Source organism: Vibrio methylphosphonaticus (assembly GCF_023634655.1).
GTDB classification, from domain to species: Bacteria; Pseudomonadota; Gammaproteobacteria; order Enterobacterales; family Vibrionaceae; genus Vibrio; species Vibrio methylphosphonaticus.
Genome location: NZ_JAMKMS010000003.1, coordinates 173015 through 230685 on the forward strand (window position 1 = coordinate 173015; position 57671 = coordinate 230685).

Here is a 57671-nt window from a genome sequence, read left to right on the forward strand (position 1 = left end):
GTTGAAGTAGGAAAGTATATTGCAGAAAACTGGACCAGCCGTCGAGTTAAAATGTTAAACCCAAGAGCAAGACAAATACTGATACAGGTCTGTAATGATTACGAGCTTGTTATCAATGAAGGCTACATTGCTAGATAACATATTACCCTGGGGTCTCCCTCCACATGGCTATGGATACACTGCTCCGACTCTCCTTCACTAATTTAATGGATTGAAAATGAATAAAGGAAATAACTACTCTCACATTTCGAGTAACGCACGATTGAGAAATACGACGGCCATGATACTGGCCGGAGGTAAAGGGACAAGACTTAAAGGATTGACGTCAAGTGTCGCTAAACCGGCAGTATCATTTGGTGGCAAATTTAAAATTGTTGATTTTGCCCTATCGAACTGTATTAACTCTGGTATTCGTCGAGTTGGTGTTCTAACTCAATATATGGCACACGATCTCATTAGCCACATCCAATTTGGGTGGCAGTCAAGCTACTCCGCTTTAGGAGAAGGTGTACACATTATCCCTGCACAGCAGCGAGTTGGAGAAAGTTGGTATAGAGGAACGGCAGATGCCATCTATCAGAACTTAGATTTATTGAAGCGCCAAGAATCAACAGAGCGCGTCCTTATCTTAGGTGGCGATCACATCTATAAAATGGATTACTCTCGAATGGTTAACTTTCATGTCGAAAGTGGTGCAGATGTCACCGTAGCCTGTATTGAGAAGCCAATAGAGCAAGCATCCGAATTTGGGGTGATGGGACTCAACTCTGAGGCTGACATCATTAATTTTGTCGAGAAGCCGACTGTCGAGTTCGCTCTTAGGAACATAAGATAGGTTGGTGTTCCCCTCATCTTTAGCCGCCAAATACAAGCCTTCACTGCCCTTTTCACCAAACACACTGCTAAATGACAACCCTACAAAATCGGTTCCTTGATGCACGACTGTGGGTCTAGATGTAGTATGCCAAACCTTGGCAATTTGATCTTGAGACATCAAATAGATTTGCTGGTTTTCCGCATCAACCGCGATGTCTTGCACTGCACTTCCCAAGGTGATGTTTGTGATGACTGGTTGATGGTTATTATGGGTCGTTCTGTATACTGTGTTTCGCGCAGCCTCTACCCTATAAGCACCTTGATGGTTACCAACATAAAGCTTAGATTTAAAATAGTTCATTCCATATGGTTGAGTTTGCGCAACATCGGAAGATTGCAGCATCAAACGCGTGAACTCTGAAAGCTGTTTAGTGTTAGTGTTATAAGCGAGGATTACATCATCTTTTACACCTGCGTCAGCATCACATAACGCCATATACAAAAATCGACCCGATGGCGTCAATGTTAAACCGCACAGACTGTTAGCATGTGAAAGATCCATATCAGGCACGGCATTAATGATGTCTTGAGATTGAATAGTATGTAGAAGGTTTTCACGCACATCTCGAATCTCAATATGCAGTGACTCCTGGCTGGCAATCGCATAATAACCCGCATTTTTGGCGGCAACCGCGATATCGGCGCTGCCCCCAGAAAAGTGCCAATCGCTAATCACAATATCGTTATCTGAAGGAGGTGGATTCCCCCCCCTGTCCCCCTTCATCAATACCACTACCGCCATTACAGCCCATTATTACTAGGCTCACTGCGCCAATAGTCATTACTTGGCTCAACATTTTCGCCAAATCAGTTTTTCGCCAAATAGCTTTTCGCTTAACACTAAACTTGTATTGCCATTCATAACCATTCAACATTCACAAATGCCGAATGAGCATTACACTCAATCATCCTATTTATTGATCACGTGGCTCTGCATATAGAGCCACGTCGTACAAAAAACGTGTTATTACTTGAAACTCTCGGGAAACAATGATTCGAGTGAAGGGTTAGGCTGCCTCATTAACTCAGCGTCTCTCCACTCCTCGATTGGGGGCACATCGTATTGTTTTTGTAGGTTTGCCAACTGCTCTCTGAGACGCTTTATTTCAGCTTGATACTTAGGAGAATCAATCGCGTTGTTCATTTCAGAAGGATCGGCGGATAAGTCATAAAACTCCCACTCATCATTTGGGTGATAAAAATGAATGAGCTTATATCGTCCATCAGATACGCCATAATGCCTAGCTACATCATGGAATCCAGGGAACTCATAATAGTGGTAATACAAAGCCTCTCGCCACTCTGTTGCTTCTTCACCTGCAAGCAATGGTTTAAGAGATTGACCGTGCAATTTTTCGTTCACTTTGACGTCTGCAATATCAAGGAAGGTTGGAGCATAATCGATATTTTGCACCAGATCATCAATCACAATGCCCTTTTCAATCACACCCGGTAATTGCATGACTAACGGTGTAGAAAAAGACTCTTCATACATAAATCGCTTATCATAAAATCCGTGTTCACCGAGGAAAAAACCTTGGTCGGAAGTGTAGACAACCAGCGTATTATCGCTTAGGCCTGCCTCTTCTAAGTAATCGAGTACTTGACCAACGCTTTCATCGACAGCAATGATCGTCGCAAGATAATCTTGCATGTAGCGTTGGTATTTCCATTCCGCCATTTCCTGTTCGGTCCATTTGGCTTCGTTACGATTCATCTCATCATTACGTGCCTGATAAGCCGCATCCCATTTTGCTCTTTGTTCTGGTGTAAGGCGGGCTAAAAGATGTGGCCAAATATCTTCGCGCCATTCACCACTGTCTTCTGCAACAGTCATCTTTAAGTCGTGACCATCTTGAGTATGATGCGCAATCGTCATCGTTTGGTTGCTCGCCGCTTGTCGATTATCGTAATTATCAAAAAAGTTTTCTGGCAGCGGAAATTCTGTATTTTCAAAAGTTTGAGTATGCCGTGGTGCGGGCATCCAATTTCGGTGAGGGGCCTTGTGGTGCATCAGTAATGCAAATGGTTTTGTTTTATCACGGCTATTCTCAAGCCAGTTTAAAGATTTGGTGGTAATAATATCGGTGGTGTACCCCATCTCCATAGTGACACCGTCACGCGTTATGAAGTCGGGGTTATAGTATTCCCCTTGGTCGTTCAAAATATCCCAGTGATCAAACTTAAACCCATCAGGAATACGGTTAATATGCCACTTACCAACCATTGCCGTAGTATAACCCGCATCTTGCAGCGTGTTAGCCCAATTAAATTGATTTCCATCAAACACTTGCCCGTTATAGGTGAAACCATTTTCATGGCCAAACTTACCTGTCAGCATCGCAGCACGACTTGGACCACACAGTGAATTCGTCACGTATGAGCGTTCGAATCTTGCCCCGTTTTCCGCGATTCGGTCAATATTAGGCGTAGGCGCAAGCTTCGATATCGGATGCCCATAAGCGCTTAGCGCTTGTACTGCATGGTCATCAGACATAATGAAAAGAATATTTGGACGTTCGCTTTCAACTGAGCTAGGCGTATCAGCCGCAATAGAGGACAATGAAACTGAGCATAATGCCCCCACCACCAAACCTGACAATACTGATTTTTTCATCGTTTGTTCCTTCAAAAAGAGCCTGCCAAGGCAGGCTCACTCGCTTATAAGTAATGGATTAATGAGTAATAGAAAAACTTGCTTTCTTAACGTTATCTGAAGCCTTTCCTACAAAAACGTCAAACGTGCCCGACTCGTAACCCCAGCTCATGTCTGCGCGATAAAATGCGAGGTCATCGGTTGAGAGAGTAAATGAAATAGTTTTACTTTCACCGGCTTCAAAATGAACTTTTTGAAAACCTTTTAGTTCTTTTACTGGGCGAGTAATCGATCCCACATGCTGCCTAGTGTAAAGCTGAATAACCTCTTCACCAGCAAAGTCACCGGAGTTAGTCACCTTAACGCTTACTTGTAAGTCTTTCTCTGAACTTAAGAAATCCGAACTTAGCTCTATATCAGAATAATCAAACTGGCCATAGCTTAAACCATGACCAAATGCGTATAACGGCGTATTCGGTGAATCGTCATAACGCGATGTATAATGCTCTTGTCGTTGGTCAGGGTTATCAGCTTTATAAGGGCGTCCGGTATTCTTTTCGTTATAGTACATCGGTATTTGACCGACTGAGCGTGGGAATGTCATTGGCAATTTTCCAGACGGTGAGTAATCACCCGACAACACGTCGGCAATGGCATAGCCACCAGCTGTTCCCGGATACCACGCATGTAAAATAGAATCGACGTTTTCATCTGCCCATCTTAAATCATTTGGACGCCCACTCATCACAACAAGTACCATCGGCTTACCGAGTTTTTTCAACGCCTTCATTACTTCTTCTTGATTTCCAGGTAACGTTAGCTCAACTCGGCTTGACGCTTCACCTGACATACGTTGATCTTCCCCCATCACCATCACTATCACATCAGACTTTTCAGCAGCAGCAATGGCGGCATTAAGGTCTGACAGCAACTGTGGATCTTCTTTATGAATACGAGGCACCGTCAACCCTTCTAAAGAATCAAGTTCCTCTTGGGTCGATAGGTACTCGTTGCTCGCGCCTTTTGCATAGTGAATCTCTATATCATTGCCATAACGACTCTTTAATCCATGAAGTACCGAGACAGGATCGCTTTGACGATCACCTGCTGCGGCCCAGTTGCCAATCATATCGGCTTTGCTGTCAGCAAGCGGTCCGATCAATGCGATAGAATCGACTTTTGTTGTATTAAGAGGTAATACGTCATTGTCATTTTTTAACAACACAAACGATTTTCTTGCGACATCTCGAGCGGCTTCAAGGTTTTCAATACTAAGAATTTCTTGAGCAGCTCTTTCTTTGTCGTTGTAACGATATGGGTCTTCAAATAACCCTAGTCGCCATTTCATTTCAAGAATCGAACGAACGGACTTATCGACCGCATGTTCAGACACCTTACCCTCAGCTACCAATGACTCTAAATGTTCGATGTAAAGCTGACCAACCATGTCCATATCAGCACCCGCATTGAACGCGATTTCCGCGGCATGTTTATCATCACGAGCATAACCATGTGGTACCAATTCATTGATAGCGGTGTAGTCGGTAACCACAAACCCTTCAAAACCCCATTGGTTACGTAAAACTTCAGTTAACAGTCGCTTGCTACCTGAAGCTGGAACACCATTCAGATCATTAAACGCCGTCATAAAAGTACCGACGCCTGCATCTACCATCGCTTTAAAAGGAGGCATCTGGGTCGTCCAAAGCTCATGCTCAGAAACATCCGTGGAGTGGTAGTCTCGTCCAGCTTGCGATAGTCCATAGCCAACAAAGTGTTTCGCCGTTGCCATAACCGTGTCAGGTTTGCTCAGGTCATCCCCCTGAAAACCCTGAACACGCGCCACCGCCATTGCAGTTGACAAGAATACATCTTCGCCCGCCGCTTCAGATACTCTACCCCAGCGAGGGTCTCTGACTAGGTCTGCCATCGGTGCAAATGTCCACATAATCCCATCGGCTGCTGCTTCTTTTGCGGCAAACTGCGCGCTGGTTTTTACTGCATCTAAATCCCAAGTTGCGGCTTCACCAATAGACTGTGGGAAAATGGTTTTATGACCGTGGATGATGTCATGTCCAACAATAAGAGGAATACCCAAACGAGTATCCTCTACGGCAATTTTTTGTAAGTGACGACCAAAATCCGCACCATAAGCATTAAAAATGGCACCAACTTGCCCATCTCTAATTTGTTGTTCATACGATTCGTTAATAAAGGGGCCCGTTGTATTACGAAAACCACTTTGTAGATCAAGCTGACCGATTTTTTCCTTTAGTGTCATCTTGTTTATCAATCCATCAATGAACTTATTCATCTCCGGTAAATCATCCTGCCAATGCACCTTAGAGGCTGGGCTCTGTTGTTCGACTTGGATTACATCCTTAAACATCGTAGTACTTGCCACTGCATAGCCTCCTAACGATAAACTTAGCGCCAAAAATGTCGGCTTGAATATTATTCTCATAACTTTTCAAATCATCCCAGTAAAATAAACCATTACAACCCCATCGAAACTTTTTGAATAGGATTTAAAAAATAAAATACGATAGACATCCAATAAAACTTAATATAGAAAACTTAACAAGCACGTCCCCAAAAAAAACACAAAAATTGATGCCACATTAATACTACATTAATAGATAAAAACATGAGATAAGAGAGCTTATAATTCACACGAGTAAGGAATAAACCTGATGGATGAACAACCCACCTTTCTAGCGTCAACGTTCCAAATAAGTTCGAAGTCGGGAGTTTCTCACTAGAAAAATAGATATTTCGAAATGACTCCCTTGCAACATTATAGTTACGTTTATTAAACCTATATTTGTTCACCCATAGAATATGACACCGGTTACTATATAATACGTGCAAAGCATATTAACACATGATTACTTTATATTTTTAATCTATTTTTCACAAATCAAAGTCATATTTAACACGAACACTCCTCGGCAATATGACAGAGGAATGCTTATCAATCTTTATATAACGTAGATTGATTACTAAAAATTAGTCAGGAATAAAGCTAGAATAGACCGACTCCACTATTTGCTGTTGACCGTGAATTTGTAAATAGTTTTTCACATCTTCACGTATAGATTCATGGAAAAACGAAGCTACAAACATACCTTGATCTAAACCTAGAATACGTTCACTCATATTTCCGTCACTGTCAACTGCATCGAACCAGCCATAGTTTGTTTCGATACGCGAGTGTGCTTGTTTAACTTTTAGCAAATGCTCAACAGCCCCCGGCTTATCAATGATTGCATACAACGCAGTAGCGTGCGGCGTACCTGTTGTCTCTTGATGGACTTGGCTATCCGAAGCTTCTGCCACAGACCTTAAACCAAACGCCAAGTATTTGTTATCAACGGTTGCAGAGGCTGATACAAACGGGATAGGTTTATCAAACTGGTTAGCATAGTCTAAGTGAACTTTACTAAAATCGTCCATCATGGTGTAGTCAGGGCTCAATGTTGACTCATCTATCCACAACGCCGGCAACATAGCCTGAAAATACGAGCCATCCCAGGTCAAAATAGGTTGATAGCCTGCTGGGTGTTTGTTATCAGCATACATCTTCATGCTAGTGAACGCTTCTTCAGGCACAGCGCCCGCGCCTTCTGCTTCGGTAGCCAGAATTGCCCATAAGGTTCCTAAGCGACTTTCATTGGACTTTCGGTCAATGTAATAAGAAATGTAATCCGCTTCTGTTACGTTCCAACCAGAACGAAGCCACCCTTTTTCTTTGTCATACAAATCAGACCAACCCAGCTTTTGGGCATCCAATAATGCCTGTGTACGCTCAGCGATAACAGCAAGACGAGAGTTTTCATTGTCGTGATAAGCACCAACTAACGCCGCTAATGAGAACGAAAGGTTACCGTTATCAACCGCAGATACCAGTGCTTTGCTCATTGGCTTCAACTCAGCCCCTTCAACGCTGTATAACCAGTGAAGCAACCCCTTCCATTTCGGTGCGTCCTCTAACGTAGTAAGGAGTTTTTCCAATTTTAGTATTGCTTCATTATCGCCGGCGCGTTGCATCTCGACTAACAGATTAATGTATAAGCCAACCGCCGAAATATTGGTAACGGGCCTTTGATCAACAACCTTGCAATTACGCACAACTATGAAGTCATAAGGCACCTGAGCTTTTTCCGAGACACCAGCACCATCAAGGAAAAAGTTAAGATTGTTTTGCAGTTCTGCTTTGAAGTTATTTGGGTAATATTTGCCACTAATATCAATCGAAGAATCAAGAGCTGGGCAACTTTGATCATCTGGATTATATTTTGACTCCGAAGAGTTACAACCGATCATAGTAATTGTTGCCAATATTACAATCACAACGTTAGGTATTTTCATAAAGTAAACGTCTCTAAAGAAGAAGTGACACTCTGCCACTTCTTTGTATTTATTTACCAAAAGGTTAGAATGACCAAACTATTCCAGCTTTGGCAAACAGGCCTTTTCTATCACCCCAACCTGATTCACCGTATCGTTTACCGTCGCGGTACGCAGCATCAAGAAGGAAACTCATCGAGGAGTTGAAAGGAATCTCAGTGTAAATTGCATAGTTATCATATTTATAACCTCCACGGTACTGTCCTTCCCCCCCCTCGACTTCGCCTTTTTCATATCTTAATTCCAAATAAGCATCGTAAGGAAGGCGAAACTGAACCAGTGGCTTGACCGCTTGCTCTTGGTAATTCCAATCATCTTTCACTTCAACATAAAGAACCTTAGCCCCTACGTTCAGCCAATCATTAACGCGATAGACATATAAAGGCTCTGTTTCATAGGCCATAGCATCATCATGATCTTTGTAAATAGCTTCTAAATCCAAGTGTAAGAAATGTTTCCCATAATTAAAGTTCACCGCAGGTTTAACTGACCACTCAGTCCGGTCAACTGGAGTATGTGTGTCATCCCATTTATTATAATCAGCTCCGGTTCTCTTTTTATAACCTGCTTGAATTGAATAACTGAACGATTCGTTAACCCAGTGCCCATAAGTCGGCTTTATTTCAAAGCCCAACTTTGGTGTACCAGTGTAGTCTTTGTTTTCACCGCTAAGTCTTTCTGTTTGTTTCAACACATATCTTACAGACCAGCGATCACTTAACTGGGTACCTCCATCGGCAAAAATAATAGTTTGGTACACATCTCTTGGGTTGTTTTTGTACGTAAACTCTTCATACTCGAAACCAGATAAAAACCTTGTGCGTTTAGGGCCAACACCAGTTACTGATGGTATATAGGTATCACCATAGCTATCACCTACGCCACCAATATTTTGAAGCGAATCAAGGAATGCTTGCATCTCGGTATTTTCGTACCCTTTTAGCTCGACGTCATCCCACATATTTTGACGTTGCTGTTCTTCCGCCGTTACTGCTGTGGCAAATAACAAGCCTGTGGCTACTGTCAATATTGCTTTTCTCATCTAAAATCCCTACTTATATGCTTTTATGATTTATTATCAGGCTTGAAACTTTGATACATGTCTTTGACCATCTCTGCGTGGCCGCGAGCGTCTAGGTAGCGATAAACATCTTCATTGATACTGGTTGCTAGAAATGCCCCTACAAACATACCTTGGTCTAACGAAAGGATTTTGGTTGAAATACGCCCTTCAGTATCGACTGCATCAAACCAACCATAAGGAGATACGATTCCTGGATGAGTTTCCTTTAGTTGAGACAAGGCCTTAACCGCCATGGCAGGGTCAACGATGTAAGACAATGCAAGAGCATGTGGTGTACCTGTCACAGGGTCATTAGCACCATGCATTTCGTTGTTAAAAAGCACTTTACTTTCAGATAGGAAAGGGACGCCATATGCAGAATAACGATCATCTACTGTCGCAGAGGCCGATACAAGAGGGACATTGTGTTTAGCCGCGTAGGCCATGTGTCCATATGTCATGTCCTCAATCATGGTATAGTCTGGTGTCAACGCACGTTCATCAAGAAATATTGCTGGCAACATAGCTTGAAAGTAAGAACCATCCCAAGTCAGTATTGGATTAAACTCTCTACCGGCGTAATTATACTTTGCAGTGTAGGTCTCCATATTATTAAACGCACTTTGTGGAACAGGCGTGTCCATATCAGAAGTAATTAGCGCAGCCCAAAGGGGAGCGAGGCGACTTTCATTTGCCTTGCGATCAATATGGTAAGGAATAGCTGCATTTGTGGTTGTTTTCCAACCGGCACGCAGTAGGTCTCGGGTCGGGTCATAAAGCTTAACCCATCCCTCTTTCGTATTATCAAAAATCGTTTCGATACGTGCAACAATGTCTTGTTTTGCTGGTTCCGTAGAGTCTATATAAGCACCCGCAACAGCGGCCAATGAAAACATGAAGTTACCGTTATCGACAGCAGGAACGATTTCGTCTTTGTTCATTTCTAACTTATCGCCTTCAATTTCATACGGCCAGTAGAATAATCCATTCCACTTTGGTGCCGCTTCCACTGTGTCGAGCACTTCTGCAATGCGTATCAACGCATCTTCATTGCCAGCTTTTTCTGCTTCAACAAGGACATTGAGATATAAACCGATTTCAGTCGTATTTACATAGTATTCAGGATACACAACACCATCTTTTACGAACACCGTGTCATAAGGCACCTTTGCGTCTACATTAACACCGACCCCATCTAAGAAGAAGTTTAGATTTGTTTGCAGGTCTTCTCGAAAGTTTTCTGGATAGAATTCTTCCCTTAGGTTCAATTCATTTAGGCTAACTTCACTTGCAACTATGTGCCCGCTCAGCAGCAGCATTAATGCCCCAGCAATTTTAGTTTTATTAATTGTCATTTTCTTAGTCCTTAAAGGTGAGGTGTACTTTTAACCCCATGTAAAACGTTTCTACATTCTGGGGGCAAATCTTGCACATCGCAAGGTACCAACGCCGACAAATGTGACGCGTCTATCGTTATTTTTTTGTTTTTACATAATTTCAACCTGCAGATAAAACAGCCCGCACAAAACAACAACCAAACAAAAAGTTGAATTAAAACAAGCACTTATATTTAATTACAATTAAATGAATGACAACCATCACAAATGTAATAAGACCTCATACCAATTTAGCCATGATCATATATATTCAATTCACCCGTTTATAGAAACGTTTTTACACTTAACATTCAAAGCTGTTCAAATTTATATGCAGCCAACATCTGGAAATATGGATATGATGATTAATAAAACCAAAGCACTATTCGTTAGTGGCTTATCACTCACTGCACTGGCTGGTTGCCTAGACGACCCTTACGTTTACCCCAATGATCAAGTTAAGCCACCTGTCGTTACCCCACCAGATTCAATTACTCTTTATGGCAAAGACAGTGATGACCGTTTTAAACTAGCAGTAGTTGATAAAGACAGCATTGAAGCTGACGTAGATGCAAATGGTCATGTCTCACAGGGTAACATACGCACTCAACCGATTTCTAATGAAGAGAATGGACCACTGTTAGTCACGATTACTGAAGATGGTCAAGGTGCTCGCATTCAAAGTACCAGTGTCACAAATGCCGCTGTAGACCTTGATTTTAGTGCTGAGCTTACGGCACTTGAGTTTGATGTGCGTGTACTTGATAAGCCAGATACCGCTAATAGCGTTAAACTACATACGCAGTCAGAGTACCAAGTTGATGATGACAAAAATGTTGATATCACAAGTGCACTGATGGCCCTTTCCAGTATGCCACCGCAAACTATGATGGTTCCTTTTAGCTGTTTTGATGGTCAAGATTTAAATGAAGTGACGACTCCGTTTGCCCTTGCCTCAGACAGTAATTTGAAATTTGAAATCAGCAATATTCACCTCACTGAATACGACATTGATCCCGCCGAAAAACCACAAGCGCTGGAGTGTGATAACAAGAGTAATCCTGTTGACTTACACGAGTGGCGCATCTTTGTACAAGATATCCCGGACAGCTGGGATCCTGCAGGATGGGGCCAAACTATCACTGCCTGGGCAACTGATGGGAATATTCAGCAGGAGTGGCAGCATGACCACATCTACATCACATACGACGGAATCGGTGCTGGTGAAAATGGCGGCCTTGTTCTTGCTGTTACCAACCTTGACACCTTAACCGATGATGAGCGTCGCGATATCTCTGCCTTTATCGACGGTGGTCATTTAGAATTTATGCTTAAGGTTGACAGCTACGGCTCACACCCAACCAAGCGTCTACAGGTACAGATGGAAACTAACTTTGGAAATGGAACACCGCAGTACCTCGATGCGGGCTTCGCTGAAGGCGAATGGAAACAAGTACGAATTCCGCTCGCGGCGCTGCTTAAAAATGAAGATGGCACATTGAATGTCAATGCGATTCGCAATATTGAAAAACCACTTTCCATTTTGCCTGAATGGGTGGAAAACCAAGATACACTGGAAGGCATGTGGATCAGAGTTGGCAGCGTTAAACTCGCATTCTAATTGATTTTCATCGAAAAGCTGAGTCCTATATCTAGTCTCAGTCAGTAGCACAAGCTATTCAGTTGACAATTATTTTACTAATAAAAATCCAAGTGTATTTAATGCACTTGGTTTTTTTTATTCTGTGGATACAGAAAACCACGGGTTTACCCGTGGATGAATGCCTTTGGAGGCGGTACGATGGCTAAATGCAATACTACACCTCCTCTCACAGTGTCTATTACACGAAATATCACATAGTTTGGGTGACTAAGTACCGTCGGAAAATCCTGAATCTTGGTATGTGCAGCTACCTACGGAAGGTTATGCCAAAGTTACTGCGAAGTTTACTTGGCGTTGAGATCGAGACGATAGGCTTTGATGAAGATCATCTGCATATGATAATGCTTATCCCACCGAAATACTGTATTTCAGACGTAATGGGTAAACTAAAAAGCCAATCGTCGCACCACATGCGAAAAACTTTCAGTTGGCTAAGTAAGGTTTACTGGAAAGAGAACATTGTTTGGTCGCCAGGTTACTTTGTCAGTAGCGTAGGCGTGAATGAACGGGTTTGCGAATTATGTTAGGCATCAGAGCGAAAAGGATTCTGGTCAACTCCGCATGGAGTTGTAACAGTAAGTACCCCGTGCATGCACGGGGGTATCTACAGCTGTTCGGCGTTGATGTAATGAACGCTGGCCTTCTTTTTAAGCAATCCAATAATTGTGTTGTTAACACTCACACATCAAAGGCTGCGTCGCCTAATGCTGCGTCAAGTCTTGAGCGCATGGTTAACCTAGCCTTCAGTAAATGGCCGCGGTCGCTAAGCGCTCGTTACTCGGCACCACTAAACGGCCAAGCTCTAAGATGCAGTCTTTAGCACGAGGAAAGCTCACAGCGCTTCGACTTTTCGTAAGCGTCTTTAAATCGATTCATTCAATCTTTTCAATAAACGTCGTAACCTTTAACTTTGATCGTTAAAGGTACTCGAAAATGTCTCAGCATAGATCTCAACAAGAATGGCTACGTCTTGTGCAGAAGTATTACAATAGTGAGCAGTCTTCCGCTCAGTTTTGTTTAGAGCACAATCTTCATCCAAAAACGTTTGACAACAACCGTCGTAAACTACACCACTTAGTCAACATGCCTAAAAAACGAGAAGATTCACTTTCTGAATTCGTTGTTGTTGAAAAAATAACCAAGCCAAACACCAAAACCGAGCAACAGCCTGCCTCTAAGCTACCCACGGAATTACGCCTTGAAGCGGGAGCATGCTCTCTTCATATACCTCGTGATGTAACACCTCAGTGGCTCGGCCTTCTATTGAAGGAGCTTGCTGTTGTATGAAAATGTTCCCTGATATCTCTGTTATCTATCTTCACAAGGCGCCCGTCGATTTTAGAAAGGGCATTAATGGCTTGAGCTTTATCGTTGAACAGAATATGAACCTTAATCCCTTCTCCGAAGCGCTATTCGTCTTCTGTAATCGCACGCGGGATAAGCTCAAAGTTCTCTACTGGCAGCGTAATGGCTTTTGCCTCTGGCAAAAGCGACTCGAAAAAGACAAGTTCGCTTGGCCAAGAAAAATGCCAGGGCAAACACTCTCATTAACGGAAGAGCAGTGGCATTGGTTGCTTGATGGACTCGACATTGAAAAAATGAAACCCCATCAAGCATTGAATTACCAAAGCCTTAACTAAATTAAAAAAAATATTGCGTATAAGGAACTTTCGCGTAACTCTGCGATCTTCCTTATATGACCTATGAAAATCATCAAAATGAGTTAGCTCTCTTAGAAGCGTTATTGGCTGATAAAGATAAGCAACTCACTGAACTTGAATCCACCGTATTGACTCTTCGCCAATCGCTCGGCGAGAGTGAATCGAACGTACTCACACTTCGCCAGTCTCTAAACGAGAGCGAAATAACCATCCAATCTCTGGTTGAAAAACTCAACCTAGCGCGGCGTAAACGCTTTGGTAGCAGTAGTGAAACTATGCCCCCTCAGGACTTAGAGTTCAATGAGGCGGAGACTCATGCCGATACGACAGGTGAAGAGGAAGCGCCCGATAATCCGAATGATGACGCCTCGGAAGCGGAAAACCCTTCATCCGAGACAAAATGTCGTGGTCGCCCAAAGCTTCCCGAAGACCTGCCACGAAAGCGAGTCGTGGTGGACATACCAGAATCAGAAAAAACCTGCTCGTGTTGTCAGTCGATACTCTGCAGGATGGGGCAAAGCACCAGTGAGAAACTGGTGTATATCCCGGCCAAGTTGTATGTCGAAGTCACTGAAAGACCCAAATACGTCTGCCGTCAATGTGATGCGTTAGGAGAGAAGAGTGTTGTTGCAATGGCTCCACCGCCGGCATCGATTATCCCGAAAAGCATCGCGACGCCCTCTTTGCTTGCGCAAATTATCACGAACAAATACCACTATGCCCTGCCTCTCTATCGTCAAGAATCGCTGTTCAGACAATATGGGCTAGCGCTCAGCCGAAAAACGATGAGTCAGTGGATACTGCGTTGCGCTGATAAGGTCGAGCCGTTAATCGCCTTACTGAAAGAAACCCTCCTTGCTCAAGATGTTCTGTTCGCTGACGAGACCACGTTGACCGTGCTCGATGACGAAAGAAAGAAAAGTTACATCTGGTTGTATGGGAGTGGTCCAGACCGGGGCGGTAATGCGCAATCTCCCGGTATCGTCTTGTTCGACTATCAGGAAGGGAGTCGGGGGCACCACTGCCCTGAATCGTACCTGTCAAACTACACTGGATACCTTCATGTTGATGGGTATAAAGCATATGAAAAGACAGCAGCGAAGTTGGTGGGTTGCTGGGCTCATGCAAGACGTAAGTTCATAGAGGCAGAGCAGAGCCAACCAAAAGGCAAGCAAGGAAAAGGGGGTAAAATCCAGTGGGCAGTCAGTTGGTTCCAAAAGCTCTATCGTGTTGAACAAGCACTCAAAGATAAGACGAGGGAAGAGCGATATGTTACCCGCCAATCAAAGACTCAGTCTCTGCTCAATGAGTTCAAGGCGTGGTTAGATAAATCGGTCACTCAGGTGCCCCCTAAAAGTAAACTGGGTGAGGCGATTAGCTACAGTCTCAATCAATGGTCGAAGCTAGTACGAGTTATCGATGATGGTCGGTTAAGCATGGATAATAACCGAGCGGAACGTTCAGTACGTCCGTTCACGGTAGGGCGGAACAACTGGTTGTTCTCTAAGACTCATAATGGAGCCCGCGCCAGTGCAGTGCTGTACAGTCTTATCGAAACCGCGAAGGCTAACGACTGTGAGCCGTATGAGTACCTCGAATACGTGTTACGAGAAATACCGAAACTGAAGAGTGAGGATGACCATGGTCATCTTCTACCTTGGAACATGCCAAAAACGAACTAGTCCCCCATCCCGTAATAGCGTTCAGAATGACAGATACCGCCTTAGTTGGCGGTATCTGTGTTGATATTAGAAAGTCAATGAGTCGGTTCGTAGACGCTTACTAAAGTTTGACGAGGACTGAAGAGATATTTTTGTTATTTTAGAGGGCTATTGATTGCTCTGTGGTTACGAGGTTGAAAGATTCTTCATATCGCTATTAATCGTTCGTAAAAAGAGCCTAGTAACATACCTTACATATTTATCAGTACGAGCTAGGCTCTTAATGTTTTTATGATAATTTCAGTATCGTTATTTGTTTAACTTTACTAAATATTTTCGGTGCATTTTGCTATCTATCTATGCTAACTTGCTCTAGCGTCATTGGATTAAAACCATTTTGAGCAAACAAATACCAAGCGACAACTGAAGTAAAGCCTCGATTAGGATCTACCCAATCATAGCCACCTGTCTTATTAGCCGTATACGGCAATGCACGTGTATCGACACCATTTATCTCCCTATCTATCAATAAATGTCCTAGCTGATTCGTATAGAAATACCCTCTTTGCTTGTCACCATAATGAAGAAAAGCTACAGCAATATGGCCAGTACCATCCAACCAAATGTTTGATACATCGATATCTGCTCCATGATAGAAACCGCTAATTTTTTCTCCGTTATGTTCGACAGTTTTTCGGAATCGAAGATCGTATTCTGGAATATTCAAAAGTTCAGAAGCTTCAGAACCATAAGCTAACACCCGCCAAGTGTATAGATCCAATGGTAGATTATTACCCCTAAGCTCAGAATCCAACCATATTCTGATGTTTTTGGCATACTCAGGTTTATCAACTAAATTCATCACGGCAAACGCATCGATATTTCCTTCATGATGACCAAAACCCTCATGCAGATAGCTATCTCCTCTTCGCCAGCCATGCGCTAGATAACCACCCTGAGTAGCTTCATCGTCAACATACCATTCAATCAATAAGTCTATAAGCTTATTGGTCATGGCTTCATAACGTTCACCACCATATGCTTTTTCGTAGTGTTTGTACGCCATCAATAGCCAAGTAAGATCACCCATCCAACGATCTGATGTTGTAGTTTTATATGGCCCAACTCCGTCTTGCTCTACAATTTTGACATCCTGATAAAAACCTCGCGCTTCACCATTCAAGTAAAATTGTTGAAGATGGGGATCAGAATTATCTACGTCCGTAGCGTTAGCAAAGAAATCCAAGATTCTCTCTGCTCGCTCTTGTTCATCTTCAACAATAAAAGCCATTGCTGCCAACGCATTATTAAAGGTATGAAGCTGATTACTCACGCCCTCCTGAGAAGCTAGTAAGGCCTTTTCTGGTGTGAACGTATCCTGAACTTGTTTCATATACTCAAGAACACCGGGATCTTTTGGTATCATAGATATGTCACGACGTTGTTTAAAACCAATTCCTTCTAGCTCACGATTTGGGTCTAATTGAGGACCAGCTTCACGAAATGTCGCAGGAAGTCCCGGTTCTACGAGTTTTGGTTCTAGCAAACTTGCTGTCCCAGAGCTAAGTTGCCCGGCAATAACTACCTCTATACGACTGATGTCTTGCAATAGATCATCCTCACCATCCCAAGCGTAATCCATGCTATCCGCGTAGATCACCATCGTATTCCAGCTTTGATATTTTTCTCCAAGGTCAAAAACTTTCCGAAATACAGATCCATCAGAATCAATAAACTTGACTTCCATTTCACTGTTAGAGTCCGCTTTTAAATCGAAAACTATAGGGAGATCTCTAGAAACCGGCTCATCCAGTTCCGTCCAAATCATAACCCAACCTTTATTTGCTTCAGACACTAATTGGTAATCCATTAGAATACCAGGTTTGTCATTCTCCTCGAGTCCCCTAATTTCCAAGTGATTAAAACCATCTCCTCCAATTTCCCAGTACGAAAGATCAAGGTTAATTTCATTACTCAAAATTGTATCGGCATCTTGTGCCCCTCCCAATCCACATCCGCTTAAAAAAAGAGCACCTCCCAGTGCCAAAATTCTTGGTACATGATTTTGTACGCCTAATATTTTATTTATGATCAAAACTACCTCTTCTTATGTTCCAATTATTATGATGGTGCCCAGAGGAAAGCGAGCTAGAACAAAGCTAACCCGTGCTCCCTTAGTACGTTGGTAACTTTATTGTTGGTCTAGCAACAGCCATTTCTTACTTTCCCTAGCCTCCATTTAGTTAATTTAAAGGGAAACATCATCAGTTCTGTAATAAATGGTGAGCGTACTATGGTGAGCGTATCGGCGTTTTTCAAATTGCCCTTTTATGTATCAGCTACTTTTTAAAGCTACATGAAAGCTGTCAGGATACAACTCCTCAAGTGTCGGGGCAGGCTCGTTTTCTAACGGCGTGTCTCTCCACTCCGCTCTTGGTGGAACATCGTATTGACACTCTAACTGCGCAATATCCTGTTTTAGCTTATTGATGATAGGCTGATACTTGGGATCATTAATGGCGTTATTCATCTCAGTGGGATCGCACTCTAGATCATAGAACTCCCACTCATCCATCTTATAATAAAAATGCATCAGCTTATAACGGCTATCTCGAGTGCCGTAATGACGCGTCACATCATGCATGGCTGGATATTCATAAAAATGATAATACAAAGATTCACGCCAATCTACTGGCTTATCTCCAGCTTTTTGGCCCGTAAGTAATGGCACCATAGACTGCCCTTGTATATCGCTATCAACTGTTACACCAGCAAACTCCAAGAACGTTGGCGCATAATCAATGTTTTGCACCAGATTATTCACTACAGTGCCCGGTTCTATCTTATTTGGGTATTGTATTAGTAACGGCGCACGAAAAGATTCTTCGTACATAAAGCGCTTATCAAACCACCCGTGCTCACCCATGTAGAAACCTTGGTCAGAGGTGTAAACCACAATGGTATTATCTGCAAGATTGTGCTGCTCTAAATAATCAAGCACTGCGCCGACCGATTCGTCCACCGAAATAATTGTCGCTAAATAGTCTTGAACATATCGTTGATATTTCCAAATTGCGATGTCTTCATCGCTCATATTAGACTCGTTGGCATTGAACCAATCATTACGCGCTTGATACGCTTCATCCCACAGCTTGCGTTGCTCTGGCGTTAGACGCTCGAGCAAAAATGGCCATATATCTTCCCTCCACGCAGTCTCCCCAACACCGCGTGTCATTTTCAAGTCATGACCTTCCTGAGCATCACGGTAGATGTTCATGGTTTGTTTGGCCGCAGCAGAACGCCCTTCATAGGTATCAAAATAGTTATCTGGTACCGGGAATTCGGTATTCTCAAACGCTCTAGTATGCTGGGGTGCTGGCATCCAATTCCGGTGCGGCGCTTTATGATGAAGAAGAAGCGCAAACGGCTGATCGTTATCATTTTGTTTTGATAACCACTCGAGTGACTTTTCAGTGATCAGCTCTGTTGTATAGCCATGTTCTCGCTTGACACCGTCTTTTGTGATGAAGTCTGGGTTATAATACTCACCCTGATCGTTTAACAACTCCCAATGGTCAAAATCGAGTCCATCTGGCGTTAAGTTGATATGCCATTTGCCAATGCACGCCGTGGTGTAGCCATTTTGCTTGAGTAGTCTTGGCCAAGTTGGTTGGTGCCCATCAAATAGCTGACCATTGTGGTTAAAACCATTTTTGTGACCAAATTTCCCCGTCAACATTGCCGCTCGTGAAGGACCACAGAGTGAGTTTGTCACAAAGGATTGCTCAAAGCGTGCGCCGTTACGAGCGATACGGTCGATATTCGGTGTAGGGGCAAGGTGGGCAATATCGCTTTGATAAGCACTAACGGCTCGCATGGCATGGTCATCTGACATGATGTAGATAATGTTTGGCTGTTTCTGACTTGATAGAGCTTGATTTTCCATAGATTCACCTCCAAAAAACCTGCTCGTTGCAAGCAACGGCAGGTCCAAATTCATTTGTAAATTATGTATTGCTTTAACCGTTAATAGAGCTAGAAGCTTGTAACAAGAACGAAGCCTCTAACGACGCGTTACTGTCAGAACCGACATAGAGCTCAATACGTGACTCTGTGGCTTCTAGGCGCTGTGTTTCTCCGTAATATTCTAGTGAGTGAGATGGGATCTCTAAACACACTGTTTTCGCTTCACCAGGGCGCAAATCTACGCGAGAAAATGCCTTCAATTCCTTTTCTGGTCGACTCGTCGTAGCATGGATCTGCCGCGTGTAACACTGCACAACCTCTGTCGCCACATGCTCTCCAATATTGCGCACGTTGACTTGAACCTTTAACGTATCCTCCAAAGACAGTTCACTATGACTGAGTTCTAAATTACTGTATTCAAATTCACCATAGGTTAAACCAAAGCCAAACGCATACAATGGCGTATGCTTTTGATCTTTATATGGTTGATACTCTTGAAATGCTCGCATTTTGCCCAGTTTTTTACGCGCGTAATAAATAGGGATTTGTCCAGTCGAGCGAGGCACTGACATGGGTAAACACCCACTAGGCGACACCGCGCCAAACAATAAGCGAGCAACCGCATGCCCTGTTTCCGTGCCACTTTGCCAAGCGTACAGTAACGCGTCAGCAAATTGTTCCGTTGCCATTGACGGTACAGGGCGCCCTGTACACTGAACAACAACTAATGGCGTATCGGTTTCACCAATAGCTTGAATAAGCTGCTCCTGCCCAGCTGGCAACGTAAGCTCGGCGATATTTCTCGCTTCTCCGGTTCGACGATGGCTCTCCCCAGTACATAGAATAGTGAGATCAGCCCGATGAGCACATTCAACCATCTCATCAGTAAAAGAAGCGTCTTCAGTGATGAGATCGACATTTAGATTATTTTGCTCGATGTACGCTTGGATACCCCCATAAATTGAAGTCACATCTTGCGACCGCCCGTCCAAACACCAAGAGCCTAAGTGCTGTCGTTTGCTATGAGCGTGTGGGCCGATAACCGCAATCGTCAACTTACTTTGTAAAGAGGAAGGGCTGGCGAGTGGTAAGATCCCAGAGTTTTTTAATAACACCATACTTTGCTCAGCGAGTTGTTGAGCCTTAGCAACATGCTCAGGGTGACGTAATATGGTTTTGTGACGGTCTTCATCAACATACGGCTTCTCAAACAAGCCCGCCTTAAACTTGATGCTTAATACTCGGCGAGTCGCTTCATCGATAGTCGCCATGTCAATCTGACCTGAAGAGATTAATTGAGGTAAGAAGTCTTGATACGCCTCATTGGTCATTGCCATGTCAACGCCAGCTTCTAGCGCCTTTTTAGCGGACTCTTTGGCATCTTTAGCCACACCAAAATACTCTAAATCTGAGATTGAACCCCAATCACTGACCACAAAGCCATTAAAGCTTTGTTGCTGCTTTAACCAGCCATTTATTAAATGTTTGCTGGCCGATACTGGAGTACCTCCTAGGTCATTGAACCCCGACATCACAGTAGCTACGCCAGCTTCTACCGCCGCTTTGAAAGGGGGTAAGTACACATTATGAAGCGTATTTTCGGTAATCTCAGTAGTATCGTAGTCACGCCCCCCCTCAGCCGCACCGTAGCCGATAAAGTGTTTAGCGCAAGCTACCATAGAATTTTCATCGGCCATATCATCGCCTTGAAAACCCTTAACTACCGCTTTCGCCATCGCACTGGTCAAGAAAGGGTCTTCTCCTGCACTTTCAATTACCCGCCCCCACCTAGGATCGCGAACAATATCCAACATGGGTGCAAACGTCCAGTGAATACCGAGCGAAGCCGCCTCTTTCGCAATGCAGCGATAAGCCGATTCAATCATGTCAGGGTTAAAAGAGGATGCCTGCGCTAAAGGGATCGGTAATACAGTTTGCTGACCATAGATGACGTCTCGAGCAATAATCAAAGGAATACCTAATCGACTTTGTTCGACTGCAACTTTTTGAAATTCATTTAATTGCTTGGGATCAACACTTTCTCCCGGAGCGTTGCCCGCCCAGGCAGTATCCGCCAATATTCTTGAACCCCAAGATCCTTTTTTCACACCATATAAGTACTGCTCACGATTATCATCATAATCTAGCATTGGGGTCTGGCATAGTTGACCGATTTTTTCTTCTGTTGTCATTCGCGAGAGTAAATCCTCTACTCGCTGATGAATAGATAGAGTTGTGTCTTGATACGGCTGTGCCATATATACTCCAAGAGTCGTTTAAGATTGGAAAAGAGAGGCACAGTCACGAATATGACCGTGCCTATCATTTAGATCTGAGAATGGACGTAATCGGGGAATGCTTGAATCAAAAACTCCGTCATTTCAGCTTCTAGCTCTTCATTATTTGATGCTATTGCGCGTTCTAGCAGTATTTCTGCAACCTCAGGAACGTATTTACTATCAAGCTGAACATATAGTTCGATGAATTGATACAATTCATCGTCAGACAACTTCGGCATCAATCGCTCAGGAGCTAAAAGGGCATTATCGTAAAACGCCGGCATAATGCCTAATGTGACATTATCCCAAGCATCTATCACCTGCTGATAGCCACCCAAATAATGCTCGTCATTACGAATTTCCAGTTTATTCGATCCCTTTAGCGCAATGACGTAATTACCTTGTTCTTCCTGCTGTTGAGCAAACTCAAAATAACTTTTTGATAAAAAGTAGACTTTGCCCCATGCGAAGAAATAAGCAATCAGTATAAAGCCAAGGAGCATGCTGATTCGTTTTAACTGCACCATTATTTAACTCCTACACCCGTAAATGCCTTGATAAAGTTTTTCTGCATAAAGAAGAAAACAAAAACAACAGGCACAGCAATCATGGTCGTCATTGCCCAAACCTGCTCAAGGTTGCCTGCTGGTATATCTTGCTGGAACTTAAACAGCGCCATTTGCAGCGTCAGCATAGAGTCATCACGAATATACAGTAGTGGTCCCATGAAGTCGTTCCACGCCCCCATAAAGGTTAGGATACCGACCGTTGCCATCGCTGGACGCATCATTGGTAATACCACTTTGAAGAATATACGCATCTCACTTGCACCATCGATTCTTGCCGCTTCCAAATACGCCTCATCAACCTGAGTCATGAACTGATACAGAAGAAATATATTGTAAGCACTAATGGCTCCCGGAATGATAAGCACCCGATAAGTATTAATCCAATCCCACTCATACATCATCATATAAACAGGAATCGTAAACAAAATCGCCGGAACCATCATAGAAGACAAGATCAATCGCAGCCATACCTGACGACCTGGCATATTGGTTTTGGCAATAGCAAACGCAACCATTGCCGATAGCAAGCAGTTCAACACTGTCACTGATACAGAAACGAATATTGTATTAAAAAATATACGCCCTAGATTAACACTGTTAAAAATCTCAATATAACCATTTAGTGACCATGTTGATGGTAATGAGTTCGGAGAGTGCATAATTTCCGAACCCGGCTTAAACGAGTTGATAATCATAAAGAAAAATGGATAGAGCACCACAATACTAGCAATTGTGAGTGATACATATATCATCACCTTGCCTTTATTCAGTTCTTTCATTCTTTATTACTCCCGTTTGTTATTTTTAACTGAATCATCGTCAATATAAAGATCACGATTGCAAGTAATAAACCAACTGTCGATGCTTCACCCATTTTCATTTGTTCAAAACCAATTTGGTACAAGTGAAGTACTGGGGTTAACGCCGAATTATGAGGACCACCTTGCAAGTCAAAGTTCATAAAGACTTCGGTAAACATCTGCAAGCCGTTGATAACATTAATCGTAAGAACAAAAATAATCTGAGGCTTAATTAGCGGCAAAATAATCTTGGTGATTTTTCTCGACCATGAAGCACCATCAATGTCTGCGGCTTCTAATAACGACTTGTTAATACTTGCAATACCACCTAGGAATATGATCATTTGCACACCAAACCATTTCCAAGCACTAAATACTGCAATGACTGGCATGGGTAACCACTTTTCAAACTTCCAGAACACAGGAGAATCAAGCACTTGAATCTCGAGCATCGTCGCTTGAATAGGTCCGTTTGGTCCTGCGATGAAATCAAAGATCAGCATGGCAACGGTGACCGATGTCACAACGGGTATAAACAATACTGTTCTAAATAAGCCAGACAACACGGTCACTTCATTCAGCATCAGAGCTGCACCAAGTGCAATCACAAAGCTTAGTGAAATAAATATCGCCTGATTAAAGAAAACATTAAATATCGACTTCCAAAACTTATGATCTGTAATGGCATTAATCCAGTTTCCAATACCAACAAATTCAGTATTTTCAGGGTTTAATATATTAATATCCAAAAAACTATTTTCTAATGATAGAAAAAACGGATACAACATAAAAACCAGAAAGTACGCAACCCAAGGTAACATAAATAGGTAAGACACCCAGTAACGCTTAATATTCATAACTATTCCAATATAATAATTGTCAGAGATGTTTTATTACACACTATCTTTTTAGTATTTTTTTAACCTCTTCTGCTGCAGCTTCTACCGCGGCTTCTGGCGTCATTTTTTCCATAACAACAGATTGAGAATAGTACTTAAGCACAATACTAGACACTTCAGCTACGGCAGCGGATGATTCGTTCATCACGACATTATTTAGCTGTTCGACAAATGGCTTTATATCTTCTTGCTGGAAATAAGGATGAGACTGTAATGAACCTAGTGTTGGGAGGTTCTGCAACGCCATATTCGCTTGCAAATGATAATCCTCTTCCATTAAAAGCTCAATAAGCTGCCAACTGCGCTGTTCAATTTTTCGTGTATTTTTGAATACCATCAGTGCACGGCCATCCAAATTTGAGTAATGTGTATCCCCTTCAGCTAAGGTCGGAATAGGTGCAATTCCAACATCTTTACCAATTTGCATCGGATAACCCGCTGCGTCTTGTAAGTTAGTTTTCCACGCAATTCCGTACTGAGGCCACATCCCTATTGTTCGAGAGAAAAAATTCTGCTCCATTGTCAATGGTGCAAATTGCTGTACTTTTTTCATGGTTTCTAGAAAAGCAACCATCGAAGCTTCTTCTTTATCAAATACAGGGTGCGTACCATAACGATTTAACAACTGATATTTACCACCATTAAAGTTATAGTAGAGTGGAGATAGCATATTCCAATACCAGCCTCCCCAAGATAAAGCATCATTCCATAGCGCGGAACCGTAAACATTTGCGCCATTTTTTCTTGCTGGCAGATTACTAATTTTCTCAGCCGCAGATAAAAATGCATCCCATGTTTTCGGTGGCGAATCTGGGTCTAAACCTGCTTCTCGAAACAAATCCTTATTGTAAATCATCATTTGAGTTGTTGCGTGCCAAGGAATAAAATAATTGCGGTTAAAATGCTTGGCCATAAATTGAGGTTCAATTCTTTCTTCTAATTGATTGAAGCCATCAAACTCATTCAAGTACATTAAACGCCCGAGCTTTGCATACCTCGGCACCATATAACCAAATACACCAGCATATACATTTGGATAATCACCAGCCGCCATGCGTGTTTCTAGGTTTGTATCATTTGTTAATATTAAAGTTACATCAGGATAGCGGCGCTCATATTCGGGTTTTATAAACTCGTTTACAAACGTCATTTGCTCCCCTGACGACACCATAAACTCAATTCGTTCCTTTGCCACTACTGAAGAAGTTACAGTCAGTAGCATAATCGTAAGCCAACGGTTTATCATATGTTATCCTCGTAAGGCTATATAAATCACATCTGAACTATTTCGGCATATTATTACCATAATTTCTCATGGCAACGATAAAGAACTAAAAAGCGTTTTTCTAAATACTAAATAGAGTCTCGAGCAACATACTTAGTTGGTAGTATTGTTACTGGTTCAATATAGTCTTCATTATTCATTGCATTAAATAGCACTTCGACAGATTTGACTCCCATATCAAATTTATCATGCTTGACCGTACTCAATGCAGGTAAACACCTTTCAGATTCTCGAATATTATCAAAGCCAACCAGCTTTAATTGTTCAGGAATTTTAATCTTTTTCTCATTAGCGGCTTTAATTACACCGAGGGCCATTTCATCATTACCCGCAAAGATTGAACCTGGTATCGATTTCTTAGAGAAAAGTTCTAGTGCTTTCTCATAGGCATCTTTTTCAGTAAAATCTGAACGAATGATCAGTTCATTGCTGAACTTGAGATTATAAAACCCGAGTGCTGCTATGTAGCCATCTAACCGTTTTTGGTTGTCGTAAGAGTCGGTAGGACCACTCATATAGTAAACTTTTTCACTACCACTATCGATCAATTGCTTAGTCGCACTAAATGCACCACCGAAGTTATCAATCAAGATATTGTAGATATTAGGTGCCGTAATTTCCCTATCAAGCACAACAATTGGAAGATTGTTTGCTGCCACAGATTCTAAGAAGTCATCATCAAACGCATTACTCAAGATAATAGCGCCATCAATCATCTGATCTTTCAGATAACGATGAGCTGTTGACTCTGCGCCACCAAAAAGGCTACAAGCAATCAAGTCATACCCCATTTCATGCACTTTTTGCTCAATTCCTTGCACAAGTTCACTATAAATTGGACCAAACCAAGAGTTAAAGAACACTCCTATCGCGCCAACATTTTTTTGTCTTAGACGTTTTGCATTACTGTTTGCCGAGTAGTTGAGCCTTTTCGCAACTTCAAGAACATGATTCCGCGTTTTTTCACTTATACGGTCACTGTTATTCATTGCGTAAGAAACTGTCGAAATAGACACATTCGCTTCTCTAGCAACATCTTTGATTGTATGTCTCATGTCAGAATTGCTCCTTCACTTAAAAGTATTCTTATCTAGTTGAATCACTTGCGTTTTCTAACCGCTTTATTGGAGTATACTGCATTAGATAAAACGTTTCTACTAGTCGGCAATAGGCAAAATCTTTGATAGAGCTACATTCAAATCATGGAATGCTCTCCCCCCACTAAAGTGGGGGGAGCATGACGTTACAGCCAAACTGTCAGTTGATTACCCCCATCATCTAACATACTGTTTATAATTAATTTATCTATCTTAGCTCCACCCGTTCGGTAAGCATTAGTTGTTAACGAAACCGCTACATCATTTCCGTTGAGTTCAATACGTTTAGGTGTAAATTCACCTTGCTCAGGTAGAATATTAAGCTTGCACGATTTTCCATAAAGCGTGAAGTCTAAGCTTACCTTACCCATGCTTTTAGCGATAACTGGATCCAAAACTAGAGAATCGTTTTCATAGCGGACACCAAGCACGTTACTCATTACTTGGTTGATATAAATACCAGGACCACTAGAGTAGATACGCCAGCCACCTTTAACAGCAACGTCACCTGACTTCAGCTTGTCGAAATCACGGTATGCTTCATAACGGTCGTTAAACTTGCCATCTGAACTAGAGAAATACGCATTCGATTGACGAATTTCAGCATTTGGTACTGCTTGTTGAATTCCAACCGGAACAATTTTGTATAAGTTCTCAACAACTTTGTCAGCTTTACCCATTTTACATAACGCTTCTATAAAACGAATGTGAGCATGGCAATACTGCAAACCGACTTCACGGCCAAGGTTTGCAGCAAGCTCAGCGCGTTTAAAGTAGCTTTGCTTACCACCGTTGTATTCCGCCATTTTCTCCATTAAACGCACGCCATCAGGATGAACTAGGTTCTCTTCGATGATTTGCATGTGGCTTTCTGCCATCTCTTTACTGAACGTTTCAGAGATAATCGATCTTGATGCAGGAAGAAGGCGGTATTTGATACCTGTTTGCTGATCTGATGGGTGCAGCAAGTACTCGACTTTATCTACGTCTTTGTTAGGCAGATGGATAAAGCCTGCAATCACATCATCTTTGACAAGGAGCTTATTGAAATCCGCTTCCATGTTAACCGTCAACTCAGAAATCAAAGTAACAAACTCTGCATATTTCTTACTTGAAGAAAGAGCTTTCGTCAGTGTTTTTAGCGACTGAAGCGTTAGAGGAATTGTCCAACCACTCACCATATTCTCTCGTAAAGACTGATTAGCAGGCTGCAACGTATCATCCCAATCACCATCGCCGTAGCATGATAAATGTGTACCAGGAACCAAGTTATCGAAGATGTGTTTAACCTGACGTTCTACGTGAGCAAAGATCGTGTACTTTTTATCAGTGAACTCGAAGCCATCTTCGATACTCGTATAAGGCACCTCACGATTTAGTACATCAATGTCCCCTGTTGTGGTGATGTAGTCTGCGATTGCCTTAAGCGGCCAAACCACAATGTCACCATGACAATCTTCTTGCTGAATTTTCGAATATTTGTCGAACATGAACCACTGTGGCCATGTGCCTGTTTCAATGTGCTGATGGCTATAAATAGTCTCTAGTAAATCGACAACTCGATCGTATCGCTGCATAGACATGAACAGTTCAAACGGTCCTTGAGAAACATCACGAGTGCCCCATGCTGCACCAGAGTACTGCTCTAAGCCGTGTGGCGTGCTGTAGTGAACCAAGGCGTTGTGAGTAAACCACTGCATTGTATCGTTTAATTTTTGAGCATTGTAAGCGTCATTTTCAAACTCTACGTTGAACTGGTTCAGAAGCTGGTTTTGCGCCTCTTGATAGGCACTAACCTCAGAATCAAAATCTAGCATACCGATAGCTAAATCATCTTTACCATCTAGCGTACCTGAAATTGTGATGCTGGCTTTTGTCGTCACCGTGCCTGTTAATAGTAGGTATCGGGTTGAGTCTTTACACACGACCGTAGATACGTCTGTTAAAAAGTCACTTGCAGACATGACGTACGCCATTTCAGGGTAAGTTGACCCTACAAGTTCATTGTTTCCATCTATACGGAAAGTGTTTCCATCACGCGTGACGGTGACATCATTTTCGCTCTCGTTATTACCCATCAATAGCTGATTGGTAACCGTAATTTCGAGTGCTTCTGATAAGCCCTGCGTTTCAACATCAAGTTGAACTGCCGTTTGCTCTTGTGAGCTAAAGCTTGTGACAATAATGTAGCCACTTTGATATTTATATATCCAACGAGAGAAATTTAAACCCACCTCAAATGCTGATGGCATCGTTAAGAGACGGTGTTCGCCATCTTCTTTAATCCAAATACGTTGACCGCTGAACTTGAACATATTCAAAGACGTGCGCTCTACCCCTAGCAGCTTATTGAAAGAGGTATTGCCAAGAACAATATGTGAGTTAAACACACCGTACATGCCATGAGTAGAACTCATTACGGCATTTTCAAAGTTCTGGTTGTTACCCGTTGAAATCATATGACCCGTAGAGCGCTCAAGAAGGTACTCTTTTTCTGCTAAGGTCACGTAACGGCTATCGCCTTGCTTATCGCCGTAAAAGAATGACAGCAACTGGCCGTTATTCTCTTCAGGGAAACGCTGTTCTTTTGAAAAAAACGTTTCGATTTCAGCTAAAGAAAAATCCTCTCCGACGACACTATTTGCTGTATCCAAATAAAAGTCGATAAGTCCTTGCTCAGAAACTCGGTGCTCGCTCGGCTGCACATATTCTTGTCGTAATTGATTCAGCTCTTTTGACTCAGCGACGTTAGAAAGCGGAAGATCAGTGCCAAAATCGACATAGAACACCGATTCTCGAATCTCTGAACTACACAGGTTCACTTTTTCTGTTTGCAGCGCAATATAGCCCATCTCAAACTGTAGTTTAAAGCTTGGAAGTTGCTCTTCAAACAACGCTGCTGGTTGTGCATCGAAACGGTAACTTTTACCAAAGAATTGGTAACCATCCGTAGAATATGCCACTACTTTATCTGTCAACGAACCAATTTGAGTGCAAGGGTTGCCCGTACTTTGAGGAAGATTTTGTCGAGAACACACCACATAGCCTTCGTCTTTAGTTTCGAATATTTGGTGATCTAAGTACTGGCTAACATAGCATTCGTTACTCTTTACTGCGCCTTCATCAGCTAGCGCCAAGTCTTGCCCGAATACAAGATCATAAGTCAACGTTGATGCAGATACGTTCTCAACCTTAGTCGTGAAGTAGAGCTTTTCAGAATCGGCAGCGAAAGAGATAACAACAGAAGCACAAAAGGCGTCCGTTTTCGTTTCCCAAACCACTAAACCTTCATCATTGCGATAGGTACGCATCGCTTTGTTGAAATGCATTAGTGGCGTGAATTCAATCATATCTTCATGATGAGTACGAAGATAAACATTGGATAGTGCACTCTCAAATTCGCTTGGGCTATACAAATTAAGCATCACGGTACCATACTTAATCGTATGCAGAACGTTATGCTCTGAGAAATCTAACGTTAAATGACCGTTAGTGATTGAATGAAATGAATCAGAAATAGCGTGAATCATATAAAAATACCTACTTACTTAAAATTAAATTGTTTGATTCTGCTTAGAGAAGAATATTTTCTTCGGTTTCTTTATTAAAAACGTGAGCTTTATTCATATTTATTGACACACTGTGGACACTCTGCTTACAAAGAGAAAGCTCCGGATTAGCTTCCTTACAAATAAGTTGTTCTCCGTTAAAGTTCAGATAAAGGAAAGACTCTGAGCCCATCTCCTCAACCTCTGTTACATATGCATCAAAATTGTTTTCACCTGGTGTCATCGATAATTGCTCTGGACGCACACCTAGATAGACTTCTTTACCAACATAACCCGCAAGATGACTTTGCTTTTCTTTAGGGAAAGTAAAAACATTGCCATTTACTTGGATAACGACGTCACCATTCTCCGCTTCAATTAGCCTGCCAGAGAGCATGTTCATCGTTGGTGACCCAATAAACTCTGCAACAAATTTATTCGCAGGCTTATGGTATAGATTCATCGGTGTATCGACTTGCATGATGGCGCCGCGATTGAGCACACAAATACGGTCACCCATCGTCAATGCTTCCACTTGATCGTGAGTCACGTAGATCATTGTGGCAGGCTTGCCGGACGTTTTTAGGTCTTCATGAAGTCTCGAGATTTGCATACGCATTGACACTCGAAGCTTCGCATCTAAGTTTGATAGTGGCTCATCAAAAAGAAAAACTTCTGGCTTTCGAACCATAGCTCGCCCTAGCGCAACACGTTGACACTGGCCACCAGACATCTCTCCTGGCTTGCGATCAAGTAGTTCTGTAATCTCTAAAATGTCAGCCGCTTCGTTAACGCGTTTCGCGATTTCATCTTTCGGCTTTTTACGCGTCTCCAGACCAAATGCTAAATTCTCTCGAACTGTCATATGTGGGTATAAAGCATAGTTCTGGAATACCATCGCAATGCCACGATCTTTTGGCTGGACTTCATTACATAACTTTTCGCCAATAACGAGCTCTCCACTCGAAATACTTTCCAAGCCAGCAATCATTCTTAACGTCGTTGATTTGGCACATCCTGACGGACCAACCAAAACCATAAATTCACCGTCTTTAATGTCGAGTGTGAAATCATGAACAGCGTGAAAGCCACCTTTATAAATCTTATTTATATTATTGAGCTTGACCTGAGCCATAAGTATACTCTTCTGAATAAGGTTGTAGAAACGTTTCAGCAGATAATATGAGACGAGAGTATAAGTGTCAACATAAGGTGCGAAATCATGAACTTTGGTCACACTTTTTTAGACATGAGTCAAAACAGGAAGATGAGGTGATGATAATAGATACCAAAGCTATCCCCTTAGTACAGTGGCGTTAACTATCGCAACTACTCGGAACATGGACACCAACGTCGGTAAAATTTTTGGAAAGTTGGAGCCGCTATTATCATCTTTCTATCTGATAATGGTAGCCAACCAAAATACAATGATTAAATGGATATGTTCTTAAGAGTGATTAAAGGCAGTGCGTGATGGTATCCAAGTTTTATTCCCCATACCCGATAGTGATTACATTGCTACTAATCAGGCTATAAAGCCGTCCTTCACACTTAGACTTCTTACTCACAGCGAAAGTCAGCTTGATTACTAACTTTCGTTTCACAAGAAAACCCATATGAACAGCCTAAGACTACCGTCACACTAACGGATAAAAGCTCATAGATCTCGACTAAGTCATCAGGCAAGCCTTGAATAGCAATCACGCCTCTTGTATAAATCCTAGCAATATAAACGTTTATACAAATTCGTAATCAGTTACCCTTAAGACAACTTTCAGCAAGGTTTAGAGGTAATCATGATTACCTCTAAACCGAACATTGCTAATTTGAATTTCTACCGACCAAGGAGAAACAATGACTTCCGCTAATCAATGTCACGTAATGGCAAAACCCAGCAGTTCTATTTGTAATTTGGACTGCACCTATTGCTTTTACCTAGAAAAGGAAAAACTATACTCAGAACGCAAAACCCTATGGAAAATGTCGGAAAGCACTCTTGAGTTGTACGTCCAACAATATATCGACGCACAAGATGGCGAGCACATTGAATTTGCCTGGCAAGGTGGTGAGCCGACGCTGCTTGGTTTGGACTTTTTCCGCAAAGCGGTTGAGTTTCAAAATAAGTATAAAAAACATCACCGCATCACGAATGCATTCCAAACCAATGGTCTGCTACTAAACGAAGAATGGTGCCAATTCTTTAAGGATCATAACTTCTTGATTGGTATTTCCATCGATGGACCCGCCCACGTACATGATCATTATCGAGTATCACGTTCAGGCAATCCAAGCCACGCTAAAGTAATGGCCGCTATTGATTTAATGAAGGAACACTCCGTTGATTTCAATACTCTGACAGTAATAAATAACGAAAATGCCAAGTATCCAGAAGAAATTTATGACTTTCTGGTCGGCATTGGTTCCTCTTATTTACAGTTCATTCCTATTGTCGAACGTGAAGCCCAGACAGAATCAGAAAATGGCTTGTACTTAATCAGCCCAGAACACTCTCAAGAAGCCAAGGTAACCCAATGGTCGGTTGCACCAAAAGCTTACGGTGAATTCCTGAATCGAATTTTTGACCGTTGGGTGAAAAAAGACGTTGGCAAAATATTCGTTAACACTTTCGATTCTACATTAGCAACTTGGTGTAATGAACCGTCTGGTATTTGCGTGCAATCAGAAACCTGTGGTCATGCCTTCATTCTTGAAGCGAACGGTGACATGTACAATTGTGACCATTTTGTTTACCCAGAGCACAAACTAGGCAATATTCATCAATATAGCATTAAAGATATGAACCAAACCGATCGCGCCCATCAATTCGGTCAAGCTAAAAAAGACACCCTGACTTCACAATGCAAACAATGCGAATATCGATTTGCTTGCCATGGTGGCTGCCCTAAACATCGCTTTGCCGTGTCTCAGTCTGGCCAGCCGGGTCATAGCTATTTTTGCGAAGGCTACCAAACCTTTTTCAAACACACAGAAAAAGATATGAAGACCATGCGAGACCTCATCAATCGCGGTCGACCAGCATCAGACATCATGTACGTCTACTTGCAAAAACAACTTGCTAGCCACCAATTCACAGGTGGTCGTAATAGCCCTTGTCATTGTGGAAGCGGCAAGAAAACAAAACGCTGTTGCGGGTAACATTCTGCCCTAGTTTCGCATAAAGAACACGCTAACATTCTTTGTATTATTCGTTAATGAAGAGCAATCAGACTCTTCATTTTTTTTACCCTCTATAGGGCTTTGTTGCCGAATTCAGCAAAAGAGCGAACGCTAGCTAAATAGTTCGTATTTTAAACAACATACTGAGTTTCGGGCATACCTATCCCAGTTACCTTGTTCAGTGCTTTGATCATGGCGTAAGCCTCACCAACTTGTGCGTTGTAATTTCTTAGGCTTAATTTCCCACCTAACAACTGTTTCACCCGATACATAGTAGTCTCCGATAATGAGCGCTTATGGTAACCATACTTCTGTTTCCACTTTTTGTTCGAGCCATAGAGCTTTTGGCAGCCAACTGCCAAATTACGTGGATGCCCTTTTTCCCAGAAAGCGGCACCTTCACGCGGAGGAATTAAAGGTATCGCTTTCTTAACCCTAATCGCTCTGTGACACTCTCTTGTATCGTATGCACCGTCTCCCGAGATTTCCTTGATGGTACGGCGTGTTTGCTTGAGTAGGTTAGGGAGTACTTCTGCATCGGTCACACCTGAGAGTGTCAGCTCTGCAGCGACAATTTCATGTGTGTCTGTATCAACCGCAAGATGGAGTTTACGCCAGACTCGACGCTTGCCATCAGTTCCATGCTTTTTCACTTTCCATTCTCCCTCACCGTATACCTTGAGCCCAGTTGCATCAATGGCTAGGTGTTGGATGGCGCCTCGTGTTGAGGCTTTGAAATTAACTTCTACATCCTTGGCTCGGCGGCTTATACAGGTATAGTGAGGACAAACCAATGGGACATTCGCTAATTTAAATACTGAGTCTATAAAGCCTTGTAGCGCCCTTAAGGGCAGGGAAAAGATGCGCTTGACCATGAGAGCGGTCGTGATAGCTAAGTCACTAAACAATCGCGGTCTACCACGTCTATGCTGTTTAGATTGTTTCCACTCTGTTATTGCTTCTTCGTCAATCCAGAAAGTGAGTGAACCTCGGTTGACTAGGGAGTTGTTGTACTTGCGCCAGTTGGTGGTTTTATAGCGAGGCTTCGGCATGAAATCAAAGTCAGTAAATGAATGTCCCTGATCTGATCGTAAGATTTTGATTTAGTTCATTCGATTTCGGCAACAAAGCCTGTGTTACCTAGCAATGTCCGTATTAAATAGGTAGTAATAAATCTAAGTGGCGCACTTGTCTCAGCGATTAAGTGCGTGTGTAAAAATTACACTCACTGATCAGACTTATTGGCATAAGAGCAGATGTGGATTCGAGTCATTTTATAGCGGAGCATTATTGGTGCTCTGTAGAAACGCTTCACCCTATCTGAAGCTTATACAAAATGCCTGACAGTAAGTCCCCAATTTGGGGTGAGCGGATTCTATAGAAGCGCACTGTAGCGCTCCGTGATTTGAGAAATAATGTCTATTTCTACGCTCAAAATGTTCCCTCTAGAATGCTGTCTCGACCCAATGTTCGACATTATGCTGGTCATCGCTAATGGCAATGTAGCGCCATTTATCAAAGGTTAGGCAAGGGTGCGATGTTGAAAAGGCAATCATATCAACAACTTGGAGATCGCAGTCCTCTGGAACTGACAAAAATGTGTGTTGATCCATCACATCCGTCGCCACAAGGCCTGCTGTATCTATTTGTTCACCATCGCGATAGATTCGCTCAGGAATAGGAAGCCCTGCGTCGAATGCGACATCGCGCTTGCCTAGCCCTAAGATGGCCTTTGTGGCTTCAGGGCGAGAAATGACATACGCCCAAACCTCTAAAGCGGAAGAGAGATCGCCGCCAAGCTCACAAGCAAAACCTTGGTTTTCTCAGCACGTCGCATCACTTTATGCTGGGCATCTAGATAGATACCAGTGTCATGAATGACGTAGCAACCAGGGCGTAAAATGGCATCAAAAGCGTCGAGGTGGGCAAATTCTTCCGCGACCACGTCGTACCATGCAGAGCCAGCACCTGTGACGATCGGTTTTTCCGGCTGTAGATTGTCTGCAACTAACTGACCTGCTAACTCAAGAGTATTGGCAAGAAACTGACGTACACGGGCTTCTTCATCGCCACCGTGTATAACGCCTTCATAGACTTCAATCCCGACCAAATTAACGTTTGGCATGTTTGCTATAAACTGAGCAAGAGCGATGACTTCATCGACCGTACGACAGCCACAGCGACCTCCGGCAACGCCATATTCAATCAGAACATCGATTGCACTGTTAACGTGTTCAAAGTAATGCTGTAACTGCTGAATATTTTGCTTTGAATCGACACATACCATAACGCGAGCATCGGTGTCTCGTTGTACACGATGAATAATGGCCATGTTGGCTTTGCCGACGAGTTGGTTGGCCATCATGATATTAGTGATACCACTTTGAGCGGCCACTTCAACTTGTGGGGCGGTGGCGACAGTCACTCCCCAAGCACCACACTCTTGCTGCTGGCGGAAAAATTCCGGAGTCATGGTTGTTTTGCCATGTGGACAAAGTTTGACGCCGTGATGATTGGCAAATTTTTGCATCCACTGCATGTTATTTTCTAAATGACTGCGCTTAATCACGGCAGCAGGCAAGCTAATTTCTTCTTTAAGTAAGCTGTAACTCGGCAATTCATGGTCGCAGCACGCCATTCCTTTTTGACCGATTGCATATCCCAACGCATGGGTTTTGTGATTGTTTCTATCTTTTTTAAATAGATTATTCATTTTAATTCTCACACTAACACGGACTAAGTTATTGATTAATAATGATCGATGGTGTTCATAATACTTCCAATGTTAGAAACTATCAAACTTTGTTGGTGTTTTTGTGTAATTAGTCACTGAGTTTTATGTGGGTAATTTCTAACATAGGTGTCATGGAAAGCGTGAAGACGAGAGATAAGGTCATGTTGTTCGACACTATTATAAAAAATGTAGAAATCGTCGATGGAACCAATGAGGCGTCCTACCATGCGGATCTGGCTATTAAGCAAGATCGCATCGCTAAAATTGGTGATCTTGCAGGCTTTGAGGCGAGCAAGATCATCGACGGTCAGGGGCAGGTGCTCAGCCCTGGTTTTATTGATGTTCACACTCACGATGATACCAATGTTATTCGCTACCCAGATTGCTTGCCGAAAATCAGTCAAGGCGTGACAACGGTGATTGTTGGTAACTGCGGCATCAGTGCATCACCGGCAACATTACACGTTGCCCCGCCAGATCCGATGAATCTGTTGGGTAAGCAAGAAGACTTTAAGTACCCAACGTTTGCAGAGTACGCGACTGCGGTTGAGCAAGCGGAGCCTGCGGTTAATGTTGCTGCCTTGATAGGACACACCACACTTCGCAATAACGTGATGGATGAACTGCTTCGTGAAGCCTCAGAAGGTGAGCTTCAGTCGATGCAGACTGCATTAGCACAAGCGATGGCCGAAGGTGCGCTGGGATTAAGCTCCGGTTTGGCCTACGCCAGCGCTAAGCAAGCCACGGCCAGTGAAGTGATGCGCTTAGCAGAGGTATTGGCTGAGTTCGGCGGTATCTATACCACTCATATGCGCACTGAATTTGAAGAAATCTTGAGTGCTATGGAAGAGGCCTTTGAGACAGGTCTACATGCCCGAGTACCTGTGGTTATTTCTCACTTGAAATGCGCAGGCGCAGGAAACTGGGTTTGCTCTCGACAACGCTGACCGCGATAGCGAAACTGAAGAACAAGCTTGCCATTTCGAACGTTCAATACCCCCATGACTGTCCCCTTACAAACCAGTAATTAATGATTGCATTGAAACACCACTAAGCATTTCTTCTTCTACTCTTTCCCAAATGAAGAGTATTTTTCTACCACCGAATGGACGAATGTAATGTACTCCCTCAAACAGTACACTGTCCTTCAACTGCTCCCTGATCACTCTTTCGTCATACTTGATTCGCTTTGAGAGCTCTGACGTTGTCAAATAGGTATTATCCATCGTACAATCTCCTACTGAACTAAATATCTTTTAAAAGAGCCTAATGCTCTCCTATAGAACAAAATGTATCATAGAAATACTCTTTTGCAAGTGTTTTTAACCTACAGGAGGTCATTTTTAACAGGAGAAGACCATGCTGAAGTGCCACTTATCGAAAATAATGGGCGAGAGAAAGCTTAAAATTTCAGATGTTGCGCGAGATACGGGCATCAATAGAGGCACTATTACGCGTTTGTATAACGAAACAGCAACACGAGTCGAATTAGAGGTGATTGACACACTTTGCGGTTACTTTGAGATTACAGTGGCGGAGCTATTCGAAAGGATCTCTGAACGTACAGATTAGGTAAGGTAATGTTGGGCTGACGACTTTCATGTTAAAGCCCATCTAACGCCATCTAGACCCCTAAACAACAGTGGACACCAACATAGCCACCATTTGGCCACCAACTATTTACTTCGAGTTTAACGCTGAATTTTAGATACAAAAAATCACGCAATTAAGCGTGTTATTTCAACCATTTGGATTGTGTAATCGTGAAGAAGAGATTGGAGCGTGCAGCGGGAATCGAACCCGCATCATCAGCTTGGAAGGCTGAGGTAATAGCCATTATACGATGCACGCACATCGTTGGTACGAGATAGATAATGCCACAATCGCTCAGAATGAAAAGCGTTATTTTGCACTTAAGTGTTTGTTTGCTCGTTTTTTATTCTTACTGCTTAGTGCTTGTACACCAAACAGCGTGCACAAAACAAAAACCGTGATATGACACACGGTTTATGACTCGGGTAGTTGAATCTATCGTTTAACCCTGGGGACAACAGTCACGCTCACACTAGAACGAATACTCCCCGTATAACTCCGGTCAGAACTGATAATGGACGCCCACCATAAACAAACCTATCTCCGCATTCCCAAGGTTCACGCCACTACCGTGTTCAAAATTGGGCATCATATGCGTGTAATCTAGCCTCATATTAACGCTATTGTTCATCGCTATATTAACGCCAATGCCAACATGAGTACCTATACCATACGAGTAATCGTTGGCACTCTCTTTATCTGGCTTACCGTCCCAAGCCATTAAAAGCCCTGATACCCCCAGCTTTGTATACAAGGCGACATTATTATTAACATAGTAAGAGAACTTGGGCGACACTGACACGACTCCCGCAACCGATGATAAACCAGTCACTGAAGTGTTTGCGCCTAATACCTGCCCTTCTAAGCCAAACCAATCTGTAAAATGGTAGCCTGCATAAACGGCTATCGCGGGACTGGAATGATTATAGCGTTCACCTTCGAAACTGTTTTCAATCGAATGTGTTTGCATATTACCCAAAGAACCACCCACAAATGCACCTTGCTTGTCAGCTGCCTGTAGCGTAAATGAAGAGAATAAGAGTGCGCTCGCTAAAACAACATTTTTAGGAAGGCCTACAGGCGATAATGACGCCTTATAAGTCGATAGATCGTTAAAGATAGAAGTCTGCTGTGTATTCTGTATGGTCATTGGCGTCACCTTTTTATCTTGTTATTGTGATGTTCTAAGGTAACTCTATCTATAGCGGTAATAGTGTGCATGGCAATGCGATAAAAGGGATAAATGATGGATGAATGGTTATATTCGCCGACAACTCGCCAGCCTCTATCATGCGCAATTAATGGTCAATTTAATTCACAAACACAAATCCGTGTAAATTCGCATAATACCTCTCGTCAAAACCGTAAAGCTCTGCTACCGTTACGCCACTTAACAACATAGTTACAACCTGAGTTCGATGCACCTATGCCTTCACCTCATACCATAAAAAAAATCGTCGAAATTGGTGATACATTACACCGCAGTGGCTGTGCTCCTTATAAAGTCGAAAAGTACGCGCAATACTATGCTCAGAAGCATGGTATCGACGTCATGGTTCAAGCAACGCCTACCGCGATTAATTATCAATTCCCTGATAAAAATAACACTGTGGTATTAAAACGACTCAAACCTGCATCCATCAACCTTGGTCTACTGGCTAATACCATTATTCGTATTAATCAGCCCAGCAATGAACCCGTTCCTGAACCGATTGGTTATCCAAAGTGGGTTGTTGCGTTGGCCAATATGGGCATTCCACCCGCATACTTAATGCTGGTTGGCAGCACCCTAGAAGCCGTCGCCTATTCCGTTGTACTGGGTTTGATTGTTTGGCTCACTCAGTTAGTTGTGAAGGGGCGTAATTCAATCGCCGTCGAGTTTGTAGCGGCACTGTTAACAGGAATTTTTGTGGCATTTATCGCCAGTACGGGGGCAGCAATTCCCATTTGGGCATTATGTATCGCTACGGTGGTGCTTTTTGTCCCCGGACTCTCGATTGCCAATTCATTAGAATGCCTCGCGTTTAATGATTTAGTTTCTGGTACCGCTCTACTAGGGCAAAGTGCATTAACACTGATCAAGTTGTTCATTGGGGTGATAATGGGACTCAATATTGGTGAAGCGTGGTGGGGGCAAGCGGAATCTTTGTCTTACACCAACGAAGTCCCTCTATGGTTACACTGTTTTGGGCTACTGTTGATTTCATCATCTATCGGAGTGATTTTTAACGCTCGCCCAAAAGATGTACTGCTAGGATTACCCGTTGCGGTCCTTGGCATGTGGGGCCCTTTTTATCTTGGCTTTAGCAGTGGCTGGATTGTCGGCACATGGATTACAACCGTACTTATTACTTTATACGGAACTTGGGTTGCCAAACGGCTCGATCTGACCGGGTCTATTTATATCGTTCAAGGTATCATCATACTGGTTCCCGGTAGCCGAGTATTGGTCAGTGCTAGTCAGTCGGTGTTTGAACAATCGATTTTACCGATCCCCAACATCGGTTTATCCGCATTATTTATGTTCTCTGCAATCGTTGCCGGGCAAATTACGGCCTATTCTTTGTACTCTCCTAAAATAGACCGTTAGTCATATTTAGGGATGAACTATTAGTGCATCCCTAAACCAACCCCTTTATATTTGTTCTACTAAGTTTACAATTTTATTAATTTTCGGCTAAAAATTATTCTTTTATATCAAAAGGTTAAAAATTTGTTTCTTATTCGACCGCAGCACTTTAATTAAGCGTTTTGTCAGAGAAATGAAATGTCATGTAATTGAAATCAAAAAACCAGCTTAAGTTCAAATATTCCGTACAAGCTTCACTTAGAATCGTTGACTTAACTCTGTAGTGGCTTATATTCATTTCTGGCTAGAAATGAAGTTACGTTGTTTACAAAAGACATTCGTTGAATTCAAAGCAATTCCTTGTCGTGTTGTACGCAATAGCAATTTACTTTTTCGCGCTATAGCTGCCGAATCGGCAAAACAAAAAGAAAATACTAAATTTTAGGATTACACTATGTCTAACACAGTAACTGGTACCGTTAAGTGGTTCAACGAAACTAAAGGCTTTGGCTTCATTCAACAAGAGAATGGTCCAGACGTGTTCGCTCACTTCAGCAACATCAAAGCAGACGGTTTCCGCACTTTAGCTGAAGGCCAAAAGGTTGAGTTTAAAGTAACTCAAGGTCAAAAAGGCCCTCAAGCTGAAGAGATCATGCCAGTTTAATTACTGTTGATACTCCAGATACTATTAGCCAGCGAAAGCTGGCTATTTTTTTGCCACTCAGTCCATTAACTTGCCAATTCTGTACCAATTTGCCACTAAGCTACGTAAGATACCCTGTCTTCTCATTAATTGTGTTGTATTCCACCTATGGCTATCAAACCGACCATCTACAAGTTCCGTGTTGCACTTACCGACATGAATCGTGATTATTATGATTCACTTAACCTGACGGTAGCATTACATCCATCAGAAACTCATTTACGAATGATGGCACGCCTGATGGCATTTTGTTTGAATGCCTCACCCGAACTTCAGTTTACAAAAGGCCTATCCGATATCGAAGAACCGGATATTTGGCAAAAAACACTCGATGACCAAACCGAAATGTGGATTGAAATTGGTGAACCGGATGTAGAGCGCGTAAAAAAAGCGACACGCTTGTCGAAGGAAACCAAGGTTTATAGCTTCAATACAAAAAGTGACGTGTGGTGGAAACAAAACCAAGGAAAGTTTGGTTACCTAAACGCCAGCGTATATCGCTTCAACAATGAATCCATTGAAGCCTTAACCGGTTTAGTCGCTCGCACCATGGACCTTTCCGTTATGATTACCGGTACGTCTTTATTTGTCGATGGAGACAAGGGTTCTGTGGAAGTTCTTGTTGAGGAACTTCAAGAGAAATGACCCCACTAGAGACCCATCTACGCAGTGTGAATGTCGAAAAAATCGCTGTCGTAGCCGCTCATTCCGCCCGCTTTTCTGAGCTATGTGCTCAGGAAAACGCGCTGTTTGAACGAGCAAAAGCCAACAAACCAGAAACGCCGATTCTTGGTATTGAGCTAGGGTTGTTTACGAAGTTACATGTTGAGTCTATTGCGTCACTAGAAGCCTATACTGATCAAATTCATGCCATGCAAAGTAGCTTTGAACATGAACTGGGTAAAGAACAGGCACAGATCTTTAGGCTACCAGCACTTAATGATCTAATTATGATTACCCATGTGTGGCTGTATATACAGGGCTGTTTAGGTATGGACTACAGTTTGGCCAATGACCATGCCGAACAAACGAGCCTAGTGGTCACCAAGTTTAATCCGCAAGATGTCGATGAGCTACGCGTCACATTCACCAAGAGCTACTATCTTGGAGTGCGTTACTTTGAAGCAAACAAACCACCCGCAACCGGATGGAAGCGGTGGTTTGAAAAATGGTTTAATTGATATTTAAACGAATTGATGCTTAAGCTAAGCGGCGATTAAGTCCGTTGAATATGGCAAGCAGACACCTAATGCATCAAGTGTCTGCGTACGCAATTCAAGTCACCGCATTATAAGTAGGCATGGGGACCAAACACTTCATAGTGAACGTTGTCTCGAGACACACCTAACGCCTCTAACTGCTTCACAATACTCTCCATAAACACCACTGGACCGCAAATATAAAAGTCCCCGTCTGCCAGTGGCAGTGGGTTAGCGGTGTTAGCAAGGTCCATAAGTCCTTGATGAGCGCCCGCTTTACTCAGTTCATGAGTTGGCTGGTTGTACCATGTTTCAGTTGTCCAACCACTCCCCTCAACAACCGTCTCCGTTTCATCAAGAAATGAATGCTGCTGTTGATTTTCACACGCATGTAGATAGGTTACTTTCTCCGCTTTTTTCGCTGTCGCTAGCTGTTGCAATATCGCTTGCATAGGCGTACAACCCACCCCCGCAGAGATTAAAACAACGGGTGCTTGCTTTTCAACGTAAAAGAAATCCCCTGCTGGTGGCATGAGATTGACTTTATCGCCAACGTTCACTTCGTCATGCAAGTAATGTGAAACCAACCCTAGCTGAGAGCCCGCCCCTTCTTTTTTTACTGAAATACGGTAATTATTACTATTAGGCGCTTGAGATAAGGAGTACTGACGGATCTCAATGTTTTCGCTTTTCGACGGCGACACTTCAATACCGATATATTGACCCGCTTTATAGCCAATCACTGCCTGATTATCTTCTGGCGTCAGAACAAAGCTTGTCACCACTTCTGATTGCTTTATTTTATCGGAAACAATAAACGAACGAGCGCCAGCCCAACCGCCCTGAGCCACTTCGCTTTCAAGGTACAAAGCAGACTCACGATCAATAAATATCTGGGCTAAAAACAGATACGCCGCAGTCCACGCTTCTTCAACCTCAGTGGTAAATGCATCGGGTGCCAATTCTCGCAGTGTTTCAATAAGATGCAGTCCAACAATTTGATAATGTTCGGCTTTAATGTTGAAGCTCGTATGTTTATGAGCAATACGTTCAACCGCAGAACTTAACGCCGCTAAGTTTTCAATATTTTTTGCATAGGCCGCAATCGCTTCAAACAAGGCTACGCTTTGGCGCCCCGTCTTTTGATGCGTCATATTAAAGATGTCTTTGAGTTCAGGGTTATGAGAGAACATTCTTTGATAAAAATGCTGAGTAAGCGCTGGACCCGCTGATTCTAGTAGTGGAATGGTGCTTTTAACGATATCAATGTGTTGATTAGTTAGCATATGGACTCCCTTAAGACGATAATGACTTACTTTAAAATGGTTAACTAGATTGACTTTCTAAATTGGACTGAGTGCTCTACTTGATTCAAAATAGACATTGAGGCACCCGTACCGTTTATAATTATGTATGTCGCTGATTTACGAAGAGTATAAGTTGAGTCCTATACCGAGTTGTCGTCCAGCTTAGGACTTACAAAGCACATACTGTGCCAACTCGCTCCCTCCCCGGCCTATAACGATAGTTATTACGATTTGCATTTAGATTATGTCCAAATGACCTCTTTTAAACAAGTCAATTAGACTCTATAATGCAATTAACACTCTTTCTAAGTGACGGTAACTATGCAAGATTTTTCTCCATCCAATCTGGTCGAATTGACGATAGGGCTTGCCAGTAGCAGCAATGACCAACAACGATTTGACACTCTGCTTAATACTATTCGAAAAACCATCCATTGTGATTCGGTCGCATTACTTTCTCAACAAGGTGACACCTTAGTTCCCCTTGCGATGCAAGGTTTGTCTCGCGACACGATGGGAAGAAGGTTTGTCATCGCCGAGCACCCACGGTTTTCACAAATTTGCGCCGCCACTACACCGGTTATTTTTGATGCCGATAGTGACCTTCCAGACCCTTTTGATGGCTTACTTATTGATCATCATGGTGATTTACCGATGCACTCTTGCATGGGGCTTCCGCTGATTTTCGGAGACAAAATGTTAGGCGCATTGACGCTAGACAGCTTGTCGACAAATGCATTTGACGATATCCCTAAACGAAGCCTTGATGTTTTATCCGCCATTGCTGCCTCTACACTGAAAATGGCGATGACGTTTTCTCAACTGGAATACCAAGCGAAACAATCCAAACAGCTACTTGAAGAGCTTAACGTCGAAGCGTGGGAAAGAGACGGTGGGGAAATGATTGGCAACAGTGCGCCGATGAAAGCTATGAAATCCGACATTGAAATAGTCGCTCCGTCAGACTTTAATATTCTCATCCATGGTGAAACAGGTGTCGGTAAAGAGCTTGTGGCGCGTACGCTTCATCACCAATCGACACGAAAACAAAACCCATTGGTTTACGTTAACTGCGCCGCTATCCCTGAAAATCTTATCGAAAGCGAATTGTTTGGCCATGTTAAAGGTGCCTTCACTGGTGCAGACCAAAATCGTAAAGGCAAGTTTGCGCTAGCTGATGGCGGCACCCTTTTTCTTGACGAAATTGGCGAACTTCCACTCGCTGCGCAAAGTAAATTGTTGCGTGCATTACAAAACAATGAAATTCAGCCAGTGGGTCGAGATGAAATTCAAAAAATAAATGTACGTATACTGGCTGCAACTAACCGGGAATTAAAAGAAGAAGTGGAACAAGGTAAGTTCCGCGCAGATTTGTATCACCGACTAACGGTATACCCGATTTCCGTTCCTCCCCTTCGAGATCGCAATGGCGACATTGAATTACTGACGGGTTTCTTCCTTGAACAGGCTCGACGTAAGCTAGGGATTTCACAGCTAAAACTAAGCCCGAACGTAAGCGCTTATCTAAATCGCTACAATTGGCCGGGCAATGTACGCGAACTCGAGCATGTCATCAATCGTGCAACCCTAAAAGCAAAAGCACGCATGTTTGATAAAAAAGTAATTTCAGTGAGTATTGAAGACTGTGGACAATTTGACGACGAAGCGACTCCCACCGTCACTACTAGCCACACTCAGCCTCCTATCAGTATTAATACAAACAGTGGTTTACGAGAGGCAACAGAAGAGTTTCAGAGAAAGGTCATTTCGGATGCGCTGATTCAAGCCGATTATAATTGGGCACAAGCCAGTCGAGTGCTTAAGACTGATCGCGCGAACCTAATACGGCTTGCGAAGCGACTCGGCATTACCGTTTCTAAAAACCCTCAAATCAGTCGCTTATAGCGTTAATCGACACAACACACTTACAGGGAATGGCCTAAGTCATTTCCCTTTCTCAACTCTGGCATCACCCGACTAGGGCAAATAGAATGGACAAGCAGAAACATGAATATGAACACCCCACCAAGACCTATTAATAGCCATAAAGCCTACCACGCTCATGTTTATTTCGACCAAGCCACTCTGCCGTTTGCTTCTCGCCTATGCCATGCTGCCGGTAAAAAATTCGGTCTAGAAATAGGGCGAGTTAACCAAAAAACCGTTGGACCCCATACCAAGTGGAGCTGTCAAATTTTATTCAGCGATCAATCATTCGATCTGTTGGTGCCTTGGTTAGATGCGCACAGAGATGGGTTAAGCGTACTCATTCATGCTGACACTGGTGACGACATCAAAGATCATACAACCTTTGCTTATTGGTTGGGGGATGCAGTGGCGTTAAACTTTGACGCCTTTTAGCCTTACGTTCATCAGAGATCAATTAGACCATAACAATATCGAACTGTTATAGCGGTATCACGAAGGCTTAGTGTCAAAGTAAATTGACTTAAGGTGGATAAGTTCAAGGTATCAGGTATCAGGTATCAGGATAATTTGATATCAAGGTCATAGGTGATAACAGTAAAGAGATGTCTGAAGCGTAAATAAAATGTTAACATCGCCCCACAATAAAAAACCGCTCAACAAAGGTCGTTATGAAAGTCATTCGTATTGTTCTTGGAAAAATTATTTTGGTGCTCAATTTTGTGTTTTCCCCTCGCGGTGTTAAACGCACAAGCGAAGCTCAGCAGCAAGCCAACGAAAAAGCTAAAGCACTGTCGCTTTATCAATTTGAAGCTTGCCCTTTTTGTGTCAAAGTTCGCCGTGAAATGAAGCGACAGTCTGTCAACATTGAGCTCAAAGACGCCAAAAATGACAATGTAGCACGCGAGCAACTACTAGAAGGTGGTGGCCGTGTTAAAGTTCCTTGCCTGAAAATTGAAAAAGATGGACAAGTTGAGTGGATGTACGAGTCATCAGATATCGTGTCCTACTTGCAAAAAGAATTCGCGTAACGCCCCTTAGAATGTGTCCATAGAGTTATTAATACTGATTTGTGTCTTAGCATTACCCAGCCATTAATAACTCTAGTCCTTCGACTTCGCCACAACAATCATTGCGTCGTCATCTCATCAAGAGGATCTGCAAGACGCTTTTGACTTCCTAGCACAAAGAACGCGTCTATCCAGTGCAGAATAAGCACCGAATCTTGCGGCTTATCAATTTGATTAAACGCGTCTTTATAATGCTCAGGTGAGACAAGATGTTTACGCTGTTCCAGTACTTTTGTCGTGAATTCAGCGCTAAATTCCGGATGCCCTTGCACCGTTAATACATGATTATCTTTTACCAACATAAAATTAGGGCAAAATTCATTGCTGGCAATCACTCGAACCCCTCTCGGAACAATCGTGACTTGATCTTGATGGCTCACCAGCAAACGAATAGTATCCATCGATAAATTCATCCACTTCTTTTGGGCAGTGACAAACACTTCATAGCTACCCAACCCCCAGCCTTTGGGTGACTTTTCTACCGTTCCCCCTAGCGCTCTCGCAATCACTTGATGACCAAAACAAATACCGACTAAAGGCTTGCGTCTGGCTTCGCAAGCACGGATCCAATCCATCAGGTTGTGAATCCATTCGCAATCATCATAAGCGTTATGCACACTGCCACTCACAATAAAGCCATGGCACTCGTCAAAGCTGGGCAACTCCCCATCCAGCACATTGAAATTTACAAACTCAAATGCATGGTTTACTTCGCTTAATGATGCCTTAATCATATCGAAATATTGCCCATGTTCACTCGAAAGCGCCTGATCTACGTAGCCACACGTTAAAATCCCTATTTTCATTTGCCACCTTTCTTGTTGCCCACGGTAATGCTGTCTCTTCACGATCTCTTTGATACACTCAGACTGTCCCATATCAATCTATTTGTAGAATTACTCTATTTTTCAGTATCTTCGTTAACGTGTTCTGCCCTATAGTTTGAGTATAGGTGTGATTTCTATCAATGCCATTGGAGATGACACCCGCTTGAAAAAATATTGCGATTGCAGGTAGACGGCAATCCACCAATAAAAGGTGCGAACGCTTTTATGACTCTTGCTCAGTTCTTGCTAGAATGCGCTCAGATTTCATTAGAGTAGAACTCATACCATGTACCAATTAACTTTCTCGCTCCAAGAGTTTCTTTCCACTTACTGGCAGAAGAAACCCACCATCATTAAAGGTGGCTTCGCTCACTTTCAAGATCCACTATCGCCAGAAGAACTCGCCGGATTGACCATGGAAGAGGAAGTCGACTCTCGCTTCGTTTCCAATCTTAATGACGAGTGGCAAGCCGAACATGGCCCATTTGATGAAAATAAATTTTCGTCATTGGCAGAGACTAATTGGTCCTTCATCGTCCAAGCGGCTAACCACTGGCATGAAGGTGCAGCACAGCTTGTCACGCCTTTTAAAGCGATGCCACAATGGTTATTCGATGATCTGATGATTAGCTACTCGGTTAAAGATGGCGGTGTAGGCCCTCATATTGACCAATATGACGTGTTCATTATCCAAGGTATGGGTAAACGTCACTGGCGCGTTGGCGCAAAAGACATAGGTCAATATAAAGAAACCTGCCGTCACGAAGCACTACGTCAAATTGAATCCTTTGATGCTGAAATTGACCAAATCTTGGAGCCTGGCGATATTCTCTATATTCCACCTGGCTTTCCTCACGATGGCTACGCACTCGAACCTTCAATGAGCTACTCCGTTGGGTTCCGTTCACCAAAAGAACAAGAATTAGTGAGTAACTTTGCCGACTACATCCTTGCGAATGACTACGGCGACGTGCACATGCACAAACCTGATCTAACCACACAGGACAACTATGGGGCCATTACAGCTTGTGATCTCGCATCACTGACCGAGATGCTCAAGTCGAAACTCGATGACCCGCTGCTTATGAAAGATTTTATGGCTACAATGCTCAGCCAGTCTCGTCATCATTTGAATATCATTGCGCCAGAGCCTAAATGGACGCAAGAAGAATTGGCGCAACATTTAAGTAATTCGGGTGAGTTGACCAAAGTCGCGGGTTTACGCGCCCTGCATCATGAAGATGAACCTTCGATGCTGTATGTGAATGGTGAAATGCTCAAGGTGCCAGAAGAACTAGCACCTCTCATTATGGCATTGTGCCACAATACAACGATTCAGCTTCCAGCACCTTCCACTAGCGCTGTGTCTTTACTCACCGAGCTTGTCAATAAGGGATATTGGTATGCCGAGTAGCGTTTAGCTATCGGACTTCAAGGCCCAGGTTGTACTGAGCAAGGCAGCGTCCAACATAACTTACCTTCAATAGGGCCGCGATCAGTATTGTACTGATATGTGCAAAAACCTGAGTTGGAAGCGAAAAGTGATGTGCCATTGGATAAGCAATAATGATACTGAGCAGCATCAAAAGTAACGTCGTGAATAAAGTTACATTAGAAATGAAAAGTACTGTTTGAAATTGTTGTTTCATATTGACCTCACGATCATGATAGTTGCTAATGATTATCATTAAGCAACTATCATTCCAACTTTTGAAACCCTAGTATTAACGTTATTTAATCTAATTATTGGATATAATTCATGTCTAAATGACTCACTACGAATTAAGTCATTTAGACATCATGATGTCACATATGGATTAGTGCTAATGAACAGTCGTCATGCGACTTTATACGCTGACTCTAATAGTCGGGTACTATTAGACCATGTTAATCTGTCGTGAATATTTTTTAGAACCATGACAGGCAGCTCACGAGAGGATTCACCTCCTGAGTCTGAGGATTCGAACTCTATCTCCCAACGTTTTAATCTTTGGGCGAAGAAGGGTGTTTTAAGAGTTCGTGTTAATCAGTTATCCAGTATCGCTGACTTGAAAGTGGCGCTCTCAGGTGCTTCTACTGTTCGAGACATCAACATCATTAAGGCTCGGCCAAGGAAAGCTCTGAACAAATAGGAAAAAGCCGTAGAAGGAATTCCACAAAAATTCTATTTCCAACGGGTAGTAATGGTTTGCCCATTTACGTTGATTTATCAGAAGATCCGCGGTGTGACACTTTGTATTCGAAAGTTTCGTCGAACAACTCGATGAACCGAATACCTTCGTCAGTGATAATGGGTATGACAGCGAACCTTTATGTTGTTTGTTGTTTGTTGTTCATGAGCATGGCGAGAAACGGTAATTGCCGCGCGTAATTATGGGTAAAATAGAAACAGAAGAAGTATGGGAAGGTGCTTATATAAGTTCAGGCATTAAGTCGAATTTTTTCGCTAAAACTAAGCATTATTAAGCAATTTTAGACATATACAGTAAGGTAACGTGAAAATATGCCAGCGTGTTATCGCTGGCATTTATATTAATTTGGCTTGCCGATCTGTACCTGAACATGAAGTATATAGTTACGCTCACATATCCTAGTAAGTATTCTTACACTAGTAAAAATATAGATTGTCCAAGTACACACTGTCGCTTGTTGTTCCCCATAGCGCCATACCTAACTGGGTCATTTGGGTTTTATCATATTGATGTGTCGCCCCTAGCGCATCAAATGACAATTCAATCGATACCCATTCGTCGGTGGTAATATTTTCCATCATAAGCAGCAATGGACCACTTTCGGACAGCAACTGGAACTGAGCTTGCGTCACTCCAGCAGTCGCATAAAAATCAAACCGTAGTCCTGTCATTTGCGATGCGTCAACTGGGCTGGCCGGTTCAACACCGTACTGAATACCTGTTGTTCCGCCCGCCACACCATCTGGCGTAATTTGGAATTTCGACGTTTGATTGCCCAAAATTGAGATCATTGAATGAACTGGCGGGTTCCACCACGCATCTGACCAATAAGTAACGTAGTGCGGGCTAGACAGTGAATCACTAAATAGGGCAATGACATCTTCATTGGCAACCGTCGGCACAGGGGCGGCCGTACTAGGCTGCGATGCCAGCGGATTAAGCGAAAGCGTCAGGTCATTCACACTGCCAATGGCAGTTAGTACTTGTGTAATACCGTACCCATCCGCCAGTGCTTTTATTTTTTGAGTACCTTGCGTTAGCGTCAGAACTGCAATGCCGCTATCACTCGTTTTTACTGTATAGGGTTCATCAAACTCCCCGCTAACGCCGACTAACACGTCAGCACTTGCTAAAGGAAACCCTTGCTCATCCTTCACCAACACATTGATATCATATTGATTGGATGTACCTGAAAAGTAAAAATTATCAACAAAGATTGCTTTTGTTTCTGCTCCCCAAAGTTGAATACCAGCCATCTGCAATTGTGCCGTGTTCAACGCTGCATTGCCGTTAAGCGTCATATCTGAAAATGGAATCGCAAGCGACAACCATTGACCAGTCTGAGGATTATCCAGTGCGTATGTTGCCGAACCATCCGTCGAGACTAATTGCAGCACCACCTTGCTAATGCCTGATTCTATATAGAGATCAACATTCCACGTATCATGATGTGATACATCAACGCTGCCGTATTCAATGCCAAATTGGATACCTGTCACGCCACCTTGGGAGCCTTCTCCTACAATTTCATAACGTGCGTAATGGTCACCATTCATGCTTTCTTCAGAATAAAATGGCGCATTCCACCAGTTCTCATTCCAGAGTGAGACAAACTTGTCTTCATTTAAGCTGTCGCTATAAATTGAAAAAACATCGGCATCAGAAACAGTCGGGATTGGCGCAGAGACCGATGGTTCACTCTTTTGTACGGTTTTATTTATCAAAGAAATATCACTGATTAACACTGATGCCTCTACCTCACTCGGAAAGGTTAAAGCAAACCAACGAAGTTGAGTCGTAGCAGGTATTGCCACCTCAAACTGTCTCCAACCATCCGCCAATGCCGTGCCAGAGCTGGTAAGTAGAGTAATGCTAAAATTAGGAATATTGAAGCCTTGAACATGGACTTCAACCTTCTCAAATCCATTGGATTTTAAGTTAAAACGTGCGTAATTATACATCGAGGCATCAATGCTGTTTGCTTGCTCATTTCCCCAAGCAATACCCGCGCCTTTGCCCCAGTTAGTCCCACTACTTAATTCGAGTACTTTACTAAAGTTTTCATCAACGACTTGGTTAGACATTGTCGCCCCCGAACCCCAATCATCCCCCCAAAACTCCATATAATAGGAGTCATCGTGTTCTGAGTGGAACACATACATTTCTTCTGGTGCAGGCTCATCAACATCTTGTTCTAGTGCTATTGAAACCGTCTGGTCATTCTCTCCAAGTTGGACTGATTTTTGTTCAGAGACATACCCCGACTTTGTCGCTAATACGATGTAAGTACCTGGCTCTAAGTCATAATAGGCCGAGCCTTGAGCGTTAGTCGTCCTTGATTTGCCTGAAATCATCAGTGACACACCGTTGATCGGTGACTGACTGTTAGCGTCGGTTAATTGTAAGGTTAATCGCTGTGTTGCTTCTTCTTGCGGTGGCGTTGACCCACTTGGCCCGCTCTCCGTTCCATCACCTCCACCGCCACAACCGAACAATGTTGTGCATAACAGCATCGCGCCTAATTTTTTCCACATCATATTCGAGTTCCTTCTAATTACATTTAAATTAACGACGACGCTGCCTTAGTAAGGCACATCCAAATAGGCTTAATAAAATGAATAAACCGCTGCTTCCGCCCGATGAGTCAGACGAACCATGAGGCGCCGGCTCAATATCTCCAGCGGTCATCACTTGGAATTCAATGTCATCTTGGGCAGACAAGGCTGAATTTGAGTTGTGGCGAAGCGCCACTTCGACACGGTAAGTCCCATCGATCATTGAAGATGGATCAAAAACGAGCGTGTTATAACGAGTTTCAGGGCTAGGAAGTGCTTGAGACTGCCAAATGAGGGAATAGTCTTCTTCTGTACCATCCGCTAACTCAAGGTTTGCAATTAACGTCACGATGCCGTTTTCTGGGTCAACAAGAGACGTTACTTTACCATCTTGTTGCATCGTCAAATAAACATCCGGAAGGGAAGGGTCTGGCGATGTATTATCCGAGACAGGTGTTTGCTCATTACAATATTCAGCGCTACTGGTTTCACTCTTTTGGCAATGAGCAACGTAATCGATTTCCAATTTGGCGGTACTTAAATCAGGGTCGATATTTCCACCTAGGTTGCCACCCATTGCCAAGTTGAGTAACACAAACATGGGTTCCTTATATTGCGGGCACTGACTGACATCGTGAGCGGCAACTAAGGTATCGTTCACAAAGAAACGAATATCGTCATGTGTCCACTCCATCGCATATTGGTGCCATTCTTTTACTTGTAGACGCCCATTTGGGTAAGGGTACCGAACTTCATGGCCACAACTATTCGCATTGTAGAAATTGGTAATATAAACGTCTGGTTGATTGGCAAACCACTCCCACACATCAATTTCTCCCGCACCGGGCAAAGGCCAGTTCACACTATCGCCATCGCCTTTAATCGGTTGTTCGAAAATACGATTTTCTAGCATCCAGAAAGCCGGCCATGTCCCTGCTTCTAGATTGTGGAATCGAATTCGAGCTTCCACACGGCCGTATAAAAACTCCTGCTTATCTTTGGTATTGATGCGACCAGAAGTCCACGTCCGTTGCTGCCCACCAAGCGTCATGCAATTATGTGTTTTCTTGTGTGAAATGATCTTCAGCGTACCGTCTGATACTTCGTAATTTCGCAAATCAGAATAATCATCGGAGGTATAGCATTGCACCTCGTTGTTATAGTTGGCTTTGGTTTGTGGTGTCCATGCGCTCCAATCCACCCCACTTCCATCGAATCGGTCAATCCATTGAACCTCCCACCCAGCGTAAGCAGGCTGAGCGACCCCCATCATTATTCCCGCCAGTAATATCATTCTGTACAACATCATCGCCTCAATTTCTTCAGACAAAGTTCACTCGCACGATGGCAAATCGCCCTCATGGAAATGAACAATATTGGATAGCGGCGATAACCAAGGATTCAGCTATCGCCCATTTGAAAGCGCCCTTCAGCGCATGAAAGAATCGCTTACGCTACTCTAGCCAAGAGATATTTCTGATTTCTATATCGCTACGAGTCGGTGCACTACCACCAGATTCTGAATAGACATCTCCAATAGTAAATGGAGAGTTAACAACGCTAAGATCGGCGCCGGCTGCATCAGAGAAGTCGCTAAGGTCAATCGTATATTTGACCCAGTCCGTTGTCAGCGTGTAACCCTGTCCAGCGTTAAATCTTACCCAGTGATTCGACCCACCGGAAGCCTTCGTTTGGTAACCCAAATCAAATCCGAATCGAGCCAAGACACTTTCTCCTCCGTCAACGCCACGGATCTCAAACGTCATTTTCGTTGACTGCGTTAAGTTACTGGTTTGGTTGTTAATGCCAACACCCGCGCCCCACCCCCAATCTTTCGCCGTTGCCGGGTTAGCCGCGATAGTCAATACACCCGTGTCAGCATCCACCCCAGCCCATGCCGTGGCAGGATTATCCCAACCATAGGCAATAGCACCGTCATAAAGAACGCTTCCTAATACTCTAAATTCGCCATCTTGTGGTGGCGCCGTCACTGGCGCATATGGAGGAGGCAGCACCGAATCCATCAACGTCAGTTCATCCCCACCAAAACTGGCGCTAAAAGAAGACACGTCGCCACGGGTCAACCCGAGATCATTAAGCGTATCAACCTTATCCCATGCCAAATACTTGACGTTGCCATCAATATCAATCAATCCAAAGTGTTTTTCCGAATGGGTGGGATTGTTCGCGTCACCTTTCCACGGCTCATCAAAGGCTTGGAAATAGAACAGAGACGCACCAAATTCATTAGTAAAGTCACGCATATCGTCATAGAAGATTTTCTGTTTATACTCATCCGCGGCTTGTGTTCCACCCGCGCCAAACATTTCTGAAGACACGGAAGACCAGCCCGTTTCTCCTATGTGAATAGGCAAGCTTGCATCAATGTTATTCACAAAGGTTTGCACTTGGGCAAACTGGTCGACAGTACGGTCAAACGCTTTATCCATTGACGCGTTAATTTGCTCTTTCAGCGTTGAACTCTGAAGACTTTCTGGGACTTTCCATTGTTCAGAGAATGTTGGATCATAGTAAGTATCGTGGTGAGCATAAGAGTGCATAGAGACATAATCAACGGTTTCGATTAAGGCCTTGAGACTCGCTTGGTCACCGGTATTACCGCTTGGGTCCGTACCCGCCCACACCGCATAGTTGTCCGAAGAGGTAACCCAGATACGAGAGGTACTTTGATCATCAAATTTCCAGCTTTGTAAATCCGTCACATGATCCAAAATAATTTTTGGCACCACATGGTATTCAGCCCAATTGACCATCGCTTCATTACCCACGGCAATCACTTTGACAATTTCCGGATAGGCTAACGCGAGCTCTTTCGCTTTTGCCATTTCCAGCGCATTTTTAGGGCTTTCTTGGTCATGAATGACTTGTTGATCTGTCCAGGAATTTAGCGCTTCAATCCAAACCCCTAACATCACATACATTTCAAAACTGCTATCTTCAGCTTTCAACTCACTAATCGCTTGTAGGAGATTTTCTGTATTGCTTTTTCCATCTAACCCAATAAAGCCTTGCGTGTTATACGTTCGCAGCACTTTTATTCCCATTGCGGCTAAAATTTTCATGTCTTCTTTCTGTTGGTCGACAGTCGGTACATTGACACCTGACTCACGAACCGTGGTGCGCCATGCTCCATAAGATATAGCAAGATAATCCGGGTTACCCAATAAAGCATCGCCGTTTGCGGCAGTAGGCTGAATAAGCGGAATAGGTTGAGGGGTTAACTCTGTCGAGCCAGAGCCTCCTCCGTCAGGTGTTGAGGGCGTGGCGGTGAGTTTCTCATCGCCACATCCCGACATCGCAAGCGTTAAACCTACTAGCATTGCTGCTTTTAAACTGCATTTTTTCATTGCTTCTTCCTTGCACACTTTTGTTTTTATTTCTATCGAGGTTCATTTCATCAATTAAAAAGGCCTCTAGAACGTTAATTCCAGAGACCTTTGGGCAGTATTAATTCGCAGTAATAGAAACGTTATCGAAATATGCCGTCACTTCGCATCCTGCAACCGCGCCACACACTGGCTGCAGTAGCATAGACACGCCCCATTCAACATCCAATCCAGTAGTCACATCGAAGCTATGACTTACCCAATCATCGGTAGGCATAATAGAGAGTAACGGGTCTGTCTTAGAAACCCCTGCCGATCCTTCAGAGAAGAGTAATGCATTAACAACCCCTCCATCGCTCGCCGAGCCCTTCAAATCGAAAGATACCGTTAAACTTTGACCCGCCGTGATCACACCTTCGCCAATTCGAGTTTGCTTGATGAATGGGTTTTGCGCCTCTGGGGCCACTAACTTGGCCAAATACGTTCCACCGGTATCTTGTTCAACAGCCATGTGCGCGCCTTCCACTGCCCAGCCCTCAAAACTGCCCAGCTCAAACCCACCATTCACAACTAAACCAGTATCACCGATATCCCCTACACCATCAGTCGGCCCGTCCGGCACGACTGGCACATCTGGCTCTTGTGTGGCGCCAGTAGCAAAGAAATTGACGTTATCAACATGGAAGACAGCACCATTGCCTGTTCCCCATGCTGGAAATACCATCACTAAGTCTATGGCACTTAGATTCACGCCTTGTTTGGCGAAATCTGCCAAGTTGAAGCTAAAGTGCTGCCAATCAGATGTCGGTGCACTCGGTAAATCAACCTCAAGGGGTACGCCTTCTACACTTTCAATTTTTAACTTCCAAGCAGCGGCGCCATCCGTTGGCGGAGTCACAAGTTTAAGGTCAAGTTCTAATGTGCCGGTCTCTGCAAGCGCGCTTGCGTCATAAGGCACACCATCCACTGCGGTATGGCCAGCATCTTGAGCATCGCTTCGAGTCGTGAACCCAAGTACGGTCGCACCCACTACTTCAAATTTCGTGACGTTACCGTATTCGCCATCCTCAACAATAGAAGGGGTTGTGCCACCACAGCAGTCCCACGCCGCCCATTTAGGGTTGGCTAAATCAGAATAAATGGTAAAAGCAGGTGTCTTTTCATCGACAGGCGGTTCCACAGGCGGCTCTACGGGTGGCGTCACTTCATCATCGGCCTCAACAAACGTCACGTCATCCCAATAGAAAACTTTGTCTTCCGCTGCGTCTACGAGAAAATCAAAGAAGATTGATTTTTTGTCAAAGGTATAACTGTCATCAATCGAACCGCTGTTTAAGTCGGTGAAGTCAAACGTCAGCTTTTCCCAAGACTGCGCAACCGTTGTATAAACCAACACCTCCGCAAATTGACTGTCGTCGGCTTGGTTTTCAACTTTCAGCAAAACCGGCACACTAGATTCCGGAGAATAAACCCACACTGATACTTTGCTGCGCTCGGCAGAAAGAGCCAGCTGAGTAGTGTCGCCCAATGTCGTACCCGCCCAATCCTCAGCAGATGCAGGCTTATCTGTTTTAATTACCACATTACTAGCGCTTGTTGGTGCAATGTCGGTATAAATTGGGTTAGTTGCATTTAACACCGTCGCGGTCCCACCAAAATCTTCCACGCTAGTGATATCTAATTTATCACCGGCATCAGCGTCTGGATTCGGCTCTGGCTCTGGTTCAGTTGGGGTCGACGAATTACCATCAGAGGTAAACTCAACATTATCGACACGATACACAGCCCCCGCTCCTTCTCCCCATTTAGGGAATATAAGGATGTTGTCAATGCTAGACAGATCCAAACCGCTATTAGCAAGATCAGCGAGTGTAACGGTTACATGCTGCCAGCTGTCTGTTGGCGTAGTAAGCGCGACTTCTACCGCTTCACCCTGGTTGCCATTTTCTGGTCCACCATTACTTTCTAACTTCACACTCCACGTTGTCTCACCAGGGCTGGCCATCAGTTTTATGTCAAACTCTAACGTCCCTTCAAGTTCATAGGCACTCGCATCTAATGGACCACGAGCAACATCGCGTACAAAGCCCAAAACAGCTGGCGTATCCCCTACGCGAAACTCGGTTACCGTTCCGTAAGCATTCAGTTCTTCGGGATTACTCGGCGTTGTCCCGCCACAACAGTCCCATGTCGGCCAATAACTATTCAACGAATCTTTAAACACAACGAAATCACTTCCAGTTTCTGGAACTTCCGGCACATCTGGCGTTTGAGGGGTTTCATTTACCGCCAAGCTATCATCACCACAACCGACCATCGCTGCTGATAACGCTGTAACCAAAACGACATTTGCCAACTTAAACTTCTTGCTTTTTGTTCTCATCCTACATTTCCTTGGTAGTCAATAACTTCATGTATAGAGTGGTTTTGATGCACAACCTAAAAAGAAAGCGCTTTCATTAATAGCTACAATCAGCCTTACGTGAACATCGTGTGATAAATAGCAAAATGATAATCGCCAAGGTATAAAGCACTACTTTAAGGCGACAAAGCCAAATAAACCCCTTTCAACAGTAAAAAACAAAGCCAAAAGGTTAACCTTTCATCAACGCACAAAAGAAAGCGGTTTCTTAAAAGTTTGCTTTATTGTCTTGCTAGTTTGATTTTCATTCTAGCTAATGGTTATTTGAAAATCCTCTATCTTGAATAAAAAGTGTGCTTTG

At 43.2% G+C, this 57671-nt stretch carries 44 protein-coding genes, 1 tRNA gene, 2 pseudogenes and 1 riboswitch (1 of these 48 cut by a window edge); of the genes and pseudogenes, 18 read left to right on the forward strand and 29 right to left on the reverse strand.

Annotated elements, in window-relative coordinates:
- Together M9196_RS04845 and M9196_RS04850 are read left to right on the forward strand one after the other, a co-directional pair.
- Nucleotides 1–138, forward strand: the end of a protein-coding gene (locus tag M9196_RS04845; protein WP_250616401.1) for a hypothetical protein. 141 nt of this gene lie to the left of the window's left edge; 138 of the gene's 279 nt are visible here — the last part of the coding sequence; its start codon lies beyond the left edge, outside the window; it ends in the stop codon at nucleotides 136–138.
- A 142-nt stretch (nucleotides 139–280) separates the two neighbouring features.
- Nucleotides 281–835 carry a sugar phosphate nucleotidyltransferase gene (locus M9196_RS04850; protein WP_250616540.1) on the forward strand — a complete coding sequence of 185 codons (555 nt, stop codon included), beginning with the start codon at nucleotides 281–283 and terminating at the stop codon, nucleotides 833–835.
- A 724-nt stretch (nucleotides 836–1559) separates the two neighbouring features.
- On the opposite strand, the gene M9196_RS04855 is transcribed toward M9196_RS04850, so the two are convergent.
- The 6 genes from M9196_RS04855 to M9196_RS04880 form a co-directional block, all read right to left on the reverse strand.
- Nucleotides 1560–1751, reverse strand: coding sequence for a hypothetical protein (locus M9196_RS04855; protein ID WP_250616402.1), 192 nt, complete (start codon nucleotides 1749–1751; stop codon nucleotides 1560–1562).
- Nucleotides 1752–1843: 92 nt separating this feature from the next.
- The gene (locus M9196_RS04860) at nucleotides 1844–3493 is read right to left on the reverse strand and encodes a sulfatase family protein (protein WP_250616403.1); all 1650 of its coding nucleotides are present in this window, start codon (nucleotides 3491–3493) and stop codon (nucleotides 1844–1846) included.
- Between the two features lie 58 nt (nucleotides 3494–3551).
- Entirely contained in the window at nucleotides 3552–5876 is a 2325-nt protein-coding gene (bglX, locus tag M9196_RS04865) for a beta-glucosidase BglX (protein ID WP_250616404.1), read from the reverse strand.
- A 605-nt stretch (nucleotides 5877–6481) separates the two neighbouring features.
- Nucleotides 6482–7843: a hypothetical protein gene (locus M9196_RS04870; protein ID WP_250616405.1), complete on the reverse strand. Its 1362-nt coding sequence runs from the start codon at nucleotides 7841–7843 to the stop codon at nucleotides 6482–6484.
- A 64-nt stretch (nucleotides 7844–7907) separates the two neighbouring features.
- Nucleotides 7908–8924 (reverse strand): hypothetical protein, encoded by a 1017-nt coding sequence (locus M9196_RS04875; RefSeq protein ID WP_250616406.1) that lies wholly within the window; start codon nucleotides 8922–8924, stop codon nucleotides 7908–7910.
- A 23-nt stretch (nucleotides 8925–8947) separates the two neighbouring features.
- On the reverse strand, nucleotides 8948–10300 hold the full coding sequence (locus M9196_RS04880) for a glucoamylase family protein (protein WP_250616407.1): 1353 nt from the start codon (nucleotides 10298–10300) through the stop codon (nucleotides 8948–8950).
- A gap of 379 nt (nucleotides 10301–10679) precedes the next feature.
- Between M9196_RS04880 and M9196_RS04885 the strand changes: the two genes are divergently transcribed.
- From M9196_RS04885 to tnpC, 5 genes are all read left to right on the forward strand, one after another.
- Nucleotides 10680–11942: a putative glycoside hydrolase gene (locus M9196_RS04885; protein WP_250616408.1), complete on the forward strand. Its 1263-nt coding sequence runs from the start codon at nucleotides 10680–10682 to the stop codon at nucleotides 11940–11942.
- A 188-nt stretch (nucleotides 11943–12130) separates the two neighbouring features.
- Nucleotides 12131–12511, forward strand: a complete 381-nt coding sequence (gene tnpA / locus M9196_RS04890; RefSeq protein ID WP_250616409.1) for an IS200/IS605 family transposase — start codon at nucleotides 12131–12133, stop codon at nucleotides 12509–12511.
- A gap of 406 nt (nucleotides 12512–12917) precedes the next feature.
- Entirely contained in the window at nucleotides 12918–13271 is a 354-nt protein-coding gene (gene tnpA, locus M9196_RS04895; RefSeq protein WP_250616410.1) for an IS66 family insertion sequence element accessory protein TnpA, read from the forward strand.
- The gene (gene tnpB / locus M9196_RS04900) at nucleotides 13268–13624 is read left to right on the forward strand and encodes an IS66 family insertion sequence element accessory protein TnpB (RefSeq protein WP_250616411.1); all 357 of its coding nucleotides are present in this window, start codon (nucleotides 13268–13270) and stop codon (nucleotides 13622–13624) included. Before tnpA (M9196_RS04895) ends, tnpB begins: the two co-directional genes overlap by 4 nt.
- A 56-nt stretch (nucleotides 13625–13680) precedes the next feature.
- Nucleotides 13681–15327, forward strand: a complete 1647-nt coding sequence (gene tnpC / locus M9196_RS04905; RefSeq protein WP_250616412.1) for an IS66 family transposase — start codon at nucleotides 13681–13683, stop codon at nucleotides 15325–15327.
- A gap of 328 nt (nucleotides 15328–15655) precedes the next feature.
- On the opposite strand, the gene M9196_RS04910 is transcribed toward tnpC, so the two are convergent.
- From M9196_RS04910 to M9196_RS04955, 10 genes are all read right to left on the reverse strand, one after another.
- Nucleotides 15656–17401, reverse strand: coding sequence for a hypothetical protein (locus M9196_RS04910; RefSeq protein ID WP_250616413.1), 1746 nt, complete (start codon nucleotides 17399–17401; stop codon nucleotides 15656–15658).
- Between the two features lie 240 nt (nucleotides 17402–17641).
- Nucleotides 17642–19252, reverse strand: coding sequence for a sulfatase family protein (locus M9196_RS04915; RefSeq protein WP_250616414.1), 1611 nt, complete (start codon nucleotides 19250–19252; stop codon nucleotides 17642–17644).
- 73 nt (nucleotides 19253–19325) lie between these two features.
- On the reverse strand, nucleotides 19326–21530 hold the full coding sequence (locus tag M9196_RS04920) for a glycoside hydrolase family 3 N-terminal domain-containing protein (protein WP_250616415.1): 2205 nt from the start codon (nucleotides 21528–21530) through the stop codon (nucleotides 19326–19328).
- Between the two features lie 68 nt (nucleotides 21531–21598).
- The gene (locus tag M9196_RS04925; protein WP_250616416.1) at nucleotides 21599–22078 is read right to left on the reverse strand and encodes a hypothetical protein; all 480 of its coding nucleotides are present in this window, start codon (nucleotides 22076–22078) and stop codon (nucleotides 21599–21601) included.
- Complete coding sequence (locus M9196_RS04930; RefSeq protein ID WP_065675140.1) at nucleotides 22078–22899, reverse strand: carbohydrate ABC transporter permease; 822 nt, start codon at nucleotides 22897–22899, stop codon at nucleotides 22078–22080. Before M9196_RS04930 ends, M9196_RS04925 begins: the two co-directional genes overlap by 1 nt.
- A complete protein-coding gene (locus M9196_RS04935; protein WP_250616417.1) occupies nucleotides 22896–23777 on the reverse strand; it encodes a carbohydrate ABC transporter permease in 882 nt (293 codons plus the stop codon). The genes M9196_RS04930 and M9196_RS04935 overlap by 4 nt, the downstream gene beginning before the upstream one ends.
- 43 nt (nucleotides 23778–23820) lie before the next feature.
- On the reverse strand, nucleotides 23821–25065 hold the full coding sequence (locus M9196_RS04940) for an extracellular solute-binding protein (RefSeq protein WP_250616418.1): 1245 nt from the start codon (nucleotides 25063–25065) through the stop codon (nucleotides 23821–23823).
- A gap of 107 nt (nucleotides 25066–25172) precedes the next feature.
- On the reverse strand, nucleotides 25173–26159 hold the full coding sequence (locus tag M9196_RS04945) for a LacI family DNA-binding transcriptional regulator (protein WP_250616419.1): 987 nt from the start codon (nucleotides 26157–26159) through the stop codon (nucleotides 25173–25175).
- Between the two features lie 188 nt (nucleotides 26160–26347).
- Entirely contained in the window at nucleotides 26348–29731 is a 3384-nt protein-coding gene (locus M9196_RS04950; protein WP_250616420.1) for a GH36-type glycosyl hydrolase domain-containing protein, read from the reverse strand.
- A 43-nt stretch (nucleotides 29732–29774) separates the two neighbouring features.
- Nucleotides 29775–30884, reverse strand: coding sequence for an ABC transporter ATP-binding protein (locus M9196_RS04955; protein WP_250616421.1), 1110 nt, complete (start codon nucleotides 30882–30884; stop codon nucleotides 29775–29777).
- Nucleotides 30885–31603: 719 nt separating this feature from the next.
- Here M9196_RS04955 and M9196_RS04960 point away from each other — a divergent pair.
- Nucleotides 31604–32905, forward strand: a complete 1302-nt coding sequence (locus tag M9196_RS04960) for an anaerobic sulfatase maturase (RefSeq protein ID WP_250616422.1) — start codon at nucleotides 31604–31606, stop codon at nucleotides 32903–32905.
- A 152-nt stretch (nucleotides 32906–33057) separates the two neighbouring features.
- Here the strand turns inward: M9196_RS04960 and M9196_RS04965 are convergent, their stop codons facing one another.
- The gene (locus M9196_RS04965) at nucleotides 33058–33978 is read right to left on the reverse strand and encodes an IS5 family transposase (RefSeq protein WP_250616423.1); all 921 of its coding nucleotides are present in this window, start codon (nucleotides 33976–33978) and stop codon (nucleotides 33058–33060) included.
- A 205-nt stretch (nucleotides 33979–34183) separates the two neighbouring features.
- Nucleotides 34184–34281: riboswitch (purine riboswitch) on the reverse strand.
- A gap of 90 nt (nucleotides 34282–34371) precedes the next feature.
- A pseudogene (locus M9196_RS04970) lies at nucleotides 34372–35639 on the reverse strand (amino acid deaminase).
- A 182-nt stretch (nucleotides 35640–35821) separates the two neighbouring features.
- On the opposite strand from M9196_RS04970, the pseudogene M9196_RS04975 reads away from it, so the two are divergent.
- A pseudogene (locus M9196_RS04975) lies at nucleotides 35822–36586 on the forward strand (amidohydrolase family protein); the annotation flags it as partial.
- Here M9196_RS04975 and M9196_RS23680 read toward each other — a convergent pair.
- Nucleotides 36556–36663, reverse strand: a complete 108-nt coding sequence (locus M9196_RS23680; RefSeq protein ID WP_406707621.1) for an Arm DNA-binding domain-containing protein — start codon at nucleotides 36661–36663, stop codon at nucleotides 36556–36558. The pseudogene M9196_RS04975 and the gene M9196_RS23680 overlap by 31 nt on opposite strands.
- A gap of 10 nt (nucleotides 36664–36673) precedes the next feature.
- On the reverse strand, nucleotides 36674–36886 hold the full coding sequence (locus tag M9196_RS04985; protein ID WP_096993182.1) for a hypothetical protein: 213 nt from the start codon (nucleotides 36884–36886) through the stop codon (nucleotides 36674–36676).
- Between the two features lie 133 nt (nucleotides 36887–37019).
- On the opposite strand from M9196_RS04985, the gene M9196_RS04990 reads away from it, so the two are divergent.
- Entirely contained in the window at nucleotides 37020–37232 is a 213-nt protein-coding gene (locus M9196_RS04990) for a helix-turn-helix domain-containing protein (protein ID WP_250616425.1), read from the forward strand.
- 204 nt (nucleotides 37233–37436) lie between these two features.
- On the opposite strand, the gene M9196_RS04995 is transcribed toward M9196_RS04990, so the two are convergent.
- Nucleotides 37437–37511 (reverse strand) — tRNA-Gly (locus M9196_RS04995).
- Between the two features lie 244 nt (nucleotides 37512–37755).
- A complete protein-coding gene (locus M9196_RS05000; protein ID WP_250616426.1) occupies nucleotides 37756–38403 on the reverse strand; it encodes an outer membrane beta-barrel protein in 648 nt (215 codons plus the stop codon).
- A gap of 276 nt (nucleotides 38404–38679) precedes the next feature.
- Between M9196_RS05000 and M9196_RS05005 the strand changes: the two genes are divergently transcribed.
- From M9196_RS05005 to M9196_RS05020, 4 genes are all read left to right on the forward strand, one after another.
- Nucleotides 38680–39843, forward strand: a complete 1164-nt coding sequence (locus M9196_RS05005) for a threonine/serine exporter family protein (protein WP_250616427.1) — start codon at nucleotides 38680–38682, stop codon at nucleotides 39841–39843.
- Between the two features lie 433 nt (nucleotides 39844–40276).
- Entirely contained in the window at nucleotides 40277–40486 is a 210-nt protein-coding gene (locus M9196_RS05010; RefSeq protein ID WP_102469409.1) for a cold-shock protein, read from the forward strand.
- A gap of 147 nt (nucleotides 40487–40633) precedes the next feature.
- Nucleotides 40634–41170: a YaeQ family protein gene (locus M9196_RS05015; protein WP_250616428.1), complete on the forward strand. Its 537-nt coding sequence runs from the start codon at nucleotides 40634–40636 to the stop codon at nucleotides 41168–41170.
- Complete coding sequence (locus tag M9196_RS05020; RefSeq protein WP_250616429.1) at nucleotides 41167–41706, forward strand: hypothetical protein; 540 nt, start codon at nucleotides 41167–41169, stop codon at nucleotides 41704–41706. Before M9196_RS05015 ends, M9196_RS05020 begins: the two co-directional genes overlap by 4 nt.
- A gap of 107 nt (nucleotides 41707–41813) precedes the next feature.
- Here M9196_RS05020 and hmpA read toward each other — a convergent pair whose 3' ends face one another.
- Nucleotides 41814–43010 carry an NO-inducible flavohemoprotein gene (gene hmpA / locus M9196_RS05025; RefSeq protein WP_250616430.1) on the reverse strand — a complete coding sequence of 399 codons (1197 nt, stop codon included), beginning with the start codon at nucleotides 43008–43010 and terminating at the stop codon, nucleotides 41814–41816.
- A gap of 342 nt (nucleotides 43011–43352) precedes the next feature.
- Here hmpA and norR point away from each other — a divergent pair, with 342 nt between their 5' ends.
- From norR to M9196_RS05040, 3 genes are all read left to right on the forward strand, one after another.
- On the forward strand, nucleotides 43353–44936 hold the full coding sequence (norR, locus tag M9196_RS05030) for a nitric oxide reductase transcriptional regulator NorR (protein WP_250616431.1): 1584 nt from the start codon (nucleotides 43353–43355) through the stop codon (nucleotides 44934–44936).
- 108 nt (nucleotides 44937–45044) lie between these two features.
- Nucleotides 45045–45392: a DOPA 4,5-dioxygenase family protein gene (locus M9196_RS05035; protein WP_250616541.1), complete on the forward strand. Its 348-nt coding sequence runs from the start codon at nucleotides 45045–45047 to the stop codon at nucleotides 45390–45392.
- A gap of 236 nt (nucleotides 45393–45628) precedes the next feature.
- Nucleotides 45629–45988 carry a glutaredoxin family protein gene (locus M9196_RS05040; protein WP_250616432.1) on the forward strand — a complete coding sequence of 120 codons (360 nt, stop codon included), beginning with the start codon at nucleotides 45629–45631 and terminating at the stop codon, nucleotides 45986–45988.
- Nucleotides 45989–46086: 98 nt separating this feature from the next.
- Here the strand turns inward: M9196_RS05040 and M9196_RS05045 are convergent, their stop codons facing one another.
- Complete coding sequence (locus M9196_RS05045; RefSeq protein WP_250616433.1) at nucleotides 46087–46833, reverse strand: type 1 glutamine amidotransferase; 747 nt, start codon at nucleotides 46831–46833, stop codon at nucleotides 46087–46089.
- Between the two features lie 307 nt (nucleotides 46834–47140).
- On the opposite strand from M9196_RS05045, the gene M9196_RS05050 reads away from it, so the two are divergent.
- Nucleotides 47141–48268, forward strand: coding sequence for a ribosomal protein uL16 3-hydroxylase (locus M9196_RS05050; protein ID WP_250616434.1), 1128 nt, complete (start codon nucleotides 47141–47143; stop codon nucleotides 48266–48268).
- Nucleotides 48269–48275: 7 nt separating this feature from the next.
- Here M9196_RS05050 and M9196_RS05055 read toward each other — a convergent pair whose 3' ends face one another.
- The 5 genes from M9196_RS05055 to M9196_RS05075 form a co-directional block, all read right to left on the reverse strand.
- On the reverse strand, nucleotides 48276–48503 hold the full coding sequence (locus tag M9196_RS05055; RefSeq protein ID WP_250616435.1) for a hypothetical protein: 228 nt from the start codon (nucleotides 48501–48503) through the stop codon (nucleotides 48276–48278).
- A gap of 959 nt (nucleotides 48504–49462) precedes the next feature.
- Nucleotides 49463–51583, reverse strand: a complete 2121-nt coding sequence (locus M9196_RS05060; protein WP_250616436.1) for a carboxypeptidase-like regulatory domain-containing protein — start codon at nucleotides 51581–51583, stop codon at nucleotides 49463–49465.
- Between the two features lie 28 nt (nucleotides 51584–51611).
- The gene (locus M9196_RS05065; protein WP_250616437.1) at nucleotides 51612–52931 is read right to left on the reverse strand and encodes a glycoside hydrolase family 16 protein; all 1320 of its coding nucleotides are present in this window, start codon (nucleotides 52929–52931) and stop codon (nucleotides 51612–51614) included.
- A gap of 124 nt (nucleotides 52932–53055) precedes the next feature.
- The gene (locus tag M9196_RS05070) at nucleotides 53056–54969 is read right to left on the reverse strand and encodes a glycoside hydrolase family 17 protein (RefSeq protein ID WP_250616438.1); all 1914 of its coding nucleotides are present in this window, start codon (nucleotides 54967–54969) and stop codon (nucleotides 53056–53058) included.
- Between the two features lie 100 nt (nucleotides 54970–55069).
- Complete coding sequence (locus M9196_RS05075) at nucleotides 55070–57331, reverse strand: hypothetical protein (protein WP_250616439.1); 2262 nt, start codon at nucleotides 57329–57331, stop codon at nucleotides 55070–55072.
- Nucleotides 57332–57671: the final 340 nt, after the last annotated feature.

Coding starts and splice junctions, on each gene's coding strand:
- M9196_RS05035 (WP_250616541.1), top strand. CDS start 45,045: ATGAACACCCCACCAAGACCTATTAATAGCCATAAAGCCTACCACGCT.
- M9196_RS04920 (WP_250616415.1), bottom strand. CDS start 21,530: ATGGCACAGCCGTATCAAGACACAACTCTATCTATTCATCAGCGAGTA.
- M9196_RS04915 (WP_250616414.1), bottom strand. CDS start 19,252: ATGGAAAATCAAGCTCTATCAAGTCAGAAACAGCCAAACATTATCTAC.
- M9196_RS04885 (WP_250616408.1), top strand. CDS start 10,680: ATGATGATTAATAAAACCAAAGCACTATTCGTTAGTGGCTTATCACTC.
- M9196_RS04950 (WP_250616420.1), bottom strand. CDS start 29,731: ATGATTCACGCTATTTCTGATTCATTTCATTCAATCACTAACGGTCAT.
- M9196_RS05040 (WP_250616432.1), top strand. CDS start 45,629: ATGAAAGTCATTCGTATTGTTCTTGGAAAAATTATTTTGGTGCTCAAT.
- M9196_RS05060 (WP_250616436.1), bottom strand. CDS start 51,583: ATGATGTGGAAAAAATTAGGCGCGATGCTGTTATGCACAACATTGTTC.
- M9196_RS04875 (WP_250616406.1), bottom strand. CDS start 8,924: ATGAGAAAAGCAATATTGACAGTAGCCACAGGCTTGTTATTTGCCACA.
- M9196_RS05010 (WP_102469409.1), top strand. CDS start 40,277: ATGTCTAACACAGTAACTGGTACCGTTAAGTGGTTCAACGAAACTAAA.
- M9196_RS04960 (WP_250616422.1), top strand. CDS start 31,604: ATGACTTCCGCTAATCAATGTCACGTAATGGCAAAACCCAGCAGTTCT.
- tnpC (WP_250616412.1), top strand. CDS start 13,681: ATGACCTATGAAAATCATCAAAATGAGTTAGCTCTCTTAGAAGCGTTA.
- M9196_RS04965 (WP_250616423.1), bottom strand. CDS start 33,978: ATGCCGAAGCCTCGCTATAAAACCACCAACTGGCGCAAGTACAACAAC.
- M9196_RS04930 (WP_065675140.1), bottom strand. CDS start 22,899: ATGAAAGAACTGAATAAAGGCAAGGTGATGATATATGTATCACTCACA.
- M9196_RS05075 (WP_250616439.1), bottom strand. CDS start 57,331: ATGAGAACAAAAAGCAAGAAGTTTAAGTTGGCAAATGTCGTTTTGGTT.
- tnpB (WP_250616411.1), top strand. CDS start 13,268: ATGAAAATGTTCCCTGATATCTCTGTTATCTATCTTCACAAGGCGCCC.
- M9196_RS05005 (WP_250616427.1), top strand. CDS start 38,680: ATGCCTTCACCTCATACCATAAAAAAAATCGTCGAAATTGGTGATACA.
- M9196_RS04860 (WP_250616403.1), bottom strand. CDS start 3,493: ATGAAAAAATCAGTATTGTCAGGTTTGGTGGTGGGGGCATTATGCTCA.
- M9196_RS05050 (WP_250616434.1), top strand. CDS start 47,141: ATGTACCAATTAACTTTCTCGCTCCAAGAGTTTCTTTCCACTTACTGG.
- M9196_RS23680 (WP_406707621.1), bottom strand. CDS start 36,663: ATGGGGGTATTGAACGTTCGAAATGGCAAGCTTGTTCTTCAGTTTCGC.
- M9196_RS05045 (WP_250616433.1), bottom strand. CDS start 46,833: ATGAAAATAGGGATTTTAACGTGTGGCTACGTAGATCAGGCGCTTTCG.
- M9196_RS05055 (WP_250616435.1), bottom strand. CDS start 48,503: ATGAAACAACAATTTCAAACAGTACTTTTCATTTCTAATGTAACTTTA.
- M9196_RS04940 (WP_250616418.1), bottom strand. CDS start 25,065: ATGATAAACCGTTGGCTTACGATTATGCTACTGACTGTAACTTCTTCA.
- M9196_RS04985 (WP_096993182.1), bottom strand. CDS start 36,886: ATGGATAATACCTATTTGACAACGTCAGAGCTCTCAAAGCGAATCAAG.
- M9196_RS05070 (WP_250616438.1), bottom strand. CDS start 54,969: ATGAAAAAATGCAGTTTAAAAGCAGCAATGCTAGTAGGTTTAACGCTT.
- M9196_RS04880 (WP_250616407.1), bottom strand. CDS start 10,300: ATGACAATTAATAAAACTAAAATTGCTGGGGCATTAATGCTGCTGCTG.
- norR (WP_250616431.1), top strand. CDS start 43,353: ATGCAAGATTTTTCTCCATCCAATCTGGTCGAATTGACGATAGGGCTT.
- M9196_RS05000 (WP_250616426.1), bottom strand. CDS start 38,403: ATGACCATACAGAATACACAGCAGACTTCTATCTTTAACGATCTATCG.
- M9196_RS04945 (WP_250616419.1), bottom strand. CDS start 26,159: ATGAGACATACAATCAAAGATGTTGCTAGAGAAGCGAATGTGTCTATT.
- tnpA (WP_250616410.1), top strand. CDS start 12,918: ATGTCTCAGCATAGATCTCAACAAGAATGGCTACGTCTTGTGCAGAAG.
- M9196_RS04925 (WP_250616416.1), bottom strand. CDS start 22,078: ATGGTGCAGTTAAAACGAATCAGCATGCTCCTTGGCTTTATACTGATT.
- M9196_RS05015 (WP_250616428.1), top strand. CDS start 40,634: ATGGCTATCAAACCGACCATCTACAAGTTCCGTGTTGCACTTACCGAC.
- M9196_RS04870 (WP_250616405.1), bottom strand. CDS start 7,843: ATGAAAATACCTAACGTTGTGATTGTAATATTGGCAACAATTACTATG.
- M9196_RS04935 (WP_250616417.1), bottom strand. CDS start 23,777: ATGAATATTAAGCGTTACTGGGTGTCTTACCTATTTATGTTACCTTGG.
- M9196_RS04990 (WP_250616425.1), top strand. CDS start 37,020: ATGCTGAAGTGCCACTTATCGAAAATAATGGGCGAGAGAAAGCTTAAA.
- M9196_RS05020 (WP_250616429.1), top strand. CDS start 41,167: ATGACCCCACTAGAGACCCATCTACGCAGTGTGAATGTCGAAAAAATC.
- M9196_RS04955 (WP_250616421.1), bottom strand. CDS start 30,884: ATGGCTCAGGTCAAGCTCAATAATATAAATAAGATTTATAAAGGTGGC.
- M9196_RS04855 (WP_250616402.1), bottom strand. CDS start 1,751: ATGTTGAATGGTTATGAATGGCAATACAAGTTTAGTGTTAAGCGAAAA.
- tnpA (WP_250616409.1), top strand. CDS start 12,131: ATGCAATACTACACCTCCTCTCACAGTGTCTATTACACGAAATATCAC.
- hmpA (WP_250616430.1), bottom strand. CDS start 43,010: ATGCTAACTAATCAACACATTGATATCGTTAAAAGCACCATTCCACTA.
- M9196_RS04850 (WP_250616540.1), top strand. CDS start 281: ATGATACTGGCCGGAGGTAAAGGGACAAGACTTAAAGGATTGACGTCA.